49 protein-coding genes, 1 tRNA gene and 1 pseudogene (1 of these 51 running past the window's edge) are annotated in these 57671 nt (G+C 53.3%); 42 read left to right on the forward strand and 9 right to left on the reverse strand.

Annotated features, from left to right (window positions below; all coding sequences use genetic code 11):
- The 34 genes from QOX26_RS10160 to glgA form a co-directional block, all read left to right on the forward strand.
- The coding region (locus tag QOX26_RS10160; protein ID WP_283674868.1) for an FAD-binding protein at positions 1-209 on the forward strand (209 nt) is incomplete at its 5' end.
- A 343-nt stretch (positions 210-552) separates the two neighbouring features.
- On the forward strand, positions 553-1338 hold the full coding sequence (gene rlmB, locus QOX26_RS10165) for a 23S rRNA (guanosine(2251)-2'-O)-methyltransferase RlmB (RefSeq protein ID WP_283674869.1): 786 nt from the start codon (positions 553-555) through the stop codon (positions 1336-1338).
- An 18-nt stretch (positions 1339-1356) separates the two neighbouring features.
- Positions 1357-3543, forward strand: coding sequence for a hypothetical protein (locus tag QOX26_RS10170; protein ID WP_283674870.1), 2187 nt, complete (start codon positions 1357-1359; stop codon positions 3541-3543).
- Between the two features lie 446 nt (positions 3544-3989).
- Positions 3990-6074: an elongation factor G gene (locus QOX26_RS10175; protein WP_283674958.1), complete on the forward strand. Its 2085-nt coding sequence runs from the start codon at positions 3990-3992 to the stop codon at positions 6072-6074.
- A 124-nt stretch (positions 6075-6198) separates the two neighbouring features.
- On the forward strand, positions 6199-7401 hold the full coding sequence (locus QOX26_RS10180; protein ID WP_283674871.1) for an FprA family A-type flavoprotein: 1203 nt from the start codon (positions 6199-6201) through the stop codon (positions 7399-7401).
- Positions 7402-7468: 67 nt separating this feature from the next.
- Entirely contained in the window at positions 7469-7954 is a 486-nt protein-coding gene (locus QOX26_RS10185) for a DUF4830 domain-containing protein (RefSeq protein WP_283674872.1), read from the forward strand.
- Positions 7955-8175: 221 nt separating this feature from the next.
- Positions 8176-8904, forward strand: coding sequence for a pseudouridine synthase (locus QOX26_RS10190; protein WP_283674873.1), 729 nt, complete (start codon positions 8176-8178; stop codon positions 8902-8904).
- 239 nt (positions 8905-9143) lie between these two features.
- Complete coding sequence (locus tag QOX26_RS10195) at positions 9144-10235, forward strand: PucR family transcriptional regulator (protein ID WP_283674874.1); 1092 nt, start codon at positions 9144-9146, stop codon at positions 10233-10235.
- Positions 10236-10407: 172 nt separating this feature from the next.
- Complete coding sequence (gene ftsE / locus QOX26_RS10200) at positions 10408-11097, forward strand: cell division ATP-binding protein FtsE (protein ID WP_283674875.1); 690 nt, start codon at positions 10408-10410, stop codon at positions 11095-11097.
- Positions 11084-11968, forward strand: a complete 885-nt coding sequence (gene ftsX / locus QOX26_RS10205; protein ID WP_283674876.1) for a permease-like cell division protein FtsX — start codon at positions 11084-11086, stop codon at positions 11966-11968. Before ftsE ends, ftsX begins: the two co-directional genes overlap by 14 nt.
- Positions 11969-12003: 35 nt before the next feature.
- Entirely contained in the window at positions 12004-13191 is a 1188-nt protein-coding gene (locus QOX26_RS10210; RefSeq protein ID WP_283674877.1) for a murein hydrolase activator EnvC family protein, read from the forward strand.
- Between the two features lie 61 nt (positions 13192-13252).
- A complete protein-coding gene (locus QOX26_RS10215; RefSeq protein WP_283674878.1) occupies positions 13253-14419 on the forward strand; it encodes a S41 family peptidase in 1167 nt (388 codons plus the stop codon).
- Between the two features lie 131 nt (positions 14420-14550).
- Positions 14551-15027, forward strand: coding sequence for a transcription elongation factor GreA (gene greA, locus QOX26_RS10220; protein ID WP_283674879.1), 477 nt, complete (start codon positions 14551-14553; stop codon positions 15025-15027).
- 67 nt (positions 15028-15094) lie between these two features.
- On the forward strand, positions 15095-16603 hold the full coding sequence (lysS, locus tag QOX26_RS10225; protein WP_283674880.1) for a lysine--tRNA ligase: 1509 nt from the start codon (positions 15095-15097) through the stop codon (positions 16601-16603).
- Between the two features lie 76 nt (positions 16604-16679).
- A complete protein-coding gene (locus QOX26_RS10230) occupies positions 16680-18038 on the forward strand; it encodes a TrkH family potassium uptake protein (RefSeq protein ID WP_283674881.1) in 1359 nt (452 codons plus the stop codon).
- A 59-nt stretch (positions 18039-18097) separates the two neighbouring features.
- Positions 18098-18754: a potassium channel family protein gene (locus QOX26_RS10235; protein ID WP_283674882.1), complete on the forward strand. Its 657-nt coding sequence runs from the start codon at positions 18098-18100 to the stop codon at positions 18752-18754.
- On the forward strand, positions 18751-19524 hold the full coding sequence (locus QOX26_RS10240) for a TrmH family RNA methyltransferase (protein WP_283674883.1): 774 nt from the start codon (positions 18751-18753) through the stop codon (positions 19522-19524). Before QOX26_RS10235 ends, QOX26_RS10240 begins: the two co-directional genes overlap by 4 nt.
- A 14-nt stretch (positions 19525-19538) precedes the next feature.
- A complete protein-coding gene (gene dprA / locus QOX26_RS10245) occupies positions 19539-20762 on the forward strand; it encodes a DNA-processing protein DprA (protein ID WP_283674884.1) in 1224 nt (407 codons plus the stop codon).
- Positions 20763-20834: 72 nt separating this feature from the next.
- Complete coding sequence (gene topA, locus QOX26_RS10250; RefSeq protein ID WP_283674885.1) at positions 20835-23264, forward strand: type I DNA topoisomerase; 2430 nt, start codon at positions 20835-20837, stop codon at positions 23262-23264.
- A complete protein-coding gene (gene trmFO, locus QOX26_RS10255) occupies positions 23257-24558 on the forward strand; it encodes a methylenetetrahydrofolate--tRNA-(uracil(54)-C(5))-methyltransferase (FADH(2)-oxidizing) TrmFO (RefSeq protein ID WP_283674886.1) in 1302 nt (433 codons plus the stop codon). Before topA ends, trmFO begins: the two co-directional genes overlap by 8 nt.
- Positions 24559-25581: a phosphate acyltransferase PlsX gene (gene plsX / locus QOX26_RS10260; protein WP_283674887.1), complete on the forward strand. Its 1023-nt coding sequence runs from the start codon at positions 24559-24561 to the stop codon at positions 25579-25581.
- Between the two features lie 39 nt (positions 25582-25620).
- Positions 25621-26292, forward strand: coding sequence for a ribonuclease III (gene rnc / locus QOX26_RS10265; RefSeq protein ID WP_283674888.1), 672 nt, complete (start codon positions 25621-25623; stop codon positions 26290-26292).
- 189 nt (positions 26293-26481) lie between these two features.
- Positions 26482-30057, forward strand: a complete 3576-nt coding sequence (smc, locus tag QOX26_RS10270) for a chromosome segregation protein SMC (protein ID WP_283674889.1) — start codon at positions 26482-26484, stop codon at positions 30055-30057.
- Positions 30058-30106: 49 nt separating this feature from the next.
- Positions 30107-31033: a signal recognition particle-docking protein FtsY gene (gene ftsY, locus QOX26_RS10275; RefSeq protein WP_283674890.1), complete on the forward strand. Its 927-nt coding sequence runs from the start codon at positions 30107-30109 to the stop codon at positions 31031-31033.
- Positions 31034-31762: a ribonuclease PH gene (rph, locus tag QOX26_RS10280; RefSeq protein ID WP_283674891.1), complete on the forward strand. Its 729-nt coding sequence runs from the start codon at positions 31034-31036 to the stop codon at positions 31760-31762.
- The gene (rdgB, locus tag QOX26_RS10285) at positions 31759-32403 is read left to right on the forward strand and encodes an RdgB/HAM1 family non-canonical purine NTP pyrophosphatase (protein WP_283674892.1); all 645 of its coding nucleotides are present in this window, start codon (positions 31759-31761) and stop codon (positions 32401-32403) included. Before rph ends, rdgB begins: the two co-directional genes overlap by 4 nt.
- Positions 32404-32414: 11 nt before the next feature.
- On the forward strand, positions 32415-32714 hold the full coding sequence (locus QOX26_RS10290) for a YhbY family RNA-binding protein (protein WP_283674893.1): 300 nt from the start codon (positions 32415-32417) through the stop codon (positions 32712-32714).
- Complete coding sequence (nadD, locus tag QOX26_RS10295; RefSeq protein WP_283674894.1) at positions 32711-33304, forward strand: nicotinate (nicotinamide) nucleotide adenylyltransferase; 594 nt, start codon at positions 32711-32713, stop codon at positions 33302-33304. The genes QOX26_RS10290 and nadD overlap by 4 nt, the downstream gene beginning before the upstream one ends.
- A 65-nt stretch (positions 33305-33369) precedes the next feature.
- Positions 33370-33957 (forward strand): bis(5'-nucleosyl)-tetraphosphatase (symmetrical) YqeK, encoded by a 588-nt coding sequence (gene yqeK, locus QOX26_RS10300; protein WP_283674895.1) that lies wholly within the window; start codon positions 33370-33372, stop codon positions 33955-33957.
- A complete protein-coding gene (locus QOX26_RS10305; RefSeq protein WP_283674896.1) occupies positions 33954-35471 on the forward strand; it encodes an LCP family protein in 1518 nt (505 codons plus the stop codon). Before yqeK ends, QOX26_RS10305 begins: the two co-directional genes overlap by 4 nt.
- Positions 35472-35499: 28 nt before the next feature.
- Positions 35500-35865: a ribosome silencing factor gene (gene rsfS / locus QOX26_RS10310; protein ID WP_283674897.1), complete on the forward strand. Its 366-nt coding sequence runs from the start codon at positions 35500-35502 to the stop codon at positions 35863-35865.
- A 90-nt stretch (positions 35866-35955) separates the two neighbouring features.
- Positions 35956-38358 carry a leucine--tRNA ligase gene (gene leuS / locus QOX26_RS10315; RefSeq protein ID WP_283674898.1) on the forward strand — a complete coding sequence of 801 codons (2403 nt, stop codon included), beginning with the start codon at positions 35956-35958 and terminating at the stop codon, positions 38356-38358.
- 122 nt (positions 38359-38480) lie between these two features.
- Entirely contained in the window at positions 38481-38663 is a 183-nt protein-coding gene (rpsU, locus tag QOX26_RS10320) for a 30S ribosomal protein S21 (RefSeq protein ID WP_283674899.1), read from the forward strand.
- Between the two features lie 241 nt (positions 38664-38904).
- On the forward strand, positions 38905-40347 hold the full coding sequence (gene glgA / locus QOX26_RS10325) for a glycogen synthase GlgA (protein ID WP_283674900.1): 1443 nt from the start codon (positions 38905-38907) through the stop codon (positions 40345-40347).
- 322 nt (positions 40348-40669) lie between these two features.
- On the opposite strand, the gene QOX26_RS10330 is transcribed toward glgA, so the two are convergent.
- The 3 genes from QOX26_RS10330 to QOX26_RS10340 form a co-directional block, all read right to left on the reverse strand.
- On the reverse strand, positions 40670-41767 hold the full coding sequence (locus tag QOX26_RS10330; RefSeq protein ID WP_283674901.1) for an HD-GYP domain-containing protein: 1098 nt from the start codon (positions 41765-41767) through the stop codon (positions 40670-40672).
- Positions 41764-42114, reverse strand: coding sequence for an Hpt domain-containing protein (locus tag QOX26_RS10335; protein ID WP_283674902.1), 351 nt, complete (start codon positions 42112-42114; stop codon positions 41764-41766). Before QOX26_RS10335 ends, QOX26_RS10330 begins: the two co-directional genes overlap by 4 nt.
- A gap of 102 nt (positions 42115-42216) precedes the next feature.
- On the reverse strand, positions 42217-43614 hold the full coding sequence (locus QOX26_RS10340) for a spore germination protein (RefSeq protein ID WP_283674903.1): 1398 nt from the start codon (positions 43612-43614) through the stop codon (positions 42217-42219).
- Positions 43615-43775: 161 nt separating this feature from the next.
- Between QOX26_RS10340 and QOX26_RS10345 the strand changes: the two genes are divergently transcribed.
- Positions 43776-45770, forward strand: a complete 1995-nt coding sequence (locus QOX26_RS10345; RefSeq protein ID WP_283674904.1) for a DNA gyrase/topoisomerase IV subunit B — start codon at positions 43776-43778, stop codon at positions 45768-45770.
- Between the two features lie 15 nt (positions 45771-45785).
- Complete coding sequence (locus QOX26_RS10350; protein WP_283674905.1) at positions 45786-47993, forward strand: DNA gyrase/topoisomerase IV subunit A; 2208 nt, start codon at positions 45786-45788, stop codon at positions 47991-47993.
- 72 nt (positions 47994-48065) lie between these two features.
- On the opposite strand, the gene cysK is transcribed toward QOX26_RS10350, so the two are convergent.
- Positions 48066-48992, reverse strand: coding sequence for a cysteine synthase A (cysK, locus tag QOX26_RS10355; RefSeq protein WP_283674906.1), 927 nt, complete (start codon positions 48990-48992; stop codon positions 48066-48068).
- 132 nt (positions 48993-49124) lie between these two features.
- Between cysK and QOX26_RS10360 the strand changes: the two genes are divergently transcribed.
- The 6 genes and pseudogenes from QOX26_RS10360 to QOX26_RS10385 all read left to right on the forward strand — a co-directional run bounded on the left by QOX26_RS10360 (position 49125) and on the right by QOX26_RS10385 (position 53510).
- Positions 49125-49619, forward strand: coding sequence for a peptidoglycan recognition protein family protein (locus tag QOX26_RS10360; protein ID WP_283674907.1), 495 nt, complete (start codon positions 49125-49127; stop codon positions 49617-49619).
- Positions 49620-49688: 69 nt separating this feature from the next.
- A complete protein-coding gene (locus QOX26_RS10365) occupies positions 49689-50606 on the forward strand; it encodes a DMT family transporter (RefSeq protein ID WP_283674908.1) in 918 nt (305 codons plus the stop codon).
- Positions 50607-50727: 121 nt separating this feature from the next.
- Positions 50728-51021, forward strand: a pseudogene (locus tag QOX26_RS10370) (sigma-70 family RNA polymerase sigma factor); the annotation flags it as partial.
- 78 nt (positions 51022-51099) lie between these two features.
- Positions 51100-52386 carry an amidohydrolase gene (locus tag QOX26_RS10375; protein ID WP_283674909.1) on the forward strand — a complete coding sequence of 429 codons (1287 nt, stop codon included), beginning with the start codon at positions 51100-51102 and terminating at the stop codon, positions 52384-52386.
- Positions 52387-52394: 8 nt separating this feature from the next.
- A complete protein-coding gene (locus tag QOX26_RS10380) occupies positions 52395-53219 on the forward strand; it encodes a purine-nucleoside phosphorylase (protein ID WP_283674910.1) in 825 nt (274 codons plus the stop codon).
- A 214-nt stretch (positions 53220-53433) separates the two neighbouring features.
- Positions 53434-53510, forward strand: a tRNA-Pro gene (locus tag QOX26_RS10385).
- Between the two features lie 122 nt (positions 53511-53632).
- On the opposite strand, the gene QOX26_RS10390 is transcribed toward QOX26_RS10385, so the two are convergent.
- The 5 genes from QOX26_RS10390 to spoIIP all read right to left on the reverse strand — a co-directional run.
- A complete protein-coding gene (locus QOX26_RS10390) occupies positions 53633-53968 on the reverse strand; it encodes an arsenate reductase family protein (RefSeq protein WP_283674911.1) in 336 nt (111 codons plus the stop codon).
- Between the two features lie 90 nt (positions 53969-54058).
- On the reverse strand, positions 54059-54886 hold the full coding sequence (locus QOX26_RS10395) for a hypothetical protein (RefSeq protein ID WP_283674912.1): 828 nt from the start codon (positions 54884-54886) through the stop codon (positions 54059-54061).
- Positions 54879-55505, reverse strand: coding sequence for a Ger(x)C family spore germination protein (locus QOX26_RS10400; protein WP_283674913.1), 627 nt, complete (start codon positions 55503-55505; stop codon positions 54879-54881). The genes QOX26_RS10395 and QOX26_RS10400 overlap by 8 nt, the downstream gene beginning before the upstream one ends.
- Positions 55502-56917: a spore germination protein gene (locus tag QOX26_RS10405; protein WP_283674914.1), complete on the reverse strand. Its 1416-nt coding sequence runs from the start codon at positions 56915-56917 to the stop codon at positions 55502-55504. The genes QOX26_RS10400 and QOX26_RS10405 overlap by 4 nt, the downstream gene beginning before the upstream one ends.
- Before the next feature lie 71 nt (positions 56918-56988).
- On the reverse strand, positions 56989-57671 hold the 3' portion of the coding sequence (spoIIP, locus tag QOX26_RS10410) for a stage II sporulation protein P (protein WP_283674915.1). The gene runs 385 nt beyond the window's last position; only the last 683 of its 1068 coding nucleotides appear in the window; the start codon falls outside the window, past its right edge; the stop codon is at positions 56989-56991.

Below are 57671 nucleotides of genomic sequence, written 5' to 3' on the forward strand. Positions count from 1 at the left end.
CCGTACACCCGAGACTGTACGTAGCACTGGGCATTTCCGGTGCGATCCAGCACAAGGCTGGTATGCAGGATTCCGAGTGCATCGTTGCTGTGAACAAGAACGACGGCGCTCCGATTTTCGACGTTGCTGACTACGGCATCTGCGGCGACCTGTTCAAGGTTGTTCCGATGATGATCGACGCAGTTCGCGCTTCGAAGGCTGGCAAGTAAGCTGATTTTTCCCTGACGGAATTGGCTGCCACTTTGGATACCTCCCAAAATCAGTCGGCTAGGTTGGAGCATCCTGCGATTGATTGCATGACCGTGCTTGCACGGCTGCATCGGCAGCTGATTCATTGTCAGCGTGAAATACATGAAACAAGACTGTGGAGCATTGCTCCATGGTCTTGTTTTTTTACTTTTAAGAGCTTTTTTCTTACTGGTAACGGAGGAAATTTTAGATGGGAAATTCGGAAATCTGAGTAAATTTCATGAATTCAGTCGTCCGACGTTGAATAGTGGGGGAGTAGTGTGATATAATCCATTTATCTAAGGTTTTTTGGAGAGAATGGAAATGACTAACGATATGAAATACAAGCATCGGACACGCGAGGAGCGGCCCGAAGATGACGGCACACTGATTGAAGGACGCAATGCCGTACTGGAGACGCTGCGCGCCGGACGTACCGTCGATAAGATTTTCGCAGCGGAAGGCAGCCGTGTCGGAGATGTGACTGCGGAAGCGCGTAAGCGCGGTGTGCCGGTCGTTGTGTGCGATCGCCGCAAACTGGATCACCTAAGCCCGACGGGAAATCACCAGGGTGTAATCGCACAGGTCGCGGCGCAGGAATATGTTACAATTGATCATATTCTGCAAATCGCAGAAACACGTGGTGAGCAGCCGTTGATTGTCGTGTGCGACGGCATTGAGGATCCGCATAATTTAGGAGCGATTATCCGCTCGGCGGAAACTGCGGGTGCACACGGTGTCATCATCCCCAAGCGCCGCGCGGTCGGCCTGACGGCAGCGGTTGCACGTGCGGCAGCGGGTGCGCTCGCTTATATTGGCGTGCATAAGGCGGGCAACCTTGCGTCCGCAATCGATGAGCTGAAGGAACGCGGTGTCTGGGTCTTTGGCGCAGAGGCTGATGGCAATGCCGATTTGTACGAGGCGGATTTCGCTCGTCCGACTGCGCTGGTAATTGGATCGGAAGGCACGGGACTCAGCCGAATCGTACGCGACAAATGTGACTACATCGTCAGCATTCCGATGCGCGGACGAGTAAATTCGCTCAACGCTTCCAATGCGGCGGCAGTACTGCTGTTTGAAACGGTGCGTCGCCGCACGTGCGCGGAATAAAAGGAGGAACACAGCACAATGGCAAAGCAAGATGAAACCATGAATCTTGATGATCTAAAAGCATACTTGAGCGACGTGTCCTCGACCGACGAATTCGACCTTGAATCGATTATCGCCGAGGTCGAAGGGACAGCGCCCTCCAAGCCGAAACCCGCGTCCGCACCACCGGCGGCAAAGGCCGCGCCAAAGGCAGAAGCGGTGAAGACTGCACCTAAGCCAGCGGCTACACCGAGCCCGGTAAAGGCTGCTACGGCTGAGAAGAAGCCTGCGGAACCGCAGGTTGCCAATTCTGTGCCGGAGGCAGAAGCAGCTGCGCAGGAAGCACGCCGCGCCGCCAAGCAGGAGAAAACTGCGCGCAAGGCGGAAAAGGCAGCGGAGAAGGAGAGCAAGCGTGTTGCGAAACTCGCAGCTCGTGCGGCTGAGCAGGAGGAAGCACCGGTTCGGGAGAAACCTCAAGCAGTGCCGCAGGCAAAGGCGCCGAAGATGACCAAAAAAGAAGCACGTGCCGCGCGTGTTGCCGCTGAACAGGCCGAAGAAGAGGCTGAAATTACCCTTCGTGACCCGATTCAGGCACAGCGTTCATTTCAGCGCCGCGCACGGAGCTTATCGGTTCGATCGGTCGTGGTGCTGTTGCTGGCAGTTGCGGCCACATACATAAGCTTGGCGCCAACCATTGAAGCGCTTCCGCTTCCCAATATGATTGATGCACTGGAAAATCCGGGCCTCGGTATCGGTGCACTGATGATAATTCAGTTTGTGGCGCTCTTCGTTGGCATCGACGTGTTTGGTATGGGGTTTGTCAATTTGTTTACGGGAACGCCCGACCGTAACACGCTAGTCTCGGTTTCTGTGGTTGCGGCGCTTCTGCATGCCGCGTCTATCATCATTTTTGATAACAATGTTGGTGTAACCATTCCGTATCTGGCGGTCAGCACGCTGATGCTTTATGCCGCGATGCGTGAAGAGCGCAACCGCTTTTCTGCCCGGGCACGCGCGTATAAGGCGGTAGCTTCCGCCGAACAGCCAATGTCGGTGTACAGCCATTATGATCGGCAGGATGATGCGTGCCGCGCCATCAAGGCGCCGCTGCATGAAATGCGGGAGTTCTTGCTTGAAATGGAGCGTCCGGACACCATCGATCGCTTTTCGATGATTTATACGCCGCTTGCATTGGCAGCTTCTATTATTTTTGCGCTGATTTCCTCGGTCGGCCGCGGCGAGCCGACGCGCTTTTTTTGGGCGTTTTCGGCGCTGCTCTCAATTTCTGCGCCGCTTGGTCTGCTCTGCGCGTTCGGCGCAAGCTATAAAAATGTTTCCCGCCGCCTGCTGGGGCAGGGAGCGGCTCTTTCGGGTGCGCGTCAGGCGAACCTGCTGCGGGGCACGGAGGAGGTTGTGCTGACCGAGTCCGAACTGTTCCCGATTGGCTCCATCACGTTGGATGCGCTGCAGAACATGGGACAGCTTGGCGATGACAAGCTGCTTGCCTATGCGGCGGCACTGACGAGTGAGGCCGGACTTGAACTGGGTCGGGTGCTGTCCGACACCCTGCGTGAGCGGTATGGCACGGCGGTCAATGTAAGGAATCTGCAGACTGTCGAAGGCGGTATTGCGGGCGATATAGGTGGCAGCCGTGTAATTATCGGCACAGCTGCGCTGATGGTCAAGTTGGGCATGCGCATACGTGCCGGCCAAGGCGTGGATAGCTGCAACGCGTACCTGGTGGTGGATGACACGCTTGTCGGTATTTTGACGCTGCGCTACCAGCCGACGAAGAACACCTATCACGCAATGCGCACCATGCGCCGCATGAATATGAATGCAGCGCTTGCGGTACGTGATTTTAATATTTCGCCCTCTATGGTGGAAAGTCAATTCGACTTGCGCCGCGGCTTTGCAGATCAGCCTGAGCCGGATTCCATCGCGCGTATGCTCGACTCGTCCTACACGGAAGGAGATGCACCGGCTGCGATTTTGACACGGGAAGGCGCGGGGCCCTTTGTGCAGGTGCTGCGATGCGCAGATAAACTTGCGGGTGCGGTGCGTTCCAACGTGGTTCTGGGCACGTTTGCGGGCGTTTGCGGCATGCTCATTGTGTTTTATCTCCTGTTCCAGAATGCGGTAGCGGCACTTCCGGTGATGAATCTGTTGCTGTACATGCTGCTCTGGTATGTTCCTGTGTTCCTGATTACACAGCAAACTCATTAAATAGGCAAAGGCGCGAACCCTTCTGGGTTCGCGCCTTTGTGCTGTAAGAGCGGTTTGTGCAAAAAGAATGGCAGGAGTCAATATGGCAGAACAGAAAGAACAGAAAACACCGCGAGTGCGAGTGCTAAAATCGCGCCTGCCGTTGCGAGATATGCTTGTCTCATCGTACGTGCCCCCTCCTTGGTAAAACGAATTTAGTGGCATTTTGCACCTTTTTGTCTGATGCGCTATAATAATATAACGAATATCAAAACACTTTTGTGACAGAAACTTGCAAAAAAATAAAATATTCTATCAAATGTAATATCAATGTACAGACTACATTAAAGTTGCACAAAAAAGTCCTTGCATGCATGGGCAATGTAGTGTATAATAACAAACAAGGACAGAGTTCCTGCAAGAAAGTGCCCGCTCAACAAGGCTAGGGCAGGGGAGTGTTTATGAATATGGCCAATTATCCGGTTAATAAGATCCGTAACGTATGTCTGATGGGTCACGGCGGCGATGGAAAGACCTCGCTGATCGAAAGCCTGTTGTTTACCGGCGGTGTAACTGACCGTGTCGGTAAAATCACTGACGGCAATACCGTTTGCGATTCCGATTCCGAGGAGATCAAGCGCAAGTTCTCGATTTCGCTGGCCGTGGCGCCTGTCGAATGGGGCGGCTGCAAAATCAATCTGCTCGATACCCCCGGCTTTTTCGATTTTGAAAGCGAAGTCAGCTGCGCACTGCGCGTTGCTGAATCCGCACTGATTGTCGCAACCGGCAAATCCGGCCCAGGTGTTGGTACGGAAAAAGCATGGGCGCGCTGCGAAGAACGTGGTATGCCGCGCATGTTTTACATCTCGAAAATCGATGAGGAAAACTCTGATTATTACAATTCCCTGCACAAGCTGCAGAAGGAGTTTGGCGTCACGGTAGCGCCGATTGTAGTGCCGATTTTTGAAGGAAACCGCGATACGGTCGGCGTGGTCGACTGCGTCATTCGCAAGGCTTACAAAATGAATGGCAACGAGCGTGTTGAAATTCCGATTCCGGACAACATGCTTGACAAGGTAAACCAACACCGCGCGGCGCTTTGCGAAAACGTGGCTGAGCTGTCGGAAGAACTGATGGAACGCTATTTCGCGGGTGAGGAATTCTCAGATGATGAACTGATTGCCGGCATTCGCCAGGGCGTCAAGGATTTGGTTTTGGCGCCGGTATTCTGCGGCACTGCGGCAACCGGTATCGGCTCTTATGCACTGCTTAAGGGCATTGTAGACTACATGCCGTCGCCGGACGAAAAGCCTGTGGAAATCAGCGAGGATGAAAAGGGCGAACTGGTTGAGATTAACTGCACGCCAAACGGTTCGACCTGCGCATTCGTTTTCAAAACGGTTGCCGATCAGTATGGCAGGTTTTCGTACTTCAAGGTCATGTCGGGCGAAGTCAAGAGTGACATGACACTGGTTAATAAGCGTGCGGATGCCAATGAAAAAATGGGACATATCTTCACGGTCTGCGGCAAGAAAACCACGGAAGTGCAGGTCGTTGGATGCGGTGATATCGGAGCGGTATCTAAATTGGTAACCACAAAAACGGGAGATACACTGTGTCTGTCCGTTCGCAAGGTGGAGCTTGAACCGATTACCTTCGCACCGCCGTGCTATACGCAGAGCATTGCTGCAAAGGTAAAGGGTGCGGAGGAAAAAATCTCTGCCGGACTGGCTCGGCTGAAGGATGAAGATCCCTCGTTTGATACCGAATTCAATCCGGAAACCAAGCAACATATTATTTCAGGTGCAGGCGATATTCAGCTCGATGTGCTCTGCGCAAAGCTGCGGGATAAATTCGGTGTAGAGGTTCAGCTGACTCCGCCGATTGTGCCCTATCGTGAGAAGATTCGCAAAAAAGTTTCGGTTGAGGGCAAGCATAAGAAGCAATCGGGCGGTCATGGTCAGTACGGCCATGTCAAGATGGACTTTGAACCTTATGCCGATGGCGATTACCTCTTTGAGGAGAAGATTTTTGGCGGTTCTGTTCCGAAGAACTTCCATCCGGCGGTTGATAAGGGCATCCGAGAGGCCATGGAGCACGGCGTGCTTGCCGGTTATCCGATGGTCGGACTCAAGGCGGTGCTAACCGATGGCTCGTATCACGATGTTGACTCGAACGAACTGTCCTTTAAGATGGCAGCGCGTTTGGCGTATAAGGCGGGCATTCCTCAGGCAAGTCCGGTTCTGTTGGAACCAATCAGCTCGATGAAGGTGCTTGTGCCGGATGCTTATATGGGTGATGTAATCGGCGATTTGAATAAGCGCCGCGGGCGTATCATGGGCATGAATCCGATTGACGGCGGCTGGCAGGAGATTCTTGCCGAGGCGCCGATGGCTGAACTGTCTGACTACGCGATTACGCTTCGGTCGATGACGCAGGGACGCGGTTCGTTCGTTTCCGCGTTCGAGCGCTATGACGAGGCTCCCGCGCCGGTGCAGGAAAAGGTGATTGCCGCCAATAAGGCAAGACTGGAAGCACTGAATAAAGAATAAAGCACGGAGAAACCGGCTGCTTTTGCGGCCGGTTTTTTGTGGGTTTGTGCGGGTCGACAAACTGGACTTGTGCGAGCGCATATGTTATAATTTTGACAGAAAATAAAAACGGAGGTGCCGTGCCATGCATTGCACGAGAAAAATTACGGAAGACCTGCTCTGGATCGGCGGAAGCGACCGTCGGCTGGCTCGCTTTGAAAATTTGTTTCCTATTCCGCGTGGCGTATCCTATAACAGTTATCTGCTGCTGGATGAAAAAACCGTACTGATTGACACGGCCGATGAATCGATCAGCCGACAGTTTTTTGAAAATCTGGAGTATGGCTTGGACGGCCGTGCGCTTGATTATCTCATCATTCAGCATATGGAGCCGGATCACTGCGCGCTGATTTGCGATGTGATTCGCCGTTGGCCTGATGTGAAGCTCGTGTGCAGTGCCAAGGCGGCAGGCATGCTGGGTCAGTTCTTTACACCGGATATGGCAGAGCGTGCCATCACCGCAGCGGAGGGCGATAAGCTGCTTACCGGCCGTCACACCCTGCATTTCTTTATGGCGCCAATGGTACATTGGCCTGAGGTCATGGTGACGTATGATGAACTGAGCAAGACTCTCTTCTCGGCGGACGCGTTCGGCACATTCGGCGCGCTGTCGGGCAATATCTTTGACGATGAGATTAACTTCGATGCGGCATGGCTGGCAGATACACGCCGATACTACACCAATATTGTCGGCAAGTTCGGCGCACAGGTGCAGGCGCTGCTCAAAAAAGCCGATTTGCTGGATATTGAGATAATCTGCCCGCTCCATGGACCGATTTGGCGCGAAAACATCGCGCTCCTCCTTGAAAAATACCAGCAATGGAGCACCTATGAGCCGGAGGAGAAGGCGGTGATGATTGCCTGCTGCTCAATGTATGGCAACACGGAAAACGCTGTTGAGGTGCTGGCCGCGATGCTGGCAGATCGCGGCGTTCGAAACATTGCCATGTATGATGTTTCCGGCACAGACGTGTCCGAGCTGATTGCAGAAAGCTTCCGTTGCAGCCACATTGTGTTGGCTAGTCCAACCTATAACGGTGGTCTGCATCCCAAGATGGAGTCGTATCTGGCAGATATGAAGGCAGTGACGGTGCGCAACCGCACGGTTGCGCTGCTCGATAATGGCACATGGGCACCGGTGGCAGCCAAGCACATGGCGGCACGTATGGAGGAGCTCAAAAATATGACCGTACTGGAGCAGCCTATCTCCATCAAATCTGTTCTGGGTGACAAGCAGCTCGATGCGCTGTCTGCCCTGGCCGATGAAATTGCTTCGCAGCTTTCCTGAATTTTATGTTCTGTCTGCGCCTGTCCCTGCATAGGATGAACCATGCAAAGGGCAGGAGGGACAACAAATGATCGTGTATGCAACCAAAATGTCGGTAAAGAAAGCCGTAGTCGGCGTGCTGGTGATCGGTGCGGTCGTTTTGGGCGTGGCGGCGCTCGCGCCTCGCGTCTCGGAAGCGACAGGCGTGCAAACGACGGCCGGAGAAGACATGGGCGCTAAACTGAAAACCAACGAACAGCGTGTCGCGCTGCTGGAAGGCTATGGATGGAAGGTCGATTCGGAGCCGCGTAGCGAGCGTGAAGTGCAGATTCCCAAGGTCTTTGACGAGACTTACGAAGCGTACAACGCGATCCAGTTGGAGCAGGGGCTTGATCTGGTGCCTTATCAGGGCAAGCGCGCAACGCTCTACACGTATGAGCTGACCGAGTATCCGACCGGAGCGGAGGGCGTGACCGCCAACCTGCTCGTTCGGAAAAACAAGCTGATCGCGGCCGACATCAGTGCTGCTGAAGCGGATGGATTTGTGCATGGCATTACGCATATGCCGGAGTAACCACGACCGAAAAAGCGCATCCCCAATACAGGGGATGCGCTTTTTTGTGTAAGTAGGCAATATGACGGATGTTTGCACATATTTGACAAAAGGGGATTTGTATTATTAGAGAGAACTTTAGCGCATTTCAGAAATTTTGCACTTTTTTTGCGATAACCTATTGTGCAACTTGCGAAAAAGTGTTATGCTATATACACTAATCGATTGGCGGGAGGCACAAAATGCCGCAAATGCGTTTGGACAAATTGCTAACGAACCTTCATTGCGGAAGCCGCAAAGAGGTGGGCGCGCTGATCCGCGCCGGACGTGTTGAGGTAGACCGTGTGCCTTGCCGTGATCCGGCAGCCAAAGTGGATCCGAATGTCATTGCCGTATCACTCGATGGCACGATGCTTCAGTATCGTGAGCAGCAGTATTATATGCTTAATAAACCGGCGGGTGTGATTACCGCCAACCGGGACGAAAGACATGACACCGTGCTGGATTTATTCCCCGCTGAGCTGCGGCGTGGCTTATTTGCAATCGGCCGGTTAGATAAAGACACCGAGGGACTGCTGGTTGTCACCAATGACGGTGCGCTGAGTCATGCTGTGATGTCGCCGGGACGGCACGTCAGCAAGGTTTATGTAGCGACGGTAGAGGGCGAGCTCGCGGCTGATGCCGAGGAGCGATTTCGGACAGGCGTTACCCTGAAAGACGGCACTGAGTGCCTGCCTGCGCGCTTGGAAATTGTAACGCCGGGTGATCCGTGCACCGTGCGCGTAACCCTACGGGAAGGAAAATATCATCAGGTCAAACGGATGATTGCGGCGTGCGGCGGCTTTGTGGCAAGCCTGCGCCGTGTTCAGATTGGAGGTCTTCTGCTTGATGAGTCGCTTGCGCCCGGTGCCTTCCGCGAGATGACAGGGGAAGAAGTTGCACTGCTGCGTGGCGGAGAGGCACAGATGTGAAATCGGTTTCTTGTGGAAAAAAATAAAATTCACAAAGTAATTCAAAAAAATTTGTACAAAAAGATTGACACCTGTGTTATAATTACTTAAAATGCACAGGTGGGCGGATTTATTCTTGTGAACTATGATAGGAATCCGCGTGGACTGGGTGAAGATACGGTGTGATGCTGGAGCGGGAAGGTTTCCGGCGGGTGCATCGTCGCAAAAGAGTGGTAAAAAAGACGGGAAAGGTGATGGAAATGGCTTCGAGATTGTTCCAATCGATTATTCTGCAGATGAAGGATACGGTGGATCGCACCATTGGCATTGTTGACGCGAGCGGCGCTGTTGTAGCGTGTACCGACCTGCCGCGCATTGGGGAAATGCGCGAGGAGGCAATCACTGAGCTGGGTTTTGCAGGTGAAATGGTTCGTTTTGGCGGATATACTTATCGTTCGACCGCCGATCGTTCGACGCGCCTGGAGTATGCGGTATTCGTGCAGGGAGAAGACGAACTTGCGCGCAGCATCTGCTCACTGGTGTCGGTTTCGATCAACAATATTAAAACGCTCTATGATGAGAAGCATGATAAGGCGACCTTCGTCAAGAATATCATTCTCGATAATATCCTGCCCGGCGATATTTATATCAAATCGCGCGAACTGCACTTTGGAAATGACGTTCCGCGCGTTGTTTTCCTTGTGCGTCAGCAGTCTCCGGCCGACGTTGCGGCAATCGACGTGATTACCGGCCTGTTCCCGGAAAAACAGAAGGATTTTGTGCTGCATATCTCCGAAAGCGATATCGTTGTCGTCAAGGAGGTCAAAGCCAACAGCGAGATTAAGGATCTTGCCAAGGTTGCAGCTTCGATTGAGGAAGCCCTGTCGAGTGAACTGTCAGCCAAGTGCCTGATTGGCATCGGCTCGGTGTCTGCTCAGATGAAGGATATCGCAAAATCGTTTAAAGAAGCGCAGACGGCTATTGAAGTTGGCGGCGTATTCGATACGGAAAAGAGTATTATCAGCTTTGAAAATCTGGGGATCGGCCGTCTGATTTATCAGCTTCCCATCACGCTGTGTGAGATGTTCCTGACCGAAGTGTTTAAGAAGGGGTCTATCGATTCACTCGATCAGGAAACACTGTTCACCATTCAGAAATTCTTTGAGAACAACCTGAACGTTTCCGAAACCTCCCGTAAGCTGTTTGTGCACCGCAATACGCTGGTTTACCGTCTGGAAAAGATTAAAAAGCTGACCGGACTGGATTTGCGTGAGTTCGACCATGCAATCGTGTTCAAGGTTGCACTGATGGTTCGAAAATACCTGACCAGCCGCGAGGAAGCGTCCCGGTAAGTCGAAAATGTGTTCGACTGTTCACAAAATCTTCACATAAAAATACCTTTACGCCGAGGTTTGACAGTTATTGTCGACTTGCGCGCTGTAAAAATATCTGCTATAATAGACAAAGGTGTGTGCTGGACATGCGCCTTTGTCTTTTTTTGTTAAGACGCTGGGAGGTTTTTTCGTGATCCGAATGACAGATGCCACCGTAGTGTATGATAACGGCATACGCGCGGTGAACAAAGCAAGTCTTCGCATTGATGAAGGCGAATTTGTCTTTTTGGTCGGCGCGTCAGGTTCTGGCAAGACGACCTTGATTAAATTGTTGACTGCCGAAGTCCGTCCGAGTGAGGGCAAGGTACTGGTTAACAATTATAATATTGGCGATATTAAAAAACGGAAGATTCCGTATCTGCGCCGTACGTTGGGCGTGGTTTTTCAGGATTTTCGTTTGATCGGAAATAAGACGGTTTATGATAACGTTGCGTTTGCGATGCGGACGATTGGAGCCAGCAACAAGGCAATCAAACAGCGGGTGCCTTACGTGTTGGAGCTTGTGGGGCTGACAGAAAAGGCATATGAAAAGCCGATTAATCTGTCAGGCGGCGAGCAGCAGCGCGTTGCGATAGCCCGTGCGCTTGTTAACAATCCACGACTGATTATTGCAGACGAGCCAACCGGCAACCTTGATCCTGCACGCTCGCTTGAACTGATGACACTGTTCGAAAAAATCAACGAGTTGGGGACGACCGTGCTCATTGTCACGCACGAAAAGGGATTGGTCGACGAGTTCGAGAAGCGCGTCGTCGTAATCGACAAGGGCGAGGTAATCAGCGATCAGACAGGTGGGTACTACAATTATGAGAAGCTTTAGTTATTATTGGAAGGAAGGCTTCCGCAATATTTTCAAGCACGGATTTATGTCTGTTGCGGCGGTCATCATCATGTTGGCTTGCCTACTTATGACCGGCACGGTGGCGCTGATTGCACTGAATATTGATATCAGCATCACAAATCTGCAGAAATCGAATCAAATTGTCGTCTTCATTGATGAAACACTGACGACACGTGAGGCAAAATCACTGGGTAGCAAGTTTGAGTCGATTGACAATATTGCAACCATCACCTTCCAGGATCGCGATCAGGCGCTCGAAGCTTACCGCATCGAATTGGCAGAGGACGCGGACATTCTGTCCGGCTTTACTTCGGATAATAATCCGCTTCGCAACAGCTTCATTCTAACGCTGAAAGATCCCGCACTGGCGGAAGATACTCTTTCGCAGATTAATGCGATTGACGGAGTTGCCCGCGTACGGGCAGATGAGCAGACCATCAACAAGTTGATGCAGGTGCAGCATGTGTTTAACATCGTGGCACTGATTATGGTGATTGCACTGGCAGTTATCTCGGTCTTCATTATTTCCAACACGGTAAAGCTTGCTATGTTTGCGCGCCGAGAGGAAATTTCCATCCAGAAGATGGTTGGTGCAACCAACTGGTTTATTCGATGGCCCTTTGTCATTGAAGGCATGATTCTTGGTCTAACGGCCGGCGTACTTGCATTCTTTGCACAGTGGGGAGGATACAGCGAGCTGTCCACTCTGGCCAGCGGCGTAATCCCATACTTTAATATGGTTCCGTTTGACGGACTGCGTTACCTCGTGCTCGGCGTGTTCGCAGGCGCGGGCGTGCTGTTCGGTATCGGCGGCTCCGTGACCAGTATCCGCAAGTTTATGGACGTGTAAGCGTTTTATCTGCAAAAGAAGGAGCGAATTTCAGTATGATGAGTAAAAAGACCATTCGTATCATTTCTGGTGCAATCGCGCTTGTGCTGGTCGGTGTTATGGTGCTCGGTATCGTGTCGAGCGGCCTGATTTATGCCGGCGCGGCCGATATGGATGACTTGAAGAGCAAGCTGAGTGGCTTGGAGGATCAAAAGGCGGCGGTCAAGGCGGAAATTGCCGCGCTTGATTCGCAGATGTCGGATGCGGAAGCAACACGTGCTGCGCTTGAGAGCGAAATCAAGCTGACCAAGGAAGAAATTGCTACGGTCGAGGACTACGTGAATCGTCTGCAGAAGCAGATCGATGTAAAAAGTGCTGAACTGGGCGTTGCAGAGCAGCAGCTTTCCGGTAAAGAGGACTTGTTCCGCACGCGAATCCGTGACATGTATGAGCAGGGCGAAACCTCTTATCTGGATATTCTGCTCAACGCATCGAGTTTTTCCAATATGCTCTCCCGCATTGAAATTGTCAGTCAGATTATGGATTACGACAAGAAGGTCGTAGCCGAGTATACGGCTGCCAAGGAGGACATTGAGGTCAAGCGTGACGAACTGCAAACCACGCAGGATGAGCAGAAAAGCTATCAGGAAAATCTAAGCTATAAGGTGGACGAGCTTGCCCAGAGCGAAGCAGAGCAAAAGGCGCTGGTGGAAAGTCTGGAAAGCTATCAGAAGACCAAGGAAGCAGAGCAGGCACGCTTGGAGTCTGAAATGCAGTCGGTCAGCAATGACATCGCTGAGTTGTCGCGCAAGGAAGCAGCGGCTGCGGGCAACAGCAATGCAACGCGTTACAGCGGTACTTTTGTTTGGCCTACACCGGGCAATACCGCAAGTTCCAGCGCATATGGCTGGCGAACGCATCCGATTTACGGGACGCGTAAGTTCCACGCTGGCGAGGATATTCCCGCACCGACCGGCGCAACCATTGTTGCGGCGGCATCCGGCACGGTCACAACGGCAGGCTGGGTATCCGGTTACGGCAACTATACGGTCATCAATCATGGCGGTGGCGTCATGACGGCTTACGGACACCAGTCGGCGATTTATGTATCGGTTGGACAGACGGTGTCGGCGGGAGATACGATCGGCGCGGTCGGCTCAACCGGCAACTCGACCGGACCGCACCTGCATTTTGAGGTGTATGTCAACGGTGCGACACAGAATCCGATGAGCTATTTCAGCTAAATACATAGTAACAGGGGAGGGACGCGCCGTGCGTCTCTCCCTGTTGTCTTTTGGAGGAACGATGAAAGGGTTAAAAAACAGCAGAAGTTCAATTGCGACAGCACTGGTGTTGTGCCTGATGGCGGGCGCAACCGGCGTCGCCTGCAGCTATGCAGCCTTTGGGTTCCAAACCCGGCAAGTGAGCACCAAGCTGCGTGAGATTGACCGCCTGGTGAGCGAGCGTTATGTCGGCACGATGGACGGCGAGGCGATTGGTGATTTTGCAGCATATGGTTATCTGACCGGGCTAAATGATCGCTGGTCAAATTATATTCCGGCGAACGAGTATAAAAGCTATCAGCTGCGAACAGAAGGGCAGGGCGTGGGCATCGGCGTGTCGGTGGTGACAGAGCAGGATCGTATCCGCGTCAGCGAGGTCTATGACGATTCACCTGCACAGCAGGCTGGCATCGCAAAGGGCGATTTGATCTTGGCCGCCGAAGGCGTGACGGTCGAAAAAGACGGCGGACAGGCGGTTGTGAACGCAGTACAAGGCGAGGAAGGCACTGCGGTGACGATTACCGTCCGCAAGGCCGAAACCAATCAGGTGCAGGAGCTAACCATGACGCGCGCACTCGTCAAGCAGAAAATGGCGTGGGGAGAAATGCTGGATGGACAAATCGGCTATCTGCGCATCAACAGCTTCCGCGTCGGTTCTGCGGAGCAGTTCAACGCGGCGCTCGATCAGTTGGTCGCGGACGGGGCGAAGTCGCTGATTCTGGATGTGCGCCACAACGGCGGCGGACGGGTCAAGGAGATGAGCGCGATGCTCGACCCGCTGCTCGGGGAAGGCACCATTATGACATTGCGCACCAAGGCGGGTATGGAAACGGTGTATTCTTCAGATGCAGCGCACATTGAGCTGCCTGCTGTGGTGCTGGCAGACGATCAGTCGATTTCCGCAGCTGAATTTTTTGCCGCCGCGCTGCAGGAGTATGACCGCGCAACCGTGGTGGGCACACATACAACGGGAAAAGGCCGTGCGCAGCAAACCTATGAGCTGTCGGACGGCTCCGCGTTGGTACTGTCGGTCGAGGAATACTTCACCCCGAAGGGCAATAATTTGGCGGATAAAGGGATTGCACCCGATGTTGAGGTTGGCTTGACAGAGGCGCAGGCATCCGACTTTTATTTCCTGACACCGGAAACCGATCCGCAGCTTCAAAAAGCAGTCGAAATCCTGTCATAACCTTAGTCATACGGGAGAAAATAGGTAAAACAAAAACTGTTTGCTTGACAGGGGACAAATACTTTCCTATAATAAGGAGTATTGTATGGCCGAGGCGGGCCAATTCTACGTGGATAAGAAGGTTTATGAATATGGCAAAAGAATTTAAGCTGACACAGGAAAGTCTGGATAAACTGAAGGATGAACTGGAATACCTGAAAACGGTGCGCGAGAAGGAAGTTGCGGAGCAGATTAAGGAAGCTCGCTCCTTCGGCGACCTTTCCGAGAACTCGGAATATGATGAGGCCAAGAACGAGCAGGGCAAGGTTTTCTCCCGCATGGCCGAGCTGGAAAACATCATCTCTCATGCAGTGATCATTACTGAGGATATGTATTCTGCTGACGAAATCTCTCCCGGCTGCCACTTTGTGGTACAGGATTTGGAGTTCGGCGATGAAGAGGAGTATCATTTCGTCGGTTCGCAGGAAGCCAACCCGATGGATGGCAAGGTTTCGGATGAATCGCCCTTTGGTAAGGCCATGTTGGGCCACCGTGTCGGTGAGATTGTTGAGGTTGAGGCACCGGCTGGCATGATGCAGTATAAGGTGCTCGATATCAGCAAAAAGTAAAGTGAGCGACGCGCAGGCAGTGCGGCGTGTAAAAAGGGATAATATTAAAGAATAGGTGAAACAAAAAATGGCAGAACAGCAGAACATGCAGACCACTGAGCAGACCGCGGAGGAGCTGCACGAGTTAAAGCGTATCCGCCGCGAAAAGCTGGCCGAGCTGCAGGATGCGGGTGCAGACCCGTATCAGCAGGTTCGTTTTGACCGCACGCACCATACCATTGACATTCGCGATCATTTTGACGAGATGGAGGGCAAGACCGTACGTCTGGCCGGCCGCATGATGTCCAAACGCATCATGGGCAAGGCTTCGTTTTCGGACATGTCCGACCGATACGGCCGTCTGCAGCTCTATGTTAAACGTGATAATGTCGGCGAGGATGTATACAAGGGTTATAAAAAGATGGATATCGGTGACATTGTTGGCATCGAAGGCGAGGTTTTCCGCACCCAAAAGGGCGAAATCTCGGTGATGGTTCACGATTTGACCCTGCTGTCCAAAAGCCTTTCGCCGCTGCCTGAGAAGTGGCACGGCCTTAAGGATACCGACATGCGCTATCGTCAGCGTTATGTTGACTTGATTGTCAACCCCGAGGTGCGCGATACCTTTGAGAAGCGCTCCAAGATTGTTCGTGAAATCCGTAATTTCATGGATGCACGCGGCTTTATGGAGGTTGAGACCCCCTGCCTGAACACCATTCCGGGCGGTGCGGCAGCGCGTCCGTTTATTACGCATCACAATGCGCTCGACATTGATATGTACATGCGCATTGCGACCGAACTGCACCTCAAGCGCCTGATTGTAGGCGGTTTGGAGCAGGTCTACGAGATTGGCCGTATCTTCCGCAACGAGGGTATGGACACCAAGCATAATCCGGAATTCACCACGATTGAGCTGTATCAGGCGTTCACTGACTACAACGGCATGATGGATATTACCGAGGATATGATTGTATACGTGTGCAATCAGGTGCTTGGCGCGACCAAGGTCACGTATCAGGGCGTGGAAATTGACTTTGCCAAGGGTTGGCAGCGTTTGACCATGGCAGATGCAGTCAAGCAGTATTCGGGCATCGATTTTATGGCAATCGACGGCGAAGAAGCACTGTGTCAGGTCAAGGCAAAGGGCGTAGAGGTTGACAAGGGCAAGGATAGCTGGGGCGATTTGCTCGCACTGTGCTTTGAAGAATTTGTTGAAGAAAAGCTGATGCAGCCGACCTTCATTATCGATTATCCGGTTGAGATTTCGCCGCTGGCCAAGCGCATGGGTGCCGACCCGCGTCTGACCGAGCGTTTTGAGTTGTTTGTTTATGGCCGTGAACTGGCGAACGCATTTTCCGAGCTGAACGATCCGATTGACCAAAAGCAGCGCTTTGAACGTCAGGTCGCGCTGCGTGCGGCAGGAGATGACGAGGCCAGCATGATGGATGATGATTTCGTAAATGCACTCGAGTACGCTATGCCTCCTACGGGCGGTATGGGCATGGGCATCGACCGTTTGGTTATGCTTTTGACCGATTCGGCCTCTATTCGTGATGTGCTGCTGTTCCCGACGATGAAGCCGCTGGGACTGGACTGACAACCAGAAGAAGCCTGAACATTTACTATGTTCAGGCTTTCGGCATATCAGGAAGGAGCAGAAGAGTACGGTTAAAATGTTTAAGAAACATATACGAAAAAAGACTGCACGGCCAACCAGCATTATGGCGGCGGGTTTTCTCTTAATCATATTTTTGGGAGCATTGCTGCTCTCACTTCCCGTTTCGGCGCGAAACGGGGAGGCAACGCCGTTTCACACGGCGTTATTTACGGCAACAAGCGCAACCTGCGTAACGGGACTGATTACTGTTGATACGGCAACCCATTGGTCGGGGTTTGGCCATGTGGTCATTCTGGGACTGATTCAAATTGGCGGTCTGGGATTTATGACGATGGCCTCGATTGCTTCGTTTCTGTTGGGCCGCAAAATCACGCTGCGCGAACGCATGGTGATGAGTGCCGGACTCAACCTGACGGACAACGCGGGCATCGTGCGGCTGACACGTCGTGTGCTGTTTGGTACGTTCGCGTTTGAGTCAATGGGCGCGGTAATTTTGGCCTGTCGCTTTGCGCCGGAATTTGGACTTTGGCGCGGCATTAAAATGGGAATTTTCCATTCCGTTTCCGCCTTCTGTAACGCCGGGTTTGACATCATGGGCACGGTAGAGCACCCGTTCAGCTCGGCTGTGGCGTATGTGGATGACCCGGTTGTCAGCTTGACGCTGATGCTGCTGATTGTAATCGGCGGTTTGGGTTTTTTTGTTTGGAGCGATATATATGATAAGCCTCACTTCAAAAAACTCCGGCTGCATACCAAACTGGTGCTGTGTACGACCGGTGTGCTGCTGCTGTTTGGTTTTTTTGTGACGCTGGCATTTGAATGGTCTAACCCGCAGACGCTCGGGTCGCTATCTGTGCCAAACAAGCTGCTGGCGGCAGCGTTTCAGTCGGTTACGCTGCGCACAGCGGGATTTAATACGATTGATCAGACAGCATTGTCCAGCGGGTCGCAAGGCTTGGCGTGCATGATGATGCTGATTGGCGGTTCGCCCGGCTCGACAGCGGGCGGCATCAAGACGGTGACGTTGGCTGTGCTGCTTCTGACTGCATATTCGGCACTGCGTGGCCGAACAACAATAGCGGCGTTTGGCCGCACCATTGCGCCGCGCAGCGTTATGAACGCCGTCACCATGCTGATGGTTGGCGCAGGACTCAGCCTTTCCGGCGCAGGGTTGATTTCAATCATTGAGGGCGAGGAATTCAACCGCTGCTTATTTGAGGCAATTTCCGCCTTCGGCACGGTCGGCCTTTCGATGGGATTGACGCCATCGCTCTCCTTCGCGTCGCAGATGATTCTGATTGTCATCATGTATCTGGGCCGCGTTGGCATTCTGACCCTCGGCGTTTCCGTGCTGATGCGTCACCGGGAACCGCCTAAGATGCATTATCCTGAGGGACAGGTCATGGTTGGCTGAGCATACGGACGGTGCTTTCAAAGCGCACGATAAATAGCGATAAATAAGGAGATGGGATGATGAGATCCTATTTGGTAATTGGGCTGGGTCGGTTTGGCTCGGCGGTTGCGCGGGAATTATCTGCGCTGGGAGAAGAAGTGCTCGCGCTGGATGAAGATCCGGATAATATTCAGCGCATCGCAGATGATGTGACGCAGGCAATCGTTGGCGATGCACAGGATGAAGCGGTGCTTCGCTCGGTCGGCGCACGCAATTTTGACTGCTGTATCGTTGCGGTTGCATCCGATATGGAGGCGAGCGTGCTGATTACGGTGCTGCTCAAGGATTTGGGCGCAAAGCAGGTGGTGGCGAAGGCGCAGAGCGCCGTGCACGCACGTGTGCTCGAACGCATCGGGGCAGATCGCGTCATTTTGCCGGAAAGCGAGATGGGGCAGCGTCTGGCGCAGCGACTGTCCCGCACGAACGTGGTCGATTTTATCGGCGTATCCGACGACTTTTCTATTGTTGAGATTCATGCGCCGCGCAGTTGGGTGGGGCATTCGCTCGGCCAATTGAGCGTTCGCGGAAAATACTATATCAATGTGCTTGCCATTCGGCACGGTGAGGGCGGCCATGTGGACGTAACGCCTGCCGTCGATCAGGTCATTGGGGAAAACGATGTGCTGATTATCATCGGTACGAATGAAAATGTGGATCGGGTGGTGGATCTGAGTTGACCAGAATAGAGAGCCGTCAGAATGAGACAATCAAGCATCTGGCACGACTGGGACGAGAAAAGAAATACCGCACGAGCACGCACGAAATGCTGTGCGAGGGTGAAAAAATGCTCGACGAGGCACTGCGTTCGGGTGCGGTCATCAAGACCGTACTCGTGCGCGAGGGCCTGCCGGCAAACGAAAGCGTACGCCTTGCAGAGCAGCGCGGTGCACGGCTGTTTCAGGCGTCTGACGCGGTGTTTCAGGCCGCAAGCGATGTCGAAACGCCGCAGGGCGTGATTTTCTCCTGCGTGCCGCCCGCTTGGGATGCTTCGTCGCTTGCGGGCGCGTCACGGGTGCTCCTGCTCGATGGGTTACAGGATCCGGGCAACCTTGGCACGATTTTACGAACCGCTGAAGCCTTCGGGCTCGGTGCCGTCGTATTGTGCGAGGGCTGTGTCGACCCGTTTTCTCCCAAGGTTGTGCGTTCGACGATGGGCGCGGTCTTTCGCCTGCCGTGCGTGCAGCTGCCCCTGAAGGATGCCGTGCAGACACTGCGGCAGACAAACGAATTGCCGATTTATGCGACGGCGCTATCCGAAAGCAGCGTGCCGATCGAAACGGTGGATTTGGCCCGCGCCGCGGTAATCATCGGCAGCGAGGGCAGAGGGGTGACGCAGGCAGCGCTGGAGCTTGCGGATCGGCATGTCATCATCCCGATGACCGGTCGAGCCGAATCCCTCAACGCTGGAGTTGCGGCAGCGATTGTGATTTATCGCATGACGCTTTGAAAGGGGAGAACACTGTGTCGGCAAGAATCAGCTGGATATGGCTCGCGGAACGCCAGAATATTGGCGCGGTTACGGTCGCCGGGTTGCTGGAGGCATTTGGCTCGGCTGATGCAGTGTTTGCTGCTGACAGGCGCACGCTCACAACCTGCGCCTGTGTGCTGAGCAAACGGCAGGTCGATGCGCTGTGTGATAAGGATACGTCTCGAGCCGGCCTAATTATCGAGAACTGTGCAAAGCTCGGCGTGAGCATTTTAACGCTGGATGACGCGGGATATCCCGATCGGCTGCGTGCCATTGCCGATCCGCCCCCGGTGCTGTATGTGCGCGGCAGTCTGCCCGATTTGGATGTGCTGCCCGGCATTGCGGTGGTTGGTACACGTTCCTGCACAGCCTACGGAGAGGAAACCGCGCAGGCCATCGGCAGTGCGCTTGCGGAAACCGGATTTGTCACGGTCAGCGGCATGGCAAAAGGAATCGACGGCATGGCACAGCGCGGTGCACTGCGCTCCGGCGGGTTAACGGTGGCTGTGCTTGCCGGCGGCGTGGATATTTGCTATCCGCAGTCTAATTTGGCGCTGATGGGGGATATCCTGCTGCGCGGAGCGCTTGTCAGCGAGCACCCGCCCGGTACAGAGCACAGGGCGGAGTTTTTCCCGCCGCGCAACCGCATCATCAGCGGGTTGACGGTGGCAACGGTCGTGGTAGAAGCATCGTCCATGCGATCAGGTGCGATTATTACGGCGCACCATGCACTGGAGCAGGGGCGGGATGTCTATGCAGTGCCCGGTGCACTCAATGCGAAACAGTCAGCCGGATGCCTGCAGCTGATTGAGCAGGGAGAGGCCGCACTGTTAGCGTCGCCCGCGTCGTTGGTACGCGCCTATGGTGGGCTGCTTCCGCGACAGCCGGATCAAGCGCGTGTACGGCAGGCTTTTCTGCGGCAGACCGGGATGAAACCGCAGCCGGCGGTCAAGAATGTCTGGGACGATATTCAAAAGCGAGAGGAGCGCGGCAGGACGCGCAGGGAAGCGCCTAAGGCTGAAACGCCTAAACCGCTGCCGGATTATTTAAGCGCCGAAGAACGGCAGATTGCAGCGCTTGTGCAGCAGGGGGCATCTTCTCTGGCTGAGATTATAGAGCGGTGTGATTTAGCGGCTGCACGCGTGATGGCCATTATTACCATGCTCGAGATGGATGGGGTTTTGCACCGTGAGCGCGGCAAATTGGCCTTATTCTGAGATTGACAACGGCTCAAAAGCCGATTACAATAGAGCACGCGGACGTTCCGCGTGTAGGAGGATGCAACAAACATGTCGAAATTAGTCATCGTGGAGTCGCCTGCCAAGGCGAAAACCATTGGTAAATATCTGGGAACAGACTACGTCGTGAAGGCTTCAATGGGCCATCTGCGCGATTTGCCCAAGAAAAAGATGGGCGTAGATATTGAAAATCACTTTACACCCGAATACATTCCGATTGAGGGCAAAGATAAAATCATTTCTGAACTGAAAAGCGAAGCCAAGAAGAGTGACTTCGTCTATCTCGCAACTGACCCTGACCGCGAGGGAGAGGCCATTTCGTGGCATTTAAAGGAGCTGTTAAAGCTCAAGGATGATAAATCCAAGCGCGTTACCTTTAATGAAATCACCAAGCCTGCGGTTCGTTACGGCATTGAGCATCCGCGCGATTTGGACATCGATCTGGTCGATGCACAGCAGGCGCGCCGAATTCTCGACCGTATCGTGGGCTATCAGCTTTCGCCGTTTCTCTGGCGTAAGGTCAAGCGCGGACTGTCCGCGGGCCGTGTACAGTCGGTCGCAACGCGTCTGGTGGTTGATCGGGAGAATGAAATTCGCGCCTTCGTTCCGGAGGAGTATTGGTCAATCGAAGCACAGCTGCGTACACAGAGCGGCGGCAGCTTTGTCGCTCGTTTCTACGGCGACCGTACCTCCAAGGTGGAGCTGAAAAGCGAAGAGCAGACGATGACGGTTGTTCACGCCTGTGAGGGAAAGCCGTTCATTGTCGGCCCGGTCAAAAAAGGCAAGAAGAAGAAGAGCGCAACCGCACCTTTTATCACCTCGACCTTGCAGCAGGAAGCATCGCGGAAGCTGAATATGACGCCCCGCCGCACGATGAGTGTCGCACAGGAGCTCTATGAAGGCATTGAACTGCAAGGCGTCGGTCTGACGGGTTTGATTACCTATATGCGTACCGACTCGCTGCGCTTAGCGGATGAGGCTACGGCGGCTGCTGCTGATTTCATCAAAAACCGCTATGGCGAAGCCTATTATCCGGGCAAGCCGCGCGTGTTCAAAACCAAGGGCTCGGCGCAGGATGCGCACGAAGCCATTCGTCCGTCCAACGTTACACTTGTGCCGGAGAACATTCGAGATTCGCTGACGGCGGATCAGTTTAAGCTTTACAAACTGATCTGGTCGCGTTTTGTGGCCTGTCAGATGTCGGATGCAATCCTGGACACCGTGTCGGCCGATATTTTGTGCGGGGAATACGTGTTCCGCGCTTCCGGCCATACGGTCGCGTTTCCGGGCTTTACTGCGGTTTATGAGGAAGGCACGGATGATGAGAAGAAGGGCGATGCCGGCAAGCCGCTTCCGGCCTTCGGCGAGGGCGATAATCTGGATAACGAGAAGCTGGAGCCTGCACAGCACTTTACGCAGCCGCCGGCGCGTTACACCGAAGCATCGCTGATTCGTGCGATGGAAGAGCGCGGCATTGGCCGCCCGTCCACCTATGCACCGACCATTTCGACGATTATCGACCGCGACTATGTTGCCAAGGAAAACAAGGCGCTTCGTCCGACACCGCTTGGCGAGGGCGTAACCGGTCTGTTGGTTGATAAGTTCAAGTCCGTGGCGGACTACGAATTCACTGCCAATATGGAACATGAGTTGGATAATGTAGAAGCGGGAAAACTCAATTACATTCAGCTGCTTGAGAACTTCTTTGGCGGATTTGAGGGTGCACTGAAGCAAGCTGAGGTCGATTTGGAAGGCCAGCGCATTAAAATCGAAGATGAGGTTACCGACATTATCTGTGATAAATGCGGCCGCAACATGGTCATCAAATCCGGCCGTTTCGGCAAGTTTCTTGCATGCCCCGGTTTCCCTGAATGTACCAACACCAAGGCCATTACCGAGGATACGGGCGCAGCGTGCCCGGTTTGCGGGGCTAAGGTCGTGAAAAAGAAGTCTGCACGCGGCTATGTGTATTACAGCTGCGATAAATATCCGGCGTGCTCGTTTATTACATGGGATAAGCCGCTGAAAACCAAGTGTCCTACCTGCGAGTCTTCACTGTTCCGGCATACCGATCGGGATTCCAAGGAGATTACGGATATTTGCCTGAGAGAGGGCTGCGGATACAAGGAACTCGTCAAGGAAGGCCTGCCCCCGGAAGAGGCGGAGAAGAACCGCGAACGCCGCGAAGCCCGCGCCGCAAAGGCTGCAGAACGTGCGGCAGAAAAGGCGGCCGCCGAGGCAGCGGGCGAAGGCACGGAAAAGAAGCCTGCCAAGAAGAGCACCGCGAAAAAGGCAGCCGCCAAAAAGACAACGACCAAAAAGGCAACTGCCAAGAAAACCGCCGCTGCAAAGACCACGACCAAAAAAGCGGCGACCACAAAGACGGCGCCGAAAAAGGCAGCTGCAGCAAAGAAAACAACGACGACAAAAAAGACGGCCGCGAAGAAGACCGTAGCCGCAGAGGAGAGTGCGGATGAATAAAGTAACGGTAATCGGTGCGGGACTTGCAGGCTGCGAGGCGGCATGGCAACTCGCGGAGCGCGGTATTGCGGTGACCTTGTGCGAGATGAAGCCGGTGCAGCATTCTCCGGCACATCACTCGGATGATTTTGCAGAGTTGGTGTGCTCGAATTCCCTGCGGTCGGATGAACTGACCAACGCAGCAGGGCTGCTCAAGGAAGAACTGCGCCGACTGGGCAGCTTGATTCTGGCCTGTGCCGACGCAAACCGCGTAGAAGCAGGCGGGGCACTTGCGGTTGATCGGGAAGCCTTCGCGCAAGCGGTCACAGAGAAGATAAAGCAGCATGCGAATATCGAAATTGTCTGCGGTGAGGTTACTGAAATCCCGGAAGGACAGGTTATTGTCGCTTCCGGTCCTCTAACCTCTGATCGCTTGTTTGACGCCATCCATGAAAAGGTTGGCGGAGACTTTCTGCACTTCTTTGATGCAGCCGCGCCCATTGTGACCGCAGAAAGCATTGATATGAACTGCGCCTACGAGGCCTCCCGTTATGGCAAGGGTACGGCGGATTATATCAACTGTGCGTTTTCCAAGGAAGAGTACGATGCCTTCTGGAACGCGCTGACAACGGCGGAGGAAGCACCGGTGCATGGCTTTGAGGACAAGATGGTCTTTGAAGGCTGTATGCCGATTGAGGTCAACGCCCGCCGCGGTTATGATACGATGCGGTTCGGCATTTTAAAGCCCGTCGGCCTGCCGGATCCGAAAACAGGCAAGGATCCTTATGCCGTCCTGCAGCTGCGACGCGACAATGCACAGGGCACGCTATACAACCTCGTCGGCTGCCAGACACACCTGAAGTTTGGTGAGCAGAAGCGTGTTTTTTCGATGATTCCGGCGCTCAAGGATGCGGAGTTCGTCCGCTATGGCGTGATGCATCGAAACACCTTTTTGGATTCTCCGCGCCTGCTGGATGAGACTTTCGCACTCCGCGCCGACCCGCGCGTTCGTTTTGCCGGACAAATGACCGGTGTAGAGGGGTATATCGAATCCACCGCTTCCGGCCTGATTGCAGGTCTTGCAACGGCCTGCGCACTGGCGGGTAAGACAATGCCGAAACTTGATCGGGAGACAGCTGTGGGTGCACTTGCATGCTATATTTCCGACCATTCGGTGACAAAATTCCAACCGATGAACGTAAACTTTGGAATTCTTGACCCGCTGGGCTATAAAATCAAGGGCAAGCGGGAAAAGAACATGAAAATCTCCGAACGCGCGCTTGCGCGCATTGACAGCTTAAAGGAGGAACTCTAAGTGAAAATCATCGTGGACGCAATGGGCGGAGACAACGCGCCTGAGTCAGCCGTTTGGGGTGGTGCGCTGGCCGCGAAGAACTACGGTGAAGAGGTCGTGCTCGTCGGGCAGGAGGAGCGAATCCGTGCCATCTTGAAGGAAAAGGGCATGGATGGCGTATCCGGCGTAACTGTCGTGCACGCTGCAGATGTGGTTGATATGCACGATGATCCCGCAACGGTTCTGCGTGCAAAGCCGAATAGCTCCATGGCAGTCGCCTTTCAGATGCTCAAAAAGGGCGAGGGCGACGCATTGGTGTCGGCGGGCAACACGGGAGCTCTGCTGTCGGGTGCAACGCTGTACGGCGGGCGTATCAAGGGTATTCGCCGCGGGGCGCTTGCACCGGTCATGCCTTCCTCTTCGGGACAGGTCATGCTGACGGACGCGGGTGCGAACACGGAGTGCACGGCGGAAATGCTGCTGCAGTTTGCCTTCATGGGTTCGCTGTACGCCGAAAAAATCAATGGCGTGAAGAATCCCCGCGTCGGTCTGGTCAACAACGGCACCGAGGACACCAAGGGCGATGTGCTTCGCAAGGAAGCGTATCACCTGCTCAAGGCTGCGGGTGATGCGGGACGCATCAACTTTGTCGGCAATGTGGAGGGCAGCATGGTGCCGCTTGGCGGCTGCGATGTGGCGGTATGCGATGGCTTTGCGGGAAACGTGATGCTCAAAACCATTGAGGGCGTTGCAAAGTTCATGGCGAGCGGGGTTAAGAAGGTGTTTTACCGGAATCTGGCGACCAAACTGGCGTATCTGCCCTGCAAGACGGGAATGGATGAGTTCCGCGGATTGTTCGATCAGGATCGCATCGGCGGCGCGCCGTTTCTGGGCATTGCCAAGCCGGTAATTAAGGCGCACGGGTCGTCCAACCAGACAGCAGTCATGAATGCCATTCGACAGGCGATTGCCTATACCAAGTCGGGTATGATTGAGGCGGTTCGTGAGAATATTGAATACATGACGGTGCAGGCGGCTGAATAAGCCGCCGCCCGATTGCTTGAAAACGAAGGGAGGAGAAGTATGCTGAACATCGACTATAAGTTTAAGGACGCGGTGCTGCTCAACATGGCGATGACGCATTCCTCGTATGCAAATGAACATCGCGGCAGTCATCTGCATCACAATGAAAGACTGGAGTTCCTTGGCGATTCCGTACTGGGCTTTGTCACGGCGGATTATTTGTACAATACCTATCCGGAGCTGCCGGAGGGCGAGCTGACCAAGCTGCGCGCGGCGGTTGTGTGCGAGGGCGCACTGTGCGAAATCGCGAAGGAACTCGGCATTCCGGAACGCATTCGTTTGGGCCACGGTGAAGAAATTGGCGGGGGGCGAGAGCGCCCGTCTATTCTGGCGGATGCGTGCGAAGCACTGCTGGGCGCGATTTATCTGGATGGAGGCATCGGGCCTGCACGTGCATTTGTACTGCGGTTTATTCCAAAGAAGGTGGATACGGCGATTTTGGGCGGCGCATTCAAGGATTATAAAACCATGCTGCAAGAAATCGTACAGAAAAACAAACAGGAAACGCTGGAATATCGTCTTGCGGGCGAAGCGGGTCCTGACCATGACAAGCGCTTTACGATGGAATTGCTGTTAAACTCCAATGTTTTTGCTGATGGCGTGGGTCGCAGCAAAAAAGAGGCGGAGCAGATGGCGGCGAAAAAGGCGCTTGAGTTAATGGGCGAGCAATAGCGGTCGTGTAGCTGAAAGGCAAACGACGCAATGTGTATTGTATCCATTACCGGACGTCTGCGTGTGCGCGCGGGCGTCCTTCCTTTTGGCCGGATAAGCATGAACAGCGTGTAAATTCTGGGCGGATACGCATTGAAAAACACCATTCAAAGTGGTATTATGTTACTAAGCATATTTTTGAGGTGTTACATGGTATTAAAAAGCCTGATCGTGCAAGGCTTCAAGTCCTTTCCCGATAAAACCGAAATTCGATTCGACGGCGGCATGACCGCAATCGTCGGCCCGAACGGCAGCGGAAAATCAAATATTTCGGACGCGATTCGCTGGGTGCTTGGAGAACAATCATCCCGCTCGCTGCGCGGTGCGAAAATGGAGGATGTCATTTTCAGCGGCACTGTGCGGCGCGGCCCGGTCGGCTTTGCAGAGGTTTCCTTGATACTGGACAATGCGGACGGTAGATTCCGCTCTGAATTCACCGAGATTATGGTTACCCGCCGCTATTATCGGTCGGGCGAAAGCGAATATTTTCTCAATAAAAGCCATTGCCGGCTGAAGGACATCCACGAGCTGTTCATGGATACAGGCCTTGGGCGTGACGGCTATTCGATGATCGGGCAGGGTCGCATCGACGAAATCCTGTCCATCAAAAGCGAGGATCGCCGTGAAATCTTCGAGGAAGCGGCAGGCATCACCAAGTTCCGCTACCGGAAGGAGGAAGCGGAGCGCAAGCTCGGCGCGACCGAGGAGAATTTGGTGCGCATTCGTGATTTGTACGGCGAGATGGAGCGTCAAATCGGCCCGTTGGAAAAACAAGCTGAGAAGGCGCGGCAGTATTTGCTGCTGCGAGATGAGCTGCGCGTGCTTGATATTTCGCTTTGGCTGCTGAATCTGGCGCGAATCAAAACAGACCACGAAAAGCTGAGCGGGGACACGGAAACTTGCACCCGTCAGCTTCAACAGGCGAGGGCATCGCAGGAGGCCCTGTATCAGCAGAGCGAAGCGCTTTCCGAGGATATGCGCAACATCGACCGTGAGGCGGATCGTCTGCGTCAGGAACTGCGGGAAACCGAGCAGCGCGCTGCCGAGCAGGCCAGTCGTGCCGCCGTTCTCGCCGCAAATATTAAAAATAATTATGACAATATAGAGCGCACCCGTCAGGAGAGTGTGCAGCGTGCTGAACAGGCGCAGTCGATCGGCGCGCAGCTGACCGACCGCCGCGCACGAATTGAATTGTTGGATGCGCAGCATCAGGGCTTGGCAGATCAGCTGGACGCATGCCGCCGCAGCGCACAAAACCTGCATGAACAGCGCGAACAGGCTGAATGCGAACAACTGGCGCTGCAAAGTGACTTGCAGACGAAAACCGAATCAGTACATCGGTTTGATCTTGACCGCACCGCGGCGCAGGCGGGACTGTCCGGCATGGACAGCCGCCGTGAAACCATTGCCACTGATATCGAAACAGCCAACAAACGCCTTTTGGAGGAGAAGTCCGCGCACGAGGCGTTGGAACAGCAGATGCACGACTGCCTGGAAACGCTTGCGGCATCGAAAAACAAGATGCAGGGCGTATCGCTCAAAGCGGAGAGCCGCCGCGGCAAGGTAGAGGCCCTGGCGGCCGAATTATCCAAAACCACCGCCGAATTGACCGACTGCCAGAACCGCGTGAAAATGCTGTCTGACATGCAGCGCGAATATGAAGGGTTTTCACGCTCGGTCAAGACGATTATGAACAGGGTAGAGCGTGGGGCGCTTCGGGGCGTGCATGGACCGGTTTCGTCACTGCTTGACGTGCCGGAGCAGTTCGTTACCGCAATCGATACCGCACTGGGCGCATCGGCGTCCTCTATCGTGGTTGATACCTCGGCTGATGGTAAAAGCTGTATTGAATACCTTAAACGTACAGATGGCGGCCGCGCAACGTTTCTGCCGATTGATACCATCAAGGCCGCTTCGCTGCGCGAGACGGGCTTAGAATCTCGCACAGGCTGCTACGGTACGGCCGACAAGCTGGTTGCCTGCGACCAGCGCTATACTGCCATTGTGCAGAATCTGCTCGCGCGCACGGTGATTGCAGAAAATATGGATGCTGCACTGACATTGGCGCGTGCTTATGGCCATCGATTCCGCATCGTGACGCTTGACGGACAAATCCTGCAAGCTGGCGGCGCAATGACGGGCGGCTCGGTTTCGCGCGGCACAGGTGCACTGGCTCGCGCAGGTCGTCTCAAGGCACAGCGGGAGCAGTTGACGGCACTGGAGCAACAAAAACAGCGGGTGGAAGCCGCCTATCACGCGGCAAAGGAAGAACTGGCCGCACTTGACTATGATCTAAAGGCAATTGAGGCAGAACGTACCCGCGCACAGGCGCAGGAAGCAGGTCTGACCGCGTCGGTCACACAGCACCATGCGCTGGTCGAGAGCTTGAAGCTGCAGTATGAGGGGCTGACCCTGGAACGCGATAATCTGGCTGCCGCAAAGCAGCAGTATTTGGATACAATCGCGCAATGTGACGGGCAGATGCAAAGCGCAAAGGATGCGCTGGAAGACGCAAAGCACGCGGTGGACAATGGGAGAGCGCATATCGACGCGTTGACCGCAGCGCTCAGTGCGAATACAGCAGAAGCCGCGTCGGTACAGACGCAAATTGCCGAAAATCGCACTGAGGTGATGTCGCTAGAGCGTGCCTTGGCAGATTTGGAGTGGCTGAAACAGGAAATTGATGCAGGTGTTTTGGACTCGGGCGCGGTCATTTCCGGCTTTGAAGCAGAAATCACGCGGCTCGAAGACGAACTGCGTCAAGCAGAATCCTCAAAGGAGGACACCGGCGAGACGACGCTTCGCCTTTCCGGCCTAATTGCTTCGCAAATCCAGCAGCGGCAGCGCGTCGAAGGCGAGCGCACACGTGTAGATCGGGAAGCGCAAAGTAAAAATGAGGAGATTTTGAATCTGGAACGTGAATCTGCGCGACTTGAAAACCGTGCGGTGCAGTTAAAAAATGAAGAAACGAACATTTTGGATAAAATGTGGGAAACATATGAATTGACGCCTACACCTGCCGAAGCCGTTGCAGTAGAACTGCCGGATGTTCCCGCCGCCAAACAGCAGGCGGAAGAACTGCGCCGAAAAATGAAATTGCTCGGTAATGTCAATCTGGATGCGGTTGAGGAGTATACTGAAACACTAGAGCGTTTTACCTTCCTCGGGGAGCAGAAGGAGGACTTGGAAAAGGCGCAGCGGGAGCTGTATAAGGTCATTGAACAACTGACCGGCAATATGAAGGAGATTTTCGCCTCCGAATTTGCCAAGCTCAACGTTTATTTCGGTGAAACCTTCCGTGAGATTTTCGGCGGCGGCCACGCAGAATTGCAGTTGGCCGATACGGCGGATATTTTAAACTGCGGCATTGACATCCGCGTGTCTCCGCCGGGCAAATCGGTCAAGACCATTACGCTGCTATCGGGCGGTGAAAAGGCGTTTGTAGCCATTGCACTGTATTTTGCGATTTTAAAGCTGCGGCCGACACCGTTCTGCGTGCTTGACGAGATTGAAGCGGCGCTCGATGACGTAAACGTGGCGCGCTACGCGCAGTACATCCGCCGGTTAACCGGCAGTACACAGTTCATCTGCATTACGCACCGCCGCGGCACGATGGAGGAGGCTGACATGCTCTATGGCGTGACCATGCAGGAGCAGGGCGTGAGCAAGCTGTTGATGCTCAACCTCGCCGAAGCCGAAAAACGACTGGGCAGCACGATTCAATAAGGAAGCCTGAACAAACGAAAAGTTTGTTTGAGATTTAGGAGACAGATACATGGGATTATTCGATAAAATCAAAAAGGGACTGCAAAAAACAGGCGATGCAGTGACGCGTTCACTCGATAATGTGTTTGCCGGTTTTGTGAGCATCGATGATGAACTGCTGGAAGAACTGGAAGAAGCACTTATTCTGGCCGATGTCGGTGCGGTTGCGGCGGCAAAAATCGTCGCAGATGTGGAGAAGCGTGCGCAGCGCCAAAACATCACCACGGCGTTAGAACTGCGGTACGTGCTCAAGGACACCCTGCTCGAAACCATGCTCGACAACGAGCCACTCGATGTATCGGGCAAGCCGGCGGTTATTTTGGTCATTGGTGTCAATGGCGTCGGCAAGACGACTTCGATTGGCAAGCTTGCCGCGCGCTATGTTGCCGAAGGGAAAAAGGTCATGCTGTCGGCAGCGGATACATTTCGTGCCGCTGCGGCTGATCAGCTTGAAATTTGGGCCACGCGCGCAGGCGCGGACATCGTCCGCCATGGTGAGGGTGCTGATCCGGCAGCGGTTGTGTTTGACTCGATTTCGGCGGCAAAGGCACGCGGCAGTGATGTGATTATCATTGACACCGCAGGCCGGCTGCACAATAAGGCAAATCTGATGAACGAGCTCAATAAGATTGATCGCGTCATCACGCGGGAATTGCCAAACGCATCCCGTGAGACACTGCTCGTACTTGATGCAACGACCGGACAGAACGCCGTTCATCAGGCAGAGGAGTTTAACAAGGTTGCTGCGCTGACCGGCATCGTGCTGACCAAGCTGGACGGCACGGCAAAGGGCGGTATCGTCGTTGCTATTTCGGCTGGGCTTGGCGTACCGGTGAAGCTCGTCGGCGTGGGCGAGGGAATCGACGATTTGGTTGATTTCGACCGCTCAGCCTTTTTGGAAGCCATTCTGCCCCCACTTGAAGGAGGAATTTCGTAAATGCAGCGTCCTGACGGAAGAACACCCGGCGCAATGCGCTCGGTTAAAATTACACCAAACTATACGATGCACGCCGAAGGCTCGGTGCTGATTGAAATGGGAAACACCAAGGTAATCTGCACGGCAAGTGTAGAGGAAAGTGTGCCGCCGTTTTTGAAGGATACCGGCCTCGGCTGGGTGACGGCGGAATACGCGATGCTTCCGCGCGCGACGAACACACGAAAAAAACGCGATATTAAAAATTTGAAGCTGGACGGACGTTCGAGTGAGATTCAGCGTCTGATTGGCCGCTCGCTGCGCGCTGTAGTCGACCGCAAAGCGCTCGGTGAGCGTCAGATTATCGTCGACTGCGATGTCATTCAAGCGGATGGCGGCACACGCTGCGCATCGATTACGGGCGGCTTTGTCGCGCTGTGGCTGGCTTGCAACAAGCTGATGGAAGAGGGCGTTATCCGAACGATGCCGCTTACCGCACAGGTCGCGGCTGTTTCGGTCGGTATTTTTGAGGATGAAGCGGTGCTCGATTTAAACTACGCGGAAGACTCCCATGCAATTGTGGACAGCAACGTCGTCATGACTTCGAAGGGCGACTTCATCGAAGTGCAGGGCACCGGAGAGGGACGACCCTTCACCGAGAGTGAGCTGAAAAAGCTGCTCGGACTCAGCAAACGCGGCATTTCCCGTCTGTGCAAAGCGCAGAGCAAAATTACGGGTGACGTGGGCGTATGAAATTTGTTCTAGCGTCCCATAATCAAAAAAAGCTGCGGGAGATGGCGGAAATCCTGGAGGAATTGGGCATCGAAATCGCGCCGCTGCCCGAGGGGGCACCTGAGCCGGAGGAAACGGGCGAAACCTTTGAGGAAAACGCAAGGATTAAAGCACGTGCTGCTGCGGCATACACCGGATTGCCTGCCCTTGCGGATGATTCAGGCCTTTGCGTGGATGCGCTCAACGACGCGCCGGGCGTTTATTCGGCGCGGTATGAATCGGCGGAGTATGCCGCATATGCGAAGATACATGGTCTGAAAATCGGCGCAGAACCGCTGCCCCCGGATGCAGGCGACCGTGACCGCACGATGCGTTTGCTACACAATATGGAGGACGTGCCCGATGGCAATCGTCAGGCGCGGTTCGTCAGCGCGATTGCCTGCGTTTGGCCGGATGGAACGGAGCTGGTCGTTCGCGGCGAATGCGAAGGGGAGATCACGCGCCACATGCTGGGCGCAGGTGGGTTCGGTTACGACCCGGTGTTCTTTGTTCCGGCGTATGACTGCACCTTTGGGGAATTGCCGGCAGAGGTCAAAAATCGGATTTCCCACCGTGCAAATGCATTACAGCATCTCAAACAAAAACTCAAAAACAAAATTTAGGAGAAAAATATATGTTAACGACAAAACAACGTGCGCAGCTGCGCAAGCTGGCAAATCCGCTGGCCGTCACCCTGCACATCGGCAAGGAGGGCGTGACCGAGGCGGTTGAGCGTCAGCTCGATCAACTGCTCGAAGCACACGAACTGGTCAAGGGCAAGGTGCTCGAAAATGCCATGCTCACGCCGAAGACCGTGTCCGAATCGCTGTGCGAAGCATCGGGTGCGGACGCAGTGCAGTGCATCGGCACTAAGTTTGTGCTGTATCGCCAGTCATCCAACAAGGATAAGCGAAAGATTGTTCTGGTAAAATGAAGATTGGCATTCTCGGCGGCACATTCAATCCACCGCACGACGGTCATTTGACAGCCGCACGCAATGCAAAAAATGCGCTTGGATTGGACAAGGTACTATTTATTCCGACCAATATCCCGCCGCATAAGGACCTACCGGAGCATACGGCGACTGCTGCCGACCGCTGCGAGATGGTGCGCCTTCAAATCAAGGATGAGCCGTGGGCGGCGCTTTCCACAATGGAGATTGACCGCGGCGGAGCAAGCTACACCGTAGATACGCTGCGCGCATTGCGTGAATCGAAGAAAGACACGCTGTATTTAATTATCGGCACGGATATGCTGTTGTCATTTGATCAAATCTGGCGCGCGCCGGAGGAAATTGCACAGCTGGCAACGCTTGCAGTATGCGCACGTGAAGCGGATGATTTTCAGATGCTGGAGGCAAAGGCGGCACAATTACACGATACAATCGGTGCAAATGTGAAACTGATTCGCGGAACTGTGCTTACCATCTCTTCAACCGAACTGCGCAGTGGCGGAGAATTACGCCGTTACACCGCACCGGCCGTTGCAGATTATATTGAGCAAAAACACCTTTATGGGTTTTAAAATTTCTGAAACAACAATGACAAGACAGAAAGGCGGCTCTGACTATGATGTTGTGCAATGAAGAAATGCGAGAAGAGATTCTCTCCCGTCTGCATGGGTATCGGTATGAACATACGCTCGGCTGCGAGCGTGCGGCAGTTTGTTTGGCGCAGCGCTTTGGAGGCGATGTGGAGAAAGCGGCCTTTGCGGCGATCCTGCATGACATCACAAAACAATTTTCTAAAGAAGAACAGTTGAATTTATGTGAGAAATACGATATAATACCCTGTAACGTCGAAATTTCCGAGTGGAAAATGCTGCATGGAAAGACCGCTGCGGCCATTGCCCGCAAGGAATACGGTGCACCACAGGACGTGTGCGACGCAATTGCCTGTCATACAACCGGCAAGGCGCGCATGACGCTGCTCGATAAAATTATTTATCTGGCGGATTACATCGAGGACACACGCGATTTTCCGGGCGTTGAGATTGCCCGCGTCCTTGCGGAGGACGACATCGACCGCGCGTTGCTCTACTGCTTCGATCAAACCTTGACAGACCTGATCGAACGCGCTAAACTCATCCACAGCGATACAATTGCGGCCTATAATGCACTGGCCGCCAAGGGAGTTCGCTGGAGGGACGCGATGAAACTGGAGGCAAGAAACGTTTGAAACTGTTTGGTGGCGGCAGTGGCCGCAACAGAAATTCCTCGCCGCGCGATTATGACGACTCGGCTAAAGCGCCAAAGAAGAAAACAGCACCCAAGCCGCAGAAGGCGGCCAAGGGTAAAGCAGGTACGGTAAAGAAGCCGCTAACGAAAAAAGAAAAACAAAAGCGCATCATCATTACTTCGTGCATCGTAGCCGCGCTGATGATTATGGTTGCCGCGGGTGCGGTGTGGGTGCATTTTAACGTGCGCGCACCGGAACCGGCCAATGATGCAACAATCATTGATAAAGAAAACGGCGATCAGATTGATGTAAACAGCCTGCTCAATTCAGGGGATCGCATCAGCGATTTGTTTACCTTTGTCGTTTGCGCAACGGATGAGGATCAAACGCGAACGGACGCAATTATGGTTGCGACCATGGACACTAAGAAAAAAACGATTAACGTCATGAATATCCCGCGAGACACAATGTGCAACAACGGCAGAACGGGTACAAACCGCAAAATCAATGCGGCTTACGGCACGTCAAAGGGGATTGAGCAAACAAAGAAGGAAATCAGCCGCATCATGGGCTTCACACCCGACAAATACGTGGTGGTGAACTTTGACGGCATTGCTGCAATCGTAGACGCAATCGGTGGCGTGGATTATGAGATTCCGTTCCGTATGGAATATGACGACCCTTCTCAGAATCTGCACATCGATCTTTACGCCGGAATGCAGCACCTGACAGGCAAGCAGGTCGTTGAATTCCTGCGGTGGCGTCACAACAACAATTACTCCATGCAGTATCCGACCGGCGACGAGGGTCGTGTGGCAACACAGCAGAAGTTTTTAAAATACCTCGCAGGCGAAGTGTTCCAGCTAAAGAATGTAACAAAGGTCAAAGCCATTTCGGACGCGGTGTTCAAAAATGTGAAAACCGACTTTACCGCGGGCCAGATTCTTTGGATGGGCATGCAGGCCATGCAGATTAAGAACGATAACATTCAGTTCTTCACTCTGCCCGGCTATGGACAGATGAGTACTGCGGGCAGTTCCGCAGCATACTCGTTCTTCTTCCCCTATCAGAATGAAACGCTTAAGCTGGTGAACCAGTACTTTAATCCGTTTACGACGGCGATTAGCTCGCTGGATATGGTATCCGGTCCTGAAAGCTCGAGTGCACCCACGTATGACAGTTCTCCGGATGACAACTACGTATGGGGCGATACTGCAACAGGCTCAACTGACTCATCGTCCTCTTCCGGTGGCTCAAGCGATCCTGAGGATTCGGGCTCTGGCAGCATGTCCGGCGGGGATACCGGCTCGTCCGGCACCGAAGGCGGCGGTACGACCGACGGCTCCTCCGGCGGCACATCCGGCAGTGAAACGGGTGGTTCGTCCGGCGGCGGGGACACCGCTGGCGGAGATACAAGCGGTGAAACCGGTGGTACGTCCGGCGGTGAAAGCGGCGGGTCTTCCGGCGGTGAAACCGGTGGCACATCCGGCGGAGCAATTGATCCGGAAGCATAAAATTAGATAAGATAAAGGAGTGCAACAATTGACTGCACAGAAAACTGTAAAGGCCATCTGCGAAGCGCTGCTCGAAAAAAAGGGGCAGGACGTTCAGGTGCTGAAAATTGAGGAATTGACCTCACTGACCGAATATTTTGTAATTTGCTCTGCGACCTCGACCACACAGGTTAAGGCGCTGGCTGACAATGTGGAATGGCGTCTCAAGTACGACCATGAGACCATGCCGCACCACGTGGAGGGTTATGAATCCAATCAGTGGATTTTGCTTGATTACGGCTGCGTGCTGGTGCATGTGTTTATGCCGGATGCGCGCAAGTTCTATAATCTTGAGAACCTTTGGAAGGACGGCGTCAGCATCCCGTTGGATGAAATGGGCATCATTGACGACTGAGTGTAGAATCAATCGGCATGCGGCGGGCGCATCAGTGCCCGCCGCGTTGCCGCGCCTGACAAAGAATTCAAACTTTAGGGGGAAACACCGTTGAAGTACGATCATAAACAAATCGAAAAGAAGTGGCAGGATATCTGGGACGAAGCACATTGCTTTGAAGCCTCAAACGATTCGGATAAGGAGAAATTCTACGCCCTCGTTGAGTTTCCGTATCCGTCCGGTCAGGGTCTGCACGTCGGACATCCGCGTTCCTATACTGCACTGGATATTGTTGCGCGAAAAAAGCGCATGCAGGGAAAAAACGTACTGTATCCGATGGGTTGGGATGCGTTTGGTCTGCCGACTGAGAACTTTGCGATTAAAAATCACATCCATCCGGCTGTGGTTACCAAAAATAATATTGCTCGATTTAAGACACAGCTGAAGAGCTTGGGTCTGTCGTTTGACTGGTCTCGTGAGATTAATACCACCGATCCCGAGTACTATAAGTGGACGCAGTGGATTTTCTTGCAGCTGTTCAAGAAGGGACTCGCATATAAGAAGGAGATGAGCGTCAACTGGTGCACCTCCTGTAAGTGCGTGCTGGCGAACGAAGAGGTCGTCAACGGCGTCTGCGAGCGCTGTGGTTCCGAGGTGGTGCACAAGAATAAGAGCCAGTGGATGCTCAAAATCACCGAATATGCCCAGCGTCTGCTGGACGATTTGGAGGATGTGGACTACATTGAGCGCGTGAAGATTCAGCAGCGTAACTGGATTGGCCGTTCGACCGGCGCCGAGGTGGATTTTACCACCACGGAGGGCGACAAGCTGACGGTCTACACCACGCGCCCCGATACGCTGTTTGGCGCGACCTACATGGTCATCTCGCCGGAGCATCCGTCGGTGGAAATATGGGCGGACAAGCTCAGTAATATTGAAGAAATTCGCGCTTATCGTGCAGAAGCGGCACGCAAGTCCGACTTTGAGCGCACCGAGCTGAATAAGGAAAAGACCGGCGTGCGTCTGAACGGCGTTGCTGCAATCAATCCGGTAAACGGTAAGCAGATTCCGATTTTCGCTTCGGACTATGTCCTGATGGGCTATGGCACAGGTGCGATTATGGCTGTTCCGGCACACGATGACCGTGACTGGGATTTTGCCAAGGCGTTTGATCTGCCGATCGTTGAGGTTATCGCAGGCGGCAGCGTGCAGGAGGCTGCATTTACCGATGTGGAGACCGGCACACTCGTCAATTCTGACTTCCTTGATGGACTGTCTGTCGCAGACGCTAAGAAGAAGATTATCGAGTTTCTGACCGAAAAGGGTCTGGGCCACGAGAAGGTGAACTTCAAGCTGCGTGACTGGGTGTTCTCCCGTCAGCGCTACTGGGGTGAACCCATTCCGCTGGTGTACTGTGAAAAGTGCGGCTGGGTGCCGCTGCCGGAGGATCAGCTGCCGCTAACGCTGCCCGATGTGGATTCTTATGAGCCGACCGAAAATGGCGAATCGCCGCTTGCAAAAATGGACGAGTGGGTCAGCACGACCTGCCCGCACTGCGGCGGCTCTGCGCAGCGGGAAACAGACACCATGCCGCAGTGGGCGGGTTCGTCCTGGTACTTCCTGCGCTATATGGATCCGCATAACGATAAAGCGCTTGCGTCTAAGGAAGCGTTGGAATATTGGTCGCCAGTCAACTGGTATAACGGCGGTATGGAGCATACCACGCTTCACCTGCTGTATTCGCGCTTCTGGCACAAGTTCCTGTACGACATCGGCGTAGTGCCGACCAAGGAGCCGTATGCCAAGCGTACGAGCCACGGCATGATTCTGGGCGAGAATGGTGAAAAAATGTCCAAGTCTCGCGGCAACGTCGTCAATCCCGATGAAATCGTGGAGATGTACGGCGCGGATACCATGCGTCTGTATGAAATGTTCATCGGTGACTTCGAGAAGGCTGCTCCGTGGTCGTCAACCTCCATTAAGGGCTGCCGCCGTTTTCTGGAGCGCGTCTGGGGTCTGGCCGATAAGGTTCAGCCGGGTGAGGCGTACAGCAAGGAGCATGAGGTGCTGATGCATCGCACAATCAAGAAGGTCGGCGATGATGCGGATAACCTCAAGGCCAATACGGCGATTGCAACGCTGATGAGTATGGTCAACGCATTCTATGACAAGGGTGTCAACCGTGCGGAGTATAAAACGCTGCTCAAGCTGGTGTGCCCGTTTGCGCCGCACATTACAGAAGAGCTGTGGCAGCAGCTGGGCGAGGAAGGCCTGCTTTCGGTGGCACCTTGGCCGGAATATGATGAAAACAAAACCATGGAGGACAGCATTGAAATCGCAGTGCAGGTCAATGGTAAGCTGAAATCTACCATCAAACTGCCGGTCGACTGCGAGCAGCAGACGGCCATCGATGCAGCGCTTGCCGATGAGAAGGTACAGCGTGCGGTAGAGGGCAAAACCATGGTCAAGCAGATTGTGGTCAAGAATAAAATCGTGAATCTGGTAGTTCGCTGAGAATGGGTATTGACAGAGCGCGCAAAAACAGATATAATATTCTTACGGTTTTGTGCGCGTAAAACGCGTGAAATCGCGTAAAGCGTCTCCCAGAGGGAGAACGCGCGGAGGGAGGGAAAATTGTGTCGGAGGTCCGCATCAAGGAAAATGAGTCTATTGACAGTGCGCTGCGCCGCTTTAAGCGTTCGTGCGCCAAGGCGGGTACGCTTTCCGAGCTCCGCAAGCGTGAGCATTATGAAAGCCCGAGCGTAAAGCGCCGCAAGAAGTCTGAGGCTGCTCGCGCCAAGAAGAAAAAGTTCAAATAAGAACGATTTTAAACGGTGAAGTCATTTGGCTTCGCCGTTTTTTATTTTTACTCAATGCCGATTTGCAAAAGCAGTGCCCAGAGAAACTGCCCAAACAGGAATCCAAATATTTGTTAAATTTCAAAGAATCCTCTTTTGTGACTTTTTCTTGCGCAGCAAATGCGCTATACTAAAGAAGTAAAACAGGCGCGTATGCGCGGAAGTCATACAAACCACATTGGCAAAAATGGAGGAAGTTCTTATGAAGAATATTCTATTTGTTGCATCCGAATGTGTGCCGTTCATCAAAACAGGCGGACTGGCGGATGTTGTCGGCGCACTGCCCGGCGCACTCAATCGCAATCAATACGATGTGCGTGTTGTGTTGCCGAATTACCGCTGCATCAAACCCTCTCTGCGGGAGAAGTTTCATTATCTGATGCACTTCAATATGGATCTGGGCGAATTGGGTAGCGTATATGTCGGCGTAATGGAATATGAGCACGAGGGCATCAAATATTATTTTATTGATAATGAGCACTATTTCAGCGATCCCAAGCCCTATGGCGATTTACACTGGGACATTGAAAAGTTCTGCTACTTTTCCAAGGCTGCACTGGCGATTCTGCCGGTTATCGGCTTTCATCCGGATGTCATCCACTGCCATGATTGGCAGGCGGGTCTGGTGCCTGTATTCCTGCACACGCTCTTTAAACCCAACCCGTTTTTTCAAAACATCCGAACCGTTATGACGATACATAATCTGCGTTTTCAGGGCGTATGGGATATTCCGACAATCAAAATGTATACCGGCCTGCCAGACTGGGTGTTTACGCCGGACAGATTGGAATTTAAAAAGGATGCCAATATGCTCAAGGGCGGATTGGTGTTTGCCGACCGCATCACTACGGTGTCGCGCACATATGCGGAAGAGATTAAGCTTCAATACTACGGAGAGGGTCTGGATGGACTGCTTCGTGCCAAGGCGGATTCGCTTTCGGGTATTGTCAACGGAATCGATTATCGCGCATATGACCCGGAGCGTGACAGCAAGCTGCCGGAACATTACGGCGTTACAAGCTTCAAACAAGGCAAGGCAGCCTGCAAAGCCGCGCTGCAGCAGGAGCTGGATTTAGGGCATGACCCAAATGTGATGTTGATTGGCATGATAACGCGATTGACCGATCAGAAGGGGTTGGATTTGCTGACCTATGTCTTGGAGCGCCTGCTCGGTTCGGCAGTGCAGCTGGTGGTTATCGGCACAGGCGATGCGGGATATGAGAACCTGCTGCGCCGCTGCGAGTGGGAGCACCATGGTCAGGTATCGGCGTGCATTATGTTCGACGAAGCACGGGCGCATCAGCTTTATGCGGCAGCGGACGCCATCCTGATGCCGTCCCGCTTTGAACCCTGTGGGTTGACACAGTTGATTGCCATGCGGTATGGCGCGCTGCCTATCGTGCGTGAAACAGGCGGTTTGTGTGACACGGTGCAGCCGTTTAACGAAATCGAAAATACCGGTACAGGCTTTTCGTTTGCCTGCTACAATGCGGATGATATGTTGAATGTCATCAACTATGCGCAGAAGGTGTATTATGATAACCGTCCGGCGTGGGATGAGATGGTGCGCCGTGCGATGCAGGCGGATTTTTCGTGGAACAACTCGGCGCGAGAGTACGAGCGGCTCTACGACTCGCTGCGCTAAATCAAACAGAAAAAGGAGAGGCATCCGGGCGGGACGCCTCTCCTTTTGTCGGAAAATATAAAAAAGCGAAAAATGGCAGCCTTTTATTTTGAGTTTATTAACAAATTCTACAAACTTTAGCCACAACCATCGGGTATGATAATAACAGATCAAATGAGATGCGTTCAACAAACGGAACCCTCTCAGATAAAAAATCTGTTCGGCCCTGTGGGACGGAATACCGCACAGGCTCCCGGGCAGTCCAAAAATTCAGGCAGGCAGAAGCCGCCTTTTTGAAATAAAAACACGCGACGGAGTTTGATCCGGTCGCGTGTTTCGCGTATTATAGAGGAGAGTCAGCATACAGTTGGTTTTGTATATCAATCGCACAGCTTGTCAAAACCTGAAGTAAATGGGGATTGAACACACCGCATTCACCGCTGCATATCATATGCACGGCCGCGTCATGCGAGTAAGCTTTTTTATAGACGCGCTCACTGACCAGTGCGTCATACACATCGGCAAGGGACACCACCTGCGCCCAGATACTGATTTCATCCCCAATCAGTCCGTCCGGATAGCCGTGTCCATCATACCGCTCGTGATGATGTCGGCAGATGTCATAAGCGTATTGATAAATCTCACTGCGGCGCAGCTGCTCAACACTGTCCAGTATTTCACAGCCCCGGAGCGTATGCGTTTTGATAATTTCAAACTCTTCGGGATCTAGTCGCCCCGGCTTTCCCAGAATCTGATCGGGAATAGATATTTTTCCTACGTCATGCATGACGGCGGCTTCGGAGATAAGCTGAATGCGTTCGTGGGTCAACTCAAACCGTGGGTGCATTTCGGCGAGCACGCGCAGAAGCATCGCGGTCAAATCACGAATCCGCTTGATGTGTTCACCGGATTCGCTGTTGCGAAATTCAATTGCGGTGGACAGTGTCTCGATAATGGTGAAGCTGTTGTAGCGCAGCGCGTCTGCCTGCTCTTTGATTTTGGCCGTTTGGTGCTGCACCATAAGCTGTAAATCGCGACGGTGGCGGTACAGCTCGAGAATGTTGCTCAGCCGCCGACGGATGAAGACCGGATTAAAGGGTTTCGGAATCACATCGACCACGCCGAGTTCATAGGCCTTGTCAATCGTCTCGCCCAGAGTTTCTGAGGTCAGGGTGAACACGGGAATACGGTCGAGCAGGTTTTTGGATGCCATCCATTCGAGTACGGCGATGCCATCGAGCACCGGCATCAGCACATCGAGCAGCACGGCGGCAAGTGTATTGGCCTCAGCGAAAATGCAGTCCAGCGCAATTTGGCCGTTTTCGGCTTCGAGAATCTCGTATTCCTCATGAAATGCTTCCGCTAAAACAGCACGATTAAGCTCCACATCGTCAACGATGAGGAGCTTTTTCCTTTGTTCTGTGTGCAATTCAGTCATCATGCATTTAACTCGCTGATGACAGTGACCGCATCCCGATAGGCGTGGGTCAACTCGGAATAAATAGCGGAGAAATCCTGACCGCCGGCGCGCACGGTGCATACCAATGCGTCGCATGCACGATAAAGGCGGTCGAGACCCAGGTTGCCGGACACGCCTTTCAGCGTGTGCGCAGCGTTTTCAATCTCGAATCGGTTGTTGCGTTCCATTCCGATGCAAAGGGCATTGTAGCTTGTATCCTGCGGGAATTTTAGTAGAAATCGCTCGTAAAGACCCAAGTTGTTAGAAAAAATAAGTCTAACCTGATCTTCGCTAATTGAAAGCCGCTGCATGGCTTCGTTCAAATTCAACGCGCTTTCCTCCTTGCATATTTATCTACGACATGGTATTTATCTTACCATGTCGAAAACAAAAAAACAATGGAGAATTTGATCGAATACACGAATGGTACGCTATTGATTCCGGACACCGGGACGGAATATTTTTTTGCAGAGCAATTTGCCGTTAAAGGGAATCAGCGGATACAGGTAACTTTGCCCGGAGAAGGTTTTGCTGGTGAGCAAAATGATGAAAATGACGAGCAGACCAAGTGCGAATCCCCATACGTTTAGGGTTGCCGTTAGAATAAGCAAACCGATGCGCATGAACTTCATTGCATAACCCAAATCAAAGGACGGCTGATTGAAACCACCCAGTGCGACAAAGGCCATATAGAGCATAGATTCGGCAGAGAACCAACCTGATTTAACCGCAAAATCACCAACCACAATACCGGCGATAACAGACAGCGAGGTCGTCAGCATCGAAGGAGTATTAAGCGTGGCAAGCTTGAGGCCGTCGATGCCGATTTCCAGAATCAGCAGCTGCCAGAAAATCGGGACAGTGGGCGCGTCAGCGGGCAGAAGGAAGGTCAGTGCGGGTGGCAGCCACTGCGGATTTTGGTTCAGCAGCAGCCAGACCGGTGTAACAAGTAGCATGAAAATCAGCACCAACATGCGGACAAGGCGCAGATACGTGCCAATCATCGGAGGAAAATAGTAGTCGTTGGCTTCCTCCATTACATCGAAAAGAGAGGTTGGGAGCGTCATTGCAGCAGGGGAGTTGTCCACGAGCAGCACAATGTCCCCCTCAAGCACCTGCGCGGCAGCAGCGTCCGGGCGCTCGGTGTATTTGAAACGGGGAAAGGGGTTATACCATTTGTGCGGCAGCAGCAGCTCTGCAAGGCTCTCGCTGTTCATCGTCAGCGCGTCTACGTTGGCATTGGTAACCTGATTGCGCAGTTTGGTGAGCAACGCGTTGTCGACTCTGTCCTCCATATAGCACAGCACCAAATCGGTTTTGCTGGCAGTGCCCACGGTGAAGGACTCCATGCGCAAATGCGGCGAACGGATTCGGCGGCGAATCAGTGCACAGTTGAGCACCATGGTTTCTACAAAACCGTCGTGCGAGCCGCGAAACACCTTGTCTTTTTCTGGCTCTGCCGTGTCTCGTTGCGGATAGGTGCGAATGTCGAGCAGCACATAGGCGTCAAAGCCTTCAATCAAAAGCGCAGTCTGACCGGAAAGCACAGCGGTTACAACCTTGTCCAAATCGGTTTCTGAGTCGGCTTCGCAATATGGTACGGCGCGGTCTAAAAAGGCTTTGGCGCTTTTCATCGCAGGGTCATCGGTTTTGATGGAGTAGAAAAACTCCATAATCTTCTCAAACAGCTCATCCTTGACAAATCCGTCAATCAGCACGAACATCGCTCGCTTGTCAGCGATGAGCACCGGACGCTCTAGCAGGTCGAAACTTTTGCTGGGTGCGAGCTTCTGTCGCAGGGCCTGCAGGCGTGCATCATAATCAGTCATCGGCATTCGATCCTTTCTGGTTTTTAACAATAGTTTGCGCGGAGAACTGCCAAACTATTTAGCTGCATCTAAATTTGACGAAAGCCGGGAAATCATGTATAATAATTCAGTTATGACCTCCGTTTCCGGAGGATTTAAGGGTACGGGAGTGCATAAGAACCATGAGTAAAGCAAAACAAAGCTACGGCAATGAGAGTATATCCTCGCTCAAGGGCGCTGACCGCGTCCGAAAGCGTCCGGGCGTTATCTTTGGCTCGGACGGGCTTGAGGGCTGCGAGCACGCCGTTTTTGAGATTCTGTCCAACTCAATCGACGAAGCGCGTGAGGGTTACGGCAATGAAATTCAGGTCACGCGGTACGAGGATGGCTCGATTGAGGTTGAGGACCACGGACGCGGCATCCCGGTGGAATGGAATGCGAACGAAAACCGCTATAACTGGGAATTGGTGTTCTGCGAGTTGTACGCCGGTGGCAAATACCAGAACGATTCGGGTGAAAACTATGAGTTTTCGCTGGGCTTGAACGGTCTGGGTACCTGTGCCACACAGTATTCATCCGAATACATGGATGTAACGGTGCTGCGTGACGGCTGTGAATATGCGCTGCATTTTGAAAAAGGTGAAAACAAAACCGGAAATCGGGAAGGGTTTGTAAAAAAAGAAACCAATACCAAGAAAACCGGTACTAAAATTCGTTGGAAACCTGATTTGGAAGTCTTTACCGATATTCGCATCCCCGCGGCGTACTATCTTGATACGCTCAAGCGGCAGGCGGTGGTGAATAATAAGCTGCGCTTTGTGCTGCGGGATCAGCAGGGCAGCAAGTTTGAGACAACCGAATTTTGTTACGACAACGGCATTGTGGATTACGTGACCGAGCTTTCGGGTGACGCACCGCTGACCTCGGTACAGTTTTTGGAGGGGGAACGCCGCGGCCGCGACCGGGCAGATAAGCCGGAATACAAGGTCAAGCTATCGTGTGCATTCTGCTTTTCCAACACGGTGTCGCAGATTGAGTACTATCACAACTCTTCATGGCTGGAGCATGGCGGCGCGCCTGATAAGGCAGTCCGATCGGCCTTCGTTTCGGCGATTGACGCGTATATCAAACAGATTGGAAAGTACACCAAATCTGAGAGCAAAATTTCCTTTCAGGATATTTGGGACAGCCTTGTGCTGGTGACCAACTGCTTCTCAACCCAGACCTCGTATGAGAATCAGACCAAAAAGGCCATCACCAATAAATTCATTCAGGAAGCGATGACCGAGTTTCTCAAGCAGGGGCTGGAGATTTACTTTTTGGAGAATAAGGCTGAGGCAGATAGAATCGCCGAGCAGATACTCATCAACAAGCGTTCGCGTGAGCAGGCGGAAAAGGCGCGGCTTAACATTAAAAAGAAGCTGTCCGGCAATATCGACGTTGCAAACCGTGTGCAGAAATTTGTTGACTGCCGCACCAAGGATGTGACGCGCCGCGAACTGTACATCGTGGAGGGTGATTCGGCACTTGGCTCAGTCAAGCAGGGACGGGACAGTGAATTCCAGGCCATTATGCCTGTGCGCGGTAAAATTTTAAACTGTCTCAAGGCGGATTATGATAAGATTTTCAAAAACGACATCATCACCGACTTGCTCAAGGTGCTGGGCTGCGGCGTTGAGGTGCGCAACAAGGCCTCGAAGGATTTGTCTGCCTTTGATTTGGACGCGCTGCGCTGGCACAAGGTCGTTATCTGCACCGATGCCGACGTGGACGGCTTCCAGATTCGCACCCTGATTCTGACGATGCTTTACCGGCTCACGCCGACACTGATTGAAAAGGGTTTCGTCTACATCGCGGAGTCGCCGCTGTACGAAATCGAATACAGAGGGAAGAGCTATTTCGCGTTTGACGAAGTAGAAAAGGCGGCAATTCTCAAAAAGTTTGAGGGAAAAAAGCTGCTGATTCAGCGCTCAAAGGGTCTTGGTGAAAATGAGGCGGACATGATGTGGGAGACAACGATGAACCCCGAAAGCCGCCGCTTAATTCGTGTCTGCCCCGAAGAGGCGCAGGCGACGAGCGATATGTTTGACCTGCTGCTGGGCGATAATCTCGCAGGCCGCAAGGAGTATATTGCGGAAAATGGCCATGAATATCTTGATCTGGCCGATATTAGCTAATTTAAGGTGGATATAATGGCAAAAAAACCAGATAAAAAAGTATATAAGGAGCATCCGTCAACCGACCAGCGCATTACGGATACGCTGCGCGAGAATTACATGCCTTACGCAATGAGCGTCATTGTATCGCGTGCCATTCCGGAGATTGACGGATTTAAGCCCTCCCATCGCAAGCTGCTGTACACGATGTACAAGAAGGGTTTGCTGAACGGCAACCGCACCAAATCCGCCAACATCGTGGGTGAGACGATGAAGCTCAACCCTCACGGTGACGGTGCGATTTATGAAACCATGGTGCGCCTGACGCGCGGCAATGAAGCGCTGCTCGTGCCCTTCGTGGATTCGAAGGGCAACTTCGGCAAGGTATATTCACGTGATATGGCGTATGCCGCGTCACGATACACCGAGGCCAAGCTAGATGCGGTTTGTACCGAGCTGTTCCGCGATATCGACTGCGATGCGGTGGATTTTACCGACAACTACGATGGCTCGATGAAGGAGCCGACCTTGCTGCCGACGACCTTCCCGAATATTCTTGTGTCGGCCAATACGGGTATTGCGGTCGGTATGGCGTCCAATTTCTGCGGTTTTAACTTGGAAGAGGTTTGCCGCACAACAATTGCGTGCATCAAGGATGCCGACCATGACATTCTGTCTACGTTGCCCGCACCGGATTTTACAACCGGCGGCGAGCTGATTTATGACGAAGCCGAAATGCGTGCGATTTATGAATCCGGCCGTGGGTCATTCAAGGTGCGCTCCAAGTGGGAGTATCAGAAAAGGGAAAATCTGATCGAAGTTACCGAGATTCCCTACACAACTACGATTGAGGCGATTATCGACAAGGTGGCCGAACTGGTCAAGTCCGGTAAGGTGCGGGAGATTTCCGACATTCGAGACGAGACCGACCTGTCGGGCCTTAAAATTGCAATTGACCTCAAGCGCGGCACCGATCCGGATAAGCTGATGACCAAGCTGATGAAGATGACGCCGCTGATGGACAGCTTTTCCTGCAACTTCAACGTGCTGATTGGCGGTTTGCCGCGCGTATTGGGCGTGCGTGAGCTGATTGACGAGTGGACAAGCTGGCGCAGCGAATGCGTTCGCCGCCGGGTTTCTTTCGATCTGGATAAGAAGCGGGACAAGCTGCATTTGCTGCACGGCCTGCAGAAAATCCTGCTCGATATTGACCGCGCGATTCAGATTATCCGCGATACGGAAGAGGATGCGGAGGTTATCCCGAATCTGATGATCGGCTTTGGCATTGATCAGATTCAGGCTGAATTCATCGCGGACATCCGTCTGCGCAACATCAACAAGGAGTACATCCTCAAGCGCACGCAGGAAACGGCGGCTTTGGAGGAAGAAATCAAAAGGCTCGAAGAGATTCTGGGCAGCCGCACCAAAATCCGTGGCATCATCGTCAAGGAATTAGAGCAGATTATTAAAAAATATCCGGCGGCTCGCCGTACCACAATCGTCACCGCTGATGAGGTGCCTGTGTTCGACGAAACCGAGCATATTGAGGATAATCCGGTGCTCATTTTCCTGACGCGAGAGGGTTATTTTAAGAAGATTACCCCCCAGTCTTTCCGTATGGGCAGTGACCATAAGCTGAAAGAGGGCGATGAGATTGTCTGGGAAACGGAGACAACCAACAAAACTGAGATTATCTTTCTGACCAATCTGCAGCAGGCATATAAGGCACGTCTGTACGACTTTGAGGACTGTAAGGCGTCGTCGCTCGGCGATTATCTGGCATCCAAGCTGGGAATGGACGAGGGGGAGGTTCCGGTGTTTGCCTTCTTGCCCGGGGATTACAAGGGGACGCTGGTCGTCGTATTCCAAAACGGCAAGGCGGCGCATTATTCGATTGAGAGCTTTGAGACCAAGACCAATCGCCGCCGCTTGACGGGTGCGTATTCGGATAAATCGCCCGCGGTTGCATTCTTCTATCCGGTTGACGAGAATACCGAACTGACGATGTTCTCTACCGCAAATCGTGCGCTGACGTTCCGTGCCGGCATGCTGGATATCAAGGCCAGCCGCTCGACGCAGGGCGTGCAGACCATGGTGCTGCGCGGCAAGCATACCATCACGCGCGCGGTTCGCATGGAGGACGCCCGACTGGCGGATAACGGCAGGTATCGCTGTCGTGCCATACCGTCCATCGGCGCACTGCTGACCGACGAGGATTTGCCGGATAAGCAGCTGACACTGTAAATACAATAAGAAATCCCCGACTGGCATCACAGATGCCGTCGGGGATTTTTGTTATTCATTTATAGCGAAACATCAGCCAAACAGCGGGGTGGAAAAATACCGCTCCGCCGTATCCGGGAGCACGGTGACGACCGTCTTGCCGGGGCCGAGCTTTTTGGCAAGCGCGATGGCTGCCGCAACGTTGGTGCCGCTTGAAATACCGCACATCAGACCTTCCCGGCGGGCAAGATCCTTTGCAGTTTCAATGGCTTCATCATCGGTAACAATGTAAAGTTGATCGTATATATCGGTGTTCAGGTTTCTTGGAATCACACCGTCGCCAATGCCCATTTGCAGATGTGTTCCAATGGAACCACCGGAAAGGATTGCCGCATGCTCCGGCTCAACAGCCCAGATTTCCAGCTGGGGATTTTGCGCCTTGAGCACCTCGCCGATGCCGCTGATTGTACCGCCGGTACCGAACCCAGAGCAGTAGCCGTCAATCGGCGCGCCAACCTGCTCAAGTATTTCGGCGGCGGTATGGTGGCGGTGCACTGCGGGATTTGCGGGATTTTCAAACTGCTGGGGTACATAAACGTTCGGATTCTTCTCGGCCATTTCCATTGCGGTGTGCAGGCATTCGTCGATGCAGTCGCCGATGTTGCCGGCATCGTGAATCAACACAACCTCCGCGCCGTAATGCGAAACCAATTTGCGACGTTCCTCCGAGACGGAGTCGGGCATGATGATGATGGTTTTATAACCTTTGACCGCGCCGCACAGCGCAAGACCGATGCCCTGATTGCCGCTGGTCGGCTCGACGATAATCGTATCAGGGCCGATGAGTCCTTTTCGCTCTGCATCCTCAATCATATTCAGTGCGGTGCGCGTCTTGATTGAGCCGCCGACATTCAGTCCCTCAAACTTGACCAGAATCTGCGCACAGTTTGCAGGTACCATTCGATTCAGGCGTACCATCGGCGTATGACCGACGGCTTCCAGAATATTGCTGTACACCATTGAAAAATCTTCCTCTCAAACGTATCTGTCAAACATTATAGCACAGTTATCTGCATAAGGATAGGTGAAAATGACCAAACCCGGTCAATTTACCAAAGCATTCTGTCTTCTGACGAGAGGGGAGATAGCATCATGCAGATTTACTATCAGCAGGCAAAGCGCGGCAACTATGGTGAGGCATCGCACGGCAAGGCGGACATTCAATATCTGGTCTTGCACGCACTGCCAAGCGGAGAAGACACCGCTGCGCAATACGCAAACCATATGGCGCAAGCAAGTATGCCGTCTTCAGTACATTATGCAGTGGATGAGGAACAGATTTGGCAGATGATTTCGGATGAGGATATAGCATGGCATTGCGGTACGCGCGGTGTGTACTATCATCCCTATTGCCGCAACGAGAACAGCCTTGGCATCGCGCTGTGCAGCCGCTTACGGAACGGACGGCGCAATTTTGCGGAAGAGGGCATCGCCCGTGCACTTGCGCTTACGCGTGCGCTGATGGTGCGCTACGCCATACCGCCGGAACGCGTGGTGCGGCACTATGATGTGACACACAAAACCTGTCCTGCGCCCTTTGTAGAGCGTGCGGCTGCATGGGATGTATTTAAAGCGCGCTTGCGGTAGACGGCTTTTGTCTTGCATTTCCAGCAGGCGTGGGGTAGAATAAAAGAGTATCTGGGGGATGCAAAGAATATGAAAAAGTCCTATTTTATGATTGTTGCCGCAGCGGTATGCTGGGGTGTGATACCGATTTTTTATAATGGTTTGTCGCAAAGCGGCCTATCCAGCATGCAGACAATTACCATGCGTTTTTCACTTGCGGCGGTCGGGTATGTCATCTATCTGCTGCTGCGTGATCACTCGCTGCTGCGCATCAAACGACCGGTGCATTTGCTGTATTTTGTGGGCACGGGCATATGCAGCGTTGCGTTTTTTAATTTTTGCTACATCACCTGCATCCAAAGTGCAGGTGTGGCGGTAGCGGCGCTGCTGCTTTACACCGCGCCGGCCTTTGTGCTCATCATGAGTGCGGTGCTGTTCGGGGAGCGATTGACGGTGCGCGGTTTGATTGCGCTGGGTATGACGGTTACCGGCTGTGCATTTGTCGCAGGCGCATTTGCAGGGGGACTGACGATGTCTCCGGCAGCATTGCTTTGGGGATTGGGTTCGGGCTTCGGATATGCGTTGTACAGCGTTTTCGGTAAATATGCGCTGCGACACTATCGGCCGGAAACCATCACGGCATATACCGCGGTTTTTGCAGCTCTGGCAACGCTTCCGTTGGCACACCCGGGGGAGCTAGTCGGCTTTTTGCACAGCGGGACCGTTTGGTTTCATGCAATCGGTTGTGCGCTGGTCTGCACGGTGATGGCGTACCTGCTCTATACGGGGGGACTGGCTAAAATTCCGGCCGGACAAGCGTCCATTCTCTCGACGATTGAACCGGTTGTTGCAACGGTGCTGGGCGTTGCGCTTTTGGGGGAGAGCATGTCGCTGCACAAGCTCTGCGGCATCTTACTGGTGCTCGGCGCAATCGTCGTACTGGGCGCGAAACCCACATCCGAAGGGAAAACAGTGCGTGAAGCAATTGACGACCGAAGCACATCGTAACGAAGAAACACGTCGAAAAATGTTGCCTGTCAAAAAATTTTGGCAGTATATTCAGTATGGTCCACGGGGAAAATTCTCGTAGTAAGCTGATACTTCTTTGAGATAGACAGGAGGTTTTTCCATGCAAACCAAGGTGGAAATCTGTGGTGTGAACACGGCCGGTTTGACCGTGCTCAATGCCAAACAGACCGACGCATTGCTGCACCGCGTCAAGGATGGCGACAAGACCGCAAGAGATGAGCTGATTCAGGGCAATCTTCGTTTGGTGCTCTCGGTGATTCAGCGCTTTCATGGCCGCGGCGAATCGCCGGACGATTTGTTTCAGGTCGGCTGCATTGGCCTGATGAAGGCAATCGACAATTTTAATGTCGATCTTGGCGTGCGTTTTTCCACCTATGCCGTGCCGATGAACATACTTTAGGGAAACGCCCTCCGTAGTTTTCATAAAATCGTACATTTTAACCCTATTGTTGTACCATTAAGGAGATTTGACATGCTTTTTTGTAATATTGACCTGTTGGATGAACAGTTTTGTTTGCATCGAAACCGCTACGTTGGCGTGCGGGATGGACAGATTGCCTACATTGGCGGCATTGCGCCGGCGGAGGACTATGGCGAGCGGTATGACGGCCGTCACAGATTGATGATGCCCGGATTTTTCAATGTGCACAGCCACGCGCCGATGACACTGCTGCGTGGCTATGCAGAAAACCTGCCGCTGCAGCGTTGGCTCAATGAGCGCGTATTTCCGTTTGAAGCGCACCTGAATGCTGAAAATGTCTATTGGGCGACACAGCTTGCAATTGCAGAGATGGTGCAGTGCGGAACAGTGTCCTTTACCGATATGTATTTTGAGTGTCAGGCTATGGCCAAGGCAGTCGTGGAAAGCGGTATCAAATGTAATCTCAGTCGCGGTTTGACCGTGTTTGATGATAGTGCGTATGAGCAGCTTGCGGCGTATCGAGATAATGTGGAGCTGCTGCGCGACTATCATAAAAAAGCGGATGGCAGATTGTCGATTGACCTTTGCATCCACGGAGAATACACCTCAAGCCCCAAGGTGGTCAAGGCGGTTGCCGCGCACGCGAAATCAGCGGGCGTGCAGATGCATATTCACCTCTCGGAAACGAAGAGCGAACATGAGGAATGCAAACAGCGGCATGGTATGACGCCGGCAGCCTACATGGAGTCCTGCGGCGTGTTCGATGTGTCGACGACAGCGGCGCATTGCGTCTGGCTGGAAGAAAACGATTTTTCGATTCTGAAAAAACACGGCGTAACGGTTGCCTGCTGCCCGGCGAGCAATCTTAAGCTGGCATCGGGGTACGCGAATGTGCCGGAAATGCTGCGTCAGGGTATTAACGTCGCCCTGGGAACAGACGGTGCCGCTTCGAATAACAATTTAAACATCTTACAGGATGTCTATCTGTTTGCACTGGCGTATAAGGGTTACTATCACGATTCAACGCTCATTACACCGGCGCAGGCGCTTGCTGCGGCAACCTCTGCCGGCGCAAAGAGCCAGGGACGTGCCAACTGCGGTGCACTCAAGGTAGGCAATCGCGCAGATTTGTGCATCGTTGACACAGACACACCGCAATTCACACCGATGCATGATGCCGCCTGCAATGTGGTGTACGCTGCGCAGGGGAGCGATGTCAAACTGACAATGGTGGATGGGCGCGTGCTTTATCGGGACGGTGCGTTCCAGACCATTGATATCGAGCAGGTCAAGTTCGAAGCCAAGCGCCATACGGGGCAGATTTTATCCGCACTATAATTGAGGACATGAAAATGACACAGATCAATCAAATCAGAGAAGCCGCCGCATATATGCGGGAACGTTTGCCGTTCATTCCGGAAATTTCCCTTGTTCTTGGCTCGGGTATCGGTCCGCTGGCTGATGAAATCGAACAGCCTGTTTATGTACCATATGGGGAAGTGCCGCATTTTAAGACTTCAACTGCGCCTGACCATGCCGGACGGTTTGTCTGCGGCATGCTTGCAGGCAAGCGTGTGCTGTGCATGCAGGGACGTCTGCACGGCTATGAGGGGCATAGTCCCGCGGAAATTGCGTTCCCGATTTACACGATGAAGGAATTGGGTGTTGCCAAATTGCTGTTGACCAATGCATCGGGCGGTATCAATACCGAATTCAAGGTTGGAGATTTTATGTTGATTGAGGATCACATCAACATGACGGGAAAAAGCCCGCTGACCGGAGCAAATGACAGCAGCTGCGGCGTGCGCTTTCCGGATATGACGTTTGCCTATTCGACCGACATGCGGGAAACCGCAGTCCGTGTAGCCGAGTCGTGCGGAATAAGGCTGCGGCGCGGTGTCTATATTGGGGTCAATGGACCGCAGTTTGAAACACCGGCCGAGATTCGTGCATTTCGCGCATTAGGTGCGGACGCAGTTGGTATGTCAACAGTGTTTGAAACCATTGCAGCCGCGCATTGCGGCTTGCCAACAGCTGCCATTGCAATGATTACGAACATGGCTGCTGGTGTGCTGATGCAGCCGCTGTCGGGTGCGGAAGTAAACGCCATTGCAGAGCAAAAGGGTGACGAACTGCGTAAGCTGATTCGTGCGCTTCTGGCGGCATTGTAAACAGGCGGATAGAGACAAGAGAAAACTTAGGGATAGATTTTTTAGGAGCGTGCGAGTGCTTTGTCGTGGCTGAAGATAAAGCATACGCACGCCCTATTTATGGAAAATTACAATGTGATAATTTTTTAAAAATCTATGTGAAGAAAGTGTTGACAATTTTTCGTAAACGCGATATACTAAATAAGCTGTGATTGATTAATGAACAGAAAACAATCGAGGTGTGGCTCAGCTTGGTAGAGCGCTTCGTTCGGGACGAAGAGGCCGCAGGTTCAAATCCTGTCACCTCGACCACAATTAAGAATACCCCAAACTGATTTGAATCGGTTTGGGGTATTCTTTTCTCTATTTGTTGATTTGATTTTTAACAGTCGGCGCAAGGTTACATTAACAGCTGCAGCATCCTACACTGCGCGTTACTCCCAACGCTCCCATGTTTCGGGGTGGTATCCAACCGTGGCTTGACGTCCGTTGCGGACAACAGGTGTTTTCATCAGCAGAGGGTCTTCCAAAACCTTTTCATATTTGTCATTTTCGTATGCCAAATAGGCCAGTGAGGCATATCCCTTAGACTTGTCGTCAATCAGTGCGTCCAGACCGCCGACAGCGTGAAGCACGCTGTCCAGTTCGCCTTTGCTCATGCCTTTTTGCGACAGGTCAATCATTTGAAACTTTATATTGCGTTCTTTGAACCATCGCTGCGCTTTTTTGGTATCAAAGCACTTGGTTTTTCCAAAAATCTGTATATTCATGGCGGCAATCTCCTTTTTTTATCTATTATATCAGATGCCGGGACGGTTCACAAGTAACAGAAAAAAGGACGGCCGAAGCCGTCCTTTTTTCTATGCGTGGCGTTTTACCGCTTTTTTAGAAGCGATTTTGCGAACCGGCTGAAGCACTACGCAGCCGAGTGCGGCAGCACGTCCCAAGTCGCATAGCAGAAGGGGAAGTGCGAAAAATACTTCGCCGTGACGAGCAAAATCTCCGACAGAAGCCAGTCCGGCTGCGACAAAATTAGGATAAGCGAGCAGTGCTGCTGTGTGAGATCCGAGCAGCAGCGCTGTGCGCAGGCTGATGAGCGAGAGCAGCGCGCCGCCAATCGCCATACCCCGAGCAGCTGCGCCCGGCATCTGCTCAGGCAGTGATAAGGAGATGACAAGAGCGCACGGCAAGATGACACGTAAAAACCGTCCGCACTGCACACCGAGTGACCACATCGGCGCCTGCAGATAGGAAATATGCAGGTCAGATATCGTGAGTGCGCCAGACAGTGCAATGAGGAGTCCTGCTGTTACAAACACCGGCAGCGACCACATAGCGCATCGAATGAGGCCAATGCGCGCAATCAGTATGGCAGACAGCGTCAGTGCGAAGACAAGGCCCCAAAGAGAGCGCTCGGGAAAAACGGTTTGACGCACAAAGGCAGTCATGCGGGAAAGTGATTGTATCAGCGGCCAAAGTGCGCAAATAGCAAGCAACCAACTCATAAAGTTTAGCTTGCGTACGGTGGGTGGCAGAAGTGCCGCACCGCTGCAAATAAGTGCTGTAATCAGGGAGGCTAAAATCGCGGCATATCCGGTCTGCTGATCGACCGGGCAATACAGAATTTCAGACAGCGGCAGCAGGGCGAACAGCGCTGCACCCCATCGGGGAAACATTTTTTCACGCATCCAGACCGTCCTCCATATCGCCGTCCAGATAGCAGGACAGTTTTTCATTTGCAAAGACCGCTACGCCGGCCGGGGCTATTTGCTTAAACTCATCAATTTTAAGTGCGGGGAGAATCGCGGTGCCGTCGGCGTGCAGCACCTCTGTCACTCGATACAGCGGCATGTCGGGCAGGGTGTGCTGCTCCGCAGCCAGATCGAGCAAGTCGGACAGGGCGAACACTTCGTCATCCTGCTGCATCAGGGCGGCAGCATCGCCCCCTCGCACGACCGCAATGCGCAGGGAGAGCCGCATATCCTCGTGCTGACACAGATAATCAGCCAGTTCCAGAATGCCGTCTGAGGCAACTTCTTCATCAATCAGTAGCACCTGTGCGTGATCTAAATAGAGTTCGTTGCCAAGCACGCGTTCGATACCGCGCAGCAGTTCGGGAAGATCGCGCCCCGTTGCAGAAAGGTAGGCAGGTGCAGCGGCGGCGTCCAAGCTGTCCTGCCGAACGATTTCGGCAGTCATGCGGTATTGGTCGCCGATTCGGTCGAGAGCCAATCCGGATACCGGGGATACCTCGCGTGCGCAGCCACAAAGCAGCAGCAGGCTAAGCGCGAATAAAAGTCTTTTCAATGATGCCTGTCCTCCTTTTTCACGGGAAAACGATCGTGCCTCATAAAGAACCACGGCGCACGCAGATAGGCGTCCTCGTGTTCAATGCCAACACGCGGCACGAGATTGAGCAAATAGGGAATGGAGAAGGAGTGCATATTGCACAGCCATGCAAGCACGAGCGCCATCGCAATGCCGACACCGTATAAGCCGTAGGCTGCCGCGGCAGCAAGCAGTCCAAACCGCAAGTAAAGAGCCGCGGTCTGCAGCTTGGGCACCATCAGACCGGTGACACCGGCGATCGCGACGACAATGACGGTGGGTGCGGCAGCAAATCGTGCCGAGACGGCAGCTTGCCCGAGTACCAAACCGCCGACGATGCTCATCGTTTGCCCCATAGCGCCCGGTGTTCGCGCGCCGGCCTCCTTGAGCGCTTCTAGCACGAACAGCATAAGCAGTGTCTCCCAGCCGGATGGCAATGGCACACCGCGCTGTGCGGCCGAGACCGCAAACAGCAGCCGGGCGGGCACAAGCTCCCGATGGTACAGCATCAGTGCGACATAGACAGCGGGCACGCAGACGGAAAACACAAAGCCTGTGAGCCGCAGAATACGTGATAGATTGGCCTGTAAAAAGTTCACATAATAGTCGTCATTGGACTGAAAGCATTCCTGCAGCAGATATGGTGCGGTCAACACCACCGGACTGCCGTCCACAATGATGGCGCATCGGCCTTCCACAAGACGGGCAGCGACAACATCGGGGCGCTCGGTCGTGCCCATGGTCGGAAAAGGGGACCAGCGGTGGTCGCGAATGCGTTCAGACAGATAGTTGGAGTCTAAAATGCTGTCAGGGTCGATTTGAGATAATCGCTTTTTGATTTCGCCAATCAGCTTATGCTCGCAGACCCCATCCAAATAGCACAGGCATACAACGGTGTTGGTGCGTGTGCCGATGCGTAAAAAAGTGAATTTCAGTCGCTTGTCATTGAGCCTGCGGCGAATTAGCGCGAGGTTTGGCATGAAGCATTCGGTAAACCCTTCACGCGGACCGGACAGTACACGTTCATTTTCGGGCTCACTTGCAGATCGCAGCGCAAAGCCTTTGGTGTTGACAACAACAGGACGGCTTTCGCCTTCGGTGAAGATGACGGTATCGCCATAGAGGAACGACGCAAACAGTTTGTTGTTATCGGTTTCCACGCGACTGTCGTTGATTTGCAAAATGGTCTGTGCCAGTTCCTCGGCGGTTGCACGACGGAACGTGGAGGAGACAATTGGCCGAACGATGCTTTGATTGATTGCGATGCCGTTGACCATGCCGTCGAAAAAGAAGGCGGCACAGGTCAGTCCGTGCGGACTTTGCGCCCGACGGACGACCAATGTGTTATCCCCTTGAAAAATCTCCTGCATCAAGCGGATATTTTGTTCCAAATTAGTTGTAAAAACAATTTCCTCCATGCATTCACCCCTTATCAGGAGTATTTTGCACAGAATGGCGGATGTTATACGCCGTTGAGATCGTCAGACAGCACTTGGCCGAAAAGGCGAATGGCAGACAGTGCTTCCGACATCGTATTACCGGAAGAACCGACTTCCACCAGAATCGAGCCGGTGCGCGCGTGCTGATTAAAGCGCTGGGTGCGCAGGTTGACCGGACGCATCAGCGTGGGGTAGGTGCGGTTGAGTGCGTATTGCAGTCCGACCACATAGTTTAGATTGTCACGCCAATGATCGTGCTGCAAGCCGCCGTCGTCCGTGCCGACGACGAACATCAGCTGCGCCATCTCGGTTCCATCGATGGTGCAGGAAGTCTTGTAAGCCTTGCCGCTGTCGGTCAGAATCGAATCGCGGTGTAAATCAATGACCACTTGAATGGAGGGATGCGCTTCCAGAGCGGCGTCGATTGCAGCAAGTGAGCGATCGTAAGAGCCGGAATAAACCGGCGAGTCAAATATGTCACGGCAGTGTTCGGTCGGGATGCCGTTTTTCTCCAGAATCTGGGTCAGCTCATCGCCGACGCGGACAACACTGTAGCGTGTATCGGTTGTGCGCTCGTTCTCGGTTGGTGTGTAGGGGAATGCATCATCCGGCTTGTAGCTTTCGCTGCCGTGGGTATGTACAATCAGTACCTGCGGCTCGTCTTTGCTTTCCGAGCGAATGTTAACCGGCTCTGACAGACAGGATG

The sequence above is a fragment of the Butyricicoccus sp. Marseille-Q5471 genome, assembly GCF_951230135.1.
GTDB lineage: Bacteria > Bacillota > Clostridia > Oscillospirales > Butyricicoccaceae > Agathobaculum.

Excerpts from the sequence above, each read along its gene's own strand:
- QOX26_RS10215 (WP_283674878.1), top strand. The coding sequence starts at position 13,253 with ATGAAAGGGTTAAAAAACAGCAGAAGTTCAATTGCGACAGCACTGGTG.
- QOX26_RS10185 (WP_283674872.1), top strand. The coding sequence starts at position 7,469 with ATGATCGTGTATGCAACCAAAATGTCGGTAAAGAAAGCCGTAGTCGGC.
- rph (WP_283674891.1), top strand. The coding sequence starts at position 31,034 with ATGCAGCGTCCTGACGGAAGAACACCCGGCGCAATGCGCTCGGTTAAA.
- trmFO (WP_283674886.1), top strand. The coding sequence starts at position 23,257 with ATGAATAAAGTAACGGTAATCGGTGCGGGACTTGCAGGCTGCGAGGCG.
- QOX26_RS10175 (WP_283674958.1), top strand. The coding sequence starts at position 3,990 with ATGGCCAATTATCCGGTTAATAAGATCCGTAACGTATGTCTGATGGGT.
- QOX26_RS10360 (WP_283674907.1), top strand. The coding sequence starts at position 49,125 with ATGCAGATTTACTATCAGCAGGCAAAGCGCGGCAACTATGGTGAGGCA.
- rnc (WP_283674888.1), top strand. The coding sequence starts at position 25,621 with ATGCTGAACATCGACTATAAGTTTAAGGACGCGGTGCTGCTCAACATG.
- QOX26_RS10180 (WP_283674871.1), top strand. The coding sequence starts at position 6,199 with ATGCATTGCACGAGAAAAATTACGGAAGACCTGCTCTGGATCGGCGGA.
- QOX26_RS10390 (WP_283674911.1), bottom strand. The coding sequence starts at position 53,968 with ATGAATATACAGATTTTTGGAAAAACCAAGTGCTTTGATACCAAAAAA.
- QOX26_RS10340 (WP_283674903.1), bottom strand. The coding sequence starts at position 43,614 with ATGACTGATTATGATGCACGCCTGCAGGCCCTGCGACAGAAGCTCGCA.
- yqeK (WP_283674895.1), top strand. The coding sequence starts at position 33,370 with ATGCGAGAAGAGATTCTCTCCCGTCTGCATGGGTATCGGTATGAACAT.
- QOX26_RS10345 (WP_283674904.1), top strand. The coding sequence starts at position 43,776 with ATGAGTAAAGCAAAACAAAGCTACGGCAATGAGAGTATATCCTCGCTC.
- QOX26_RS10395 (WP_283674912.1), bottom strand. The coding sequence starts at position 54,886 with ATGCGTGAAAAAATGTTTCCCCGATGGGGTGCAGCGCTGTTCGCCCTG.
- ftsY (WP_283674890.1), top strand. The coding sequence starts at position 30,107 with ATGGGATTATTCGATAAAATCAAAAAGGGACTGCAAAAAACAGGCGAT.
- QOX26_RS10365 (WP_283674908.1), top strand. The coding sequence starts at position 49,689 with ATGAAAAAGTCCTATTTTATGATTGTTGCCGCAGCGGTATGCTGGGGT.
- QOX26_RS10195 (WP_283674874.1), top strand. The coding sequence starts at position 9,144 with ATGGCTTCGAGATTGTTCCAATCGATTATTCTGCAGATGAAGGATACG.
- smc (WP_283674889.1), top strand. The coding sequence starts at position 26,482 with ATGGTATTAAAAAGCCTGATCGTGCAAGGCTTCAAGTCCTTTCCCGAT.
- QOX26_RS10375 (WP_283674909.1), top strand. The coding sequence starts at position 51,100 with ATGCTTTTTTGTAATATTGACCTGTTGGATGAACAGTTTTGTTTGCAT.
- ftsX (WP_283674876.1), top strand. The coding sequence starts at position 11,084 with ATGAGAAGCTTTAGTTATTATTGGAAGGAAGGCTTCCGCAATATTTTC.
- lysS (WP_283674880.1), top strand. The coding sequence starts at position 15,095 with ATGGCAGAACAGCAGAACATGCAGACCACTGAGCAGACCGCGGAGGAG.
- QOX26_RS10235 (WP_283674882.1), top strand. The coding sequence starts at position 18,098 with ATGAGATCCTATTTGGTAATTGGGCTGGGTCGGTTTGGCTCGGCGGTT.
- QOX26_RS10230 (WP_283674881.1), top strand. The coding sequence starts at position 16,680 with ATGTTTAAGAAACATATACGAAAAAAGACTGCACGGCCAACCAGCATT.
- topA (WP_283674885.1), top strand. The coding sequence starts at position 20,835 with ATGTCGAAATTAGTCATCGTGGAGTCGCCTGCCAAGGCGAAAACCATT.
- QOX26_RS10170 (WP_283674870.1), top strand. The coding sequence starts at position 1,357 with ATGGCAAAGCAAGATGAAACCATGAATCTTGATGATCTAAAAGCATAC.
- cysK (WP_283674906.1), bottom strand. The coding sequence starts at position 48,992 with ATGGTGTACAGCAATATTCTGGAAGCCGTCGGTCATACGCCGATGGTA.
- greA (WP_283674879.1), top strand. The coding sequence starts at position 14,551 with ATGGCAAAAGAATTTAAGCTGACACAGGAAAGTCTGGATAAACTGAAG.
- rdgB (WP_283674892.1), top strand. The coding sequence starts at position 31,759 with ATGAAATTTGTTCTAGCGTCCCATAATCAAAAAAAGCTGCGGGAGATG.
- QOX26_RS10380 (WP_283674910.1), top strand. The coding sequence starts at position 52,395 with ATGAAAATGACACAGATCAATCAAATCAGAGAAGCCGCCGCATATATG.
- QOX26_RS10330 (WP_283674901.1), bottom strand. The coding sequence starts at position 41,767 with ATGATGACTGAATTGCACACAGAACAAAGGAAAAAGCTCCTCATCGTT.
- glgA (WP_283674900.1), top strand. The coding sequence starts at position 38,905 with ATGAAGAATATTCTATTTGTTGCATCCGAATGTGTGCCGTTCATCAAA.
- nadD (WP_283674894.1), top strand. The coding sequence starts at position 32,711 with ATGAAGATTGGCATTCTCGGCGGCACATTCAATCCACCGCACGACGGT.
- QOX26_RS10190 (WP_283674873.1), top strand. The coding sequence starts at position 8,176 with ATGCCGCAAATGCGTTTGGACAAATTGCTAACGAACCTTCATTGCGGA.
- QOX26_RS10290 (WP_283674893.1), top strand. The coding sequence starts at position 32,415 with ATGTTAACGACAAAACAACGTGCGCAGCTGCGCAAGCTGGCAAATCCG.
- QOX26_RS10350 (WP_283674905.1), top strand. The coding sequence starts at position 45,786 with ATGGCAAAAAAACCAGATAAAAAAGTATATAAGGAGCATCCGTCAACC.
- QOX26_RS10210 (WP_283674877.1), top strand. The coding sequence starts at position 12,004 with ATGATGAGTAAAAAGACCATTCGTATCATTTCTGGTGCAATCGCGCTT.
- rlmB (WP_283674869.1), top strand. The coding sequence starts at position 553 with ATGACTAACGATATGAAATACAAGCATCGGACACGCGAGGAGCGGCCC.